Source organism: Paraburkholderia lacunae (genome assembly GCF_003353175.1).
Classification (GTDB): Bacteria; Pseudomonadota; Gammaproteobacteria; order Burkholderiales; family Burkholderiaceae; genus Paraburkholderia; species Paraburkholderia lacunae.
This window is the reverse complement of the sequence record NZ_QHKS01000002.1, coordinates 173,014-230,045: the sequence shown is the minus strand read 5'-3', so window position 1 is coordinate 230,045 and position 57,032 is coordinate 173,014. Positions and strand designations below refer to the sequence as shown.

At 63.9% G+C, this 57,032-nt stretch carries 51 protein-coding genes, 1 tRNA gene and 1 pseudogene (2 of these 53 only partly in view); 29 read left to right on the top strand and 24 right to left on the bottom strand.

The window, feature by feature from the left end; all coding sequences use genetic code 11:
• From DLM46_RS03835 to bioB, 7 genes are all read left to right on the top strand, one after another.
• Nucleotides 1-1,222: the 3' portion of an ATP-binding SpoIIE family protein phosphatase gene (locus tag DLM46_RS03835; protein WP_115099450.1), read on the top strand. 1,307 nt of this gene lie to the left of the window's left edge; 1,222 of the gene's 2,529 nt are visible here — the last part of the coding sequence; its start codon lies off the left edge, out of view; its stop codon occupies nt 1,220-1,222.
• On the top strand, nt 1,219-1,563 hold the full coding sequence (locus DLM46_RS03830) for an STAS domain-containing protein (protein WP_115099449.1): 345 nt from the start codon (nt 1,219-1,221) through the stop codon (nt 1,561-1,563). The genes DLM46_RS03835 and DLM46_RS03830 overlap by 4 nt, the downstream gene beginning before the upstream one ends.
• Before the next feature lie 58 nt (nt 1,564-1,621).
• Entirely contained in the window at nt 1,622-3,244 is a 1,623-nt protein-coding gene (locus tag DLM46_RS03825) for a Na/Pi symporter (protein WP_115099448.1), read from the top strand.
• A gap of 512 nt (nt 3,245-3,756) precedes the next feature.
• Complete coding sequence (bioA, locus tag DLM46_RS03820) at nt 3,757-5,106, top strand: adenosylmethionine--8-amino-7-oxononanoate transaminase (protein WP_115099447.1); 1,350 nt, start codon at nt 3,757-3,759, stop codon at nt 5,104-5,106.
• On the top strand, nt 5,106-6,290 hold the full coding sequence (bioF, locus tag DLM46_RS03815) for an 8-amino-7-oxononanoate synthase (protein ID WP_115099446.1): 1,185 nt from the start codon (nt 5,106-5,108) through the stop codon (nt 6,288-6,290). Before bioA ends, bioF begins: the two co-directional genes overlap by 1 nt.
• On the top strand, nt 6,287-7,006 hold the full coding sequence (bioD, locus tag DLM46_RS03810; RefSeq protein ID WP_115099445.1) for a dethiobiotin synthase: 720 nt from the start codon (nt 6,287-6,289) through the stop codon (nt 7,004-7,006). The genes bioF and bioD overlap by 4 nt, the downstream gene beginning before the upstream one ends.
• A gap of 34 nt (nt 7,007-7,040) precedes the next feature.
• Nucleotides 7,041-8,132 carry a biotin synthase BioB gene (gene bioB, locus DLM46_RS03805; protein WP_115099632.1) on the top strand — a complete coding sequence of 364 codons (1,092 nt, stop codon included), beginning with the start codon at nt 7,041-7,043 and terminating at the stop codon, nt 8,130-8,132.
• A gap of 107 nt (nt 8,133-8,239) precedes the next feature.
• Here bioB and DLM46_RS03800 read toward each other — a convergent pair whose 3' ends face one another.
• Complete coding sequence (locus tag DLM46_RS03800) at nt 8,240-9,265, bottom strand: sulfate ABC transporter substrate-binding protein (protein WP_115099444.1); 1,026 nt, start codon at nt 9,263-9,265, stop codon at nt 8,240-8,242.
• Between the two features lie 124 nt (nt 9,266-9,389).
• On the bottom strand, nt 9,390-9,992 hold the full coding sequence (locus DLM46_RS03795; protein ID WP_115099443.1) for an RBBP9/YdeN family alpha/beta hydrolase: 603 nt from the start codon (nt 9,990-9,992) through the stop codon (nt 9,390-9,392).
• A gap of 421 nt (nt 9,993-10,413) precedes the next feature.
• Between DLM46_RS03795 and DLM46_RS03790 the strand changes: the two genes are divergently transcribed.
• The 6 genes from DLM46_RS03790 (at nt 10,414) to DLM46_RS03765 (ending at nt 14,556) form a co-directional block, all read left to right on the top strand.
• On the top strand, nt 10,414-11,355 hold the full coding sequence (locus tag DLM46_RS03790) for a 2-hydroxyacid dehydrogenase (RefSeq protein WP_115099442.1): 942 nt from the start codon (nt 10,414-10,416) through the stop codon (nt 11,353-11,355).
• A 117-nt stretch (nt 11,356-11,472) separates the two neighbouring features.
• Nucleotides 11,473-12,399: a hydroxymethylglutaryl-CoA lyase gene (locus tag DLM46_RS03785; protein ID WP_115099441.1), complete on the top strand. Its 927-nt coding sequence runs from the start codon at nt 11,473-11,475 to the stop codon at nt 12,397-12,399.
• A gap of 28 nt (nt 12,400-12,427) precedes the next feature.
• Nucleotides 12,428-12,949: a YbaK/EbsC family protein gene (locus DLM46_RS03780; RefSeq protein ID WP_115099440.1), complete on the top strand. Its 522-nt coding sequence runs from the start codon at nt 12,428-12,430 to the stop codon at nt 12,947-12,949.
• A 4-nt stretch (nt 12,950-12,953) separates the two neighbouring features.
• A complete protein-coding gene (locus DLM46_RS03775) occupies nt 12,954-13,181 on the top strand; it encodes a DUF1289 domain-containing protein (protein ID WP_115099439.1) in 228 nt (75 codons plus the stop codon).
• A complete protein-coding gene (locus DLM46_RS03770) occupies nt 13,178-13,639 on the top strand; it encodes a MaoC family dehydratase (protein WP_115099438.1) in 462 nt (153 codons plus the stop codon). The genes DLM46_RS03775 and DLM46_RS03770 overlap by 4 nt, the downstream gene beginning before the upstream one ends.
• Nucleotides 13,636-14,556 (top strand): MBL fold metallo-hydrolase, encoded by a 921-nt coding sequence (locus tag DLM46_RS03765; RefSeq protein WP_115099437.1) that lies wholly within the window; start codon nt 13,636-13,638, stop codon nt 14,554-14,556. Before DLM46_RS03770 ends, DLM46_RS03765 begins: the two co-directional genes overlap by 4 nt.
• 212 nt (nt 14,557-14,768) lie before the next feature.
• Here the strand turns inward: DLM46_RS03765 and DLM46_RS39805 are convergent, their stop codons facing one another.
• Nucleotides 14,769-15,008 (bottom strand): hypothetical protein, encoded by a 240-nt coding sequence (locus DLM46_RS39805; RefSeq protein WP_208866230.1) that lies wholly within the window; start codon nt 15,006-15,008, stop codon nt 14,769-14,771.
• Between the two features lie 9 nt (nt 15,009-15,017).
• Entirely contained in the window at nt 15,018-15,917 is a 900-nt protein-coding gene (locus tag DLM46_RS03755) for a DMT family transporter (protein ID WP_115099436.1), read from the bottom strand.
• 114 nt (nt 15,918-16,031) lie between these two features.
• Here DLM46_RS03755 and DLM46_RS03750 point away from each other — a divergent pair, with 114 nt between their 5' ends.
• Nucleotides 16,032-16,502, top strand: a complete 471-nt coding sequence (locus DLM46_RS03750) for an Lrp/AsnC family transcriptional regulator (RefSeq protein WP_115099435.1) — start codon at nt 16,032-16,034, stop codon at nt 16,500-16,502.
• Between the two features lie 30 nt (nt 16,503-16,532).
• Here the strand turns inward: DLM46_RS03750 and DLM46_RS03745 are convergent, their stop codons facing one another.
• Nucleotides 16,533-17,423 (bottom strand): alpha/beta fold hydrolase, encoded by an 891-nt coding sequence (locus DLM46_RS03745; protein ID WP_115099434.1) that lies wholly within the window; start codon nt 17,421-17,423, stop codon nt 16,533-16,535.
• Between the two features lie 335 nt (nt 17,424-17,758).
• On the opposite strand from DLM46_RS03745, the gene DLM46_RS03740 reads away from it, so the two are divergent.
• Nucleotides 17,759-18,718 (top strand): NAD(P)H-dependent flavin oxidoreductase, encoded by a 960-nt coding sequence (locus DLM46_RS03740; protein ID WP_115099433.1) that lies wholly within the window; start codon nt 17,759-17,761, stop codon nt 18,716-18,718.
• A gap of 87 nt (nt 18,719-18,805) precedes the next feature.
• Here the strand turns inward: DLM46_RS03740 and icmF are convergent, their stop codons facing one another.
• From icmF to DLM46_RS38940, 5 genes are all read right to left on the bottom strand, one after another.
• Nucleotides 18,806-22,354, bottom strand: a complete 3,549-nt coding sequence (icmF, locus tag DLM46_RS03735; RefSeq protein WP_115099432.1) for a fused isobutyryl-CoA mutase/GTPase IcmF — start codon at nt 22,352-22,354, stop codon at nt 18,806-18,808.
• Nucleotides 22,355-22,437: 83 nt separating this feature from the next.
• The gene (locus tag DLM46_RS03730; protein WP_115099431.1) at nt 22,438-23,376 is read right to left on the bottom strand and encodes a LysR family transcriptional regulator; all 939 of its coding nucleotides are present in this window, start codon (nt 23,374-23,376) and stop codon (nt 22,438-22,440) included.
• 178 nt (nt 23,377-23,554) lie between these two features.
• A complete protein-coding gene (locus DLM46_RS03725) occupies nt 23,555-24,643 on the bottom strand; it encodes a porin (RefSeq protein ID WP_115099430.1) in 1,089 nt (362 codons plus the stop codon).
• A 683-nt stretch (nt 24,644-25,326) separates the two neighbouring features.
• Nucleotides 25,327-25,857: a hypothetical protein gene (locus DLM46_RS03720; RefSeq protein WP_244305811.1), complete on the bottom strand. Its 531-nt coding sequence runs from the start codon at nt 25,855-25,857 to the stop codon at nt 25,327-25,329.
• A 163-nt stretch (nt 25,858-26,020) separates the two neighbouring features.
• Nucleotides 26,021-26,266, bottom strand: coding sequence for a hypothetical protein (locus DLM46_RS38940; protein ID WP_133300296.1), 246 nt, complete (start codon nt 26,264-26,266; stop codon nt 26,021-26,023).
• 156 nt (nt 26,267-26,422) lie between these two features.
• Between DLM46_RS38940 and DLM46_RS03715 the strand changes: the two genes are divergently transcribed.
• The 9 genes from DLM46_RS03715 (at nt 26,423) to DLM46_RS03675 (ending at nt 38,867) form a co-directional block, all read left to right on the top strand.
• Entirely contained in the window at nt 26,423-27,451 is a 1,029-nt protein-coding gene (locus tag DLM46_RS03715; RefSeq protein WP_115099428.1) for a bile acid:sodium symporter family protein, read from the top strand.
• Between the two features lie 264 nt (nt 27,452-27,715).
• Nucleotides 27,716-29,566: an EAL domain-containing protein gene (locus DLM46_RS03710; protein WP_115099427.1), complete on the top strand. Its 1,851-nt coding sequence runs from the start codon at nt 27,716-27,718 to the stop codon at nt 29,564-29,566.
• A gap of 200 nt (nt 29,567-29,766) precedes the next feature.
• Complete coding sequence (locus DLM46_RS03705) at nt 29,767-30,753, top strand: LacI family DNA-binding transcriptional regulator (RefSeq protein ID WP_115099426.1); 987 nt, start codon at nt 29,767-29,769, stop codon at nt 30,751-30,753.
• Nucleotides 30,750-32,042, top strand: coding sequence for an AGE family epimerase/isomerase (locus DLM46_RS03700; protein WP_115099425.1), 1,293 nt, complete (start codon nt 30,750-30,752; stop codon nt 32,040-32,042). Before DLM46_RS03705 ends, DLM46_RS03700 begins: the two co-directional genes overlap by 4 nt.
• A gap of 5 nt (nt 32,043-32,047) precedes the next feature.
• Nucleotides 32,048-32,956, top strand: a complete 909-nt coding sequence (locus DLM46_RS03695) for a carbohydrate kinase family protein (protein WP_115099424.1) — start codon at nt 32,048-32,050, stop codon at nt 32,954-32,956.
• Nucleotides 32,957-33,088: 132 nt separating this feature from the next.
• Nucleotides 33,089-33,319 (top strand): hypothetical protein, encoded by a 231-nt coding sequence (locus DLM46_RS03690; RefSeq protein WP_115099423.1) that lies wholly within the window; start codon nt 33,089-33,091, stop codon nt 33,317-33,319.
• Nucleotides 33,320-33,380: 61 nt separating this feature from the next.
• Entirely contained in the window at nt 33,381-33,626 is a 246-nt protein-coding gene (locus tag DLM46_RS03685) for a hypothetical protein (RefSeq protein ID WP_115099422.1), read from the top strand.
• Between the two features lie 299 nt (nt 33,627-33,925).
• Entirely contained in the window at nt 33,926-34,891 is a 966-nt protein-coding gene (locus DLM46_RS03680; RefSeq protein WP_115099631.1) for an ion channel, read from the top strand.
• Nucleotides 34,892-35,279: 388 nt separating this feature from the next.
• Nucleotides 35,280-38,867, top strand: a complete 3,588-nt coding sequence (locus DLM46_RS03675) for an indolepyruvate ferredoxin oxidoreductase family protein (RefSeq protein WP_115099421.1) — start codon at nt 35,280-35,282, stop codon at nt 38,865-38,867.
• Nucleotides 38,868-38,873: 6 nt separating this feature from the next.
• Here the strand turns inward: DLM46_RS03675 and DLM46_RS40045 are convergent.
• A pseudogene (locus tag DLM46_RS40045) lies at nt 38,874-39,034 on the bottom strand (copper homeostasis protein CutC); the annotation flags it as partial.
• Between the two features lie 35 nt (nt 39,035-39,069).
• Nucleotides 39,070-40,347 carry a sensor domain-containing phosphodiesterase gene (locus DLM46_RS03665; protein WP_115099420.1) on the bottom strand — a complete coding sequence of 426 codons (1,278 nt, stop codon included), beginning with the start codon at nt 40,345-40,347 and terminating at the stop codon, nt 39,070-39,072.
• A gap of 429 nt (nt 40,348-40,776) precedes the next feature.
• Here DLM46_RS03665 and DLM46_RS03660 point away from each other — a divergent pair, with 429 nt between their 5' ends.
• A complete protein-coding gene (locus tag DLM46_RS03660; RefSeq protein ID WP_115099419.1) occupies nt 40,777-42,432 on the top strand; it encodes a Na+/H+ antiporter in 1,656 nt (551 codons plus the stop codon).
• Between the two features lie 162 nt (nt 42,433-42,594).
• On the opposite strand, the gene DLM46_RS03655 is transcribed toward DLM46_RS03660, so the two are convergent.
• The 6 genes from DLM46_RS03655 to DLM46_RS03625 all read right to left on the bottom strand — a co-directional run bounded on the left by DLM46_RS03655 (nt 42,595) and on the right by DLM46_RS03625 (nt 49,472).
• Nucleotides 42,595-43,902 (bottom strand): solute carrier family 23 protein, encoded by a 1,308-nt coding sequence (locus DLM46_RS03655; protein WP_115099418.1) that lies wholly within the window; start codon nt 43,900-43,902, stop codon nt 42,595-42,597.
• Between the two features lie 472 nt (nt 43,903-44,374).
• Nucleotides 44,375-44,992 (bottom strand): DUF2239 family protein, encoded by a 618-nt coding sequence (locus DLM46_RS03650; RefSeq protein ID WP_115099417.1) that lies wholly within the window; start codon nt 44,990-44,992, stop codon nt 44,375-44,377.
• A 107-nt stretch (nt 44,993-45,099) separates the two neighbouring features.
• Entirely contained in the window at nt 45,100-46,608 is a 1,509-nt protein-coding gene (locus tag DLM46_RS03645) for a sensor domain-containing diguanylate cyclase (protein ID WP_115099416.1), read from the bottom strand.
• A 155-nt stretch (nt 46,609-46,763) separates the two neighbouring features.
• The gene (locus tag DLM46_RS03640) at nt 46,764-47,465 is read right to left on the bottom strand and encodes an NAD-dependent epimerase/dehydratase family protein (RefSeq protein WP_115099415.1); all 702 of its coding nucleotides are present in this window, start codon (nt 47,463-47,465) and stop codon (nt 46,764-46,766) included.
• Nucleotides 47,466-47,862: 397 nt separating this feature from the next.
• Entirely contained in the window at nt 47,863-48,699 is an 837-nt protein-coding gene (locus DLM46_RS03630) for a DUF2182 domain-containing protein (RefSeq protein WP_115099414.1), read from the bottom strand.
• Nucleotides 48,700-48,707: 8 nt separating this feature from the next.
• Nucleotides 48,708-49,472 carry a DUF899 domain-containing protein gene (locus DLM46_RS03625; protein WP_208866235.1) on the bottom strand — a complete coding sequence of 255 codons (765 nt, stop codon included), beginning with the start codon at nt 49,470-49,472 and terminating at the stop codon, nt 48,708-48,710.
• Nucleotides 49,473-49,605: 133 nt separating this feature from the next.
• Here DLM46_RS03625 and DLM46_RS03620 point away from each other — a divergent pair, with 133 nt between their 5' ends.
• Nucleotides 49,606-50,826 carry a helix-turn-helix domain-containing protein gene (locus tag DLM46_RS03620; protein ID WP_115099412.1) on the top strand — a complete coding sequence of 407 codons (1,221 nt, stop codon included), beginning with the start codon at nt 49,606-49,608 and terminating at the stop codon, nt 50,824-50,826.
• A 152-nt stretch (nt 50,827-50,978) separates the two neighbouring features.
• Complete coding sequence (locus DLM46_RS03615) at nt 50,979-51,647, top strand: Vgb family protein (protein ID WP_115099411.1); 669 nt, start codon at nt 50,979-50,981, stop codon at nt 51,645-51,647.
• Nucleotides 51,648-51,905: 258 nt separating this feature from the next.
• Here DLM46_RS03615 and DLM46_RS03610 read toward each other — a convergent pair.
• The 5 genes from DLM46_RS03610 to DLM46_RS03590 all read right to left on the bottom strand — a co-directional run bounded on the left by DLM46_RS03610 (nt 51,906) and on the right by DLM46_RS03590 (nt 54,539).
• Nucleotides 51,906-51,981, bottom strand: a tRNA-Ala gene (locus DLM46_RS03610).
• 64 nt (nt 51,982-52,045) lie between these two features.
• Complete coding sequence (locus tag DLM46_RS03605) at nt 52,046-52,396, bottom strand: c-type cytochrome (protein WP_115099410.1); 351 nt, start codon at nt 52,394-52,396, stop codon at nt 52,046-52,048.
• Complete coding sequence (locus DLM46_RS03600; protein WP_115099409.1) at nt 52,393-53,184, bottom strand: BON domain-containing protein; 792 nt, start codon at nt 53,182-53,184, stop codon at nt 52,393-52,395. Before DLM46_RS03600 ends, DLM46_RS03605 begins: the two co-directional genes overlap by 4 nt.
• 26 nt (nt 53,185-53,210) lie before the next feature.
• On the bottom strand, nt 53,211-53,798 hold the full coding sequence (locus DLM46_RS03595; RefSeq protein WP_115099408.1) for a phosphoheptose isomerase: 588 nt from the start codon (nt 53,796-53,798) through the stop codon (nt 53,211-53,213).
• A 267-nt stretch (nt 53,799-54,065) separates the two neighbouring features.
• Nucleotides 54,066-54,539 (bottom strand): YraN family protein, encoded by a 474-nt coding sequence (locus tag DLM46_RS03590; RefSeq protein WP_115099407.1) that lies wholly within the window; start codon nt 54,537-54,539, stop codon nt 54,066-54,068.
• Nucleotides 54,540-54,576: 37 nt separating this feature from the next.
• On the opposite strand from DLM46_RS03590, the gene rsmI reads away from it, so the two are divergent.
• Nucleotides 54,577-55,452 carry a 16S rRNA (cytidine(1402)-2'-O)-methyltransferase gene (gene rsmI / locus DLM46_RS03585; RefSeq protein ID WP_115099406.1) on the top strand — a complete coding sequence of 292 codons (876 nt, stop codon included), beginning with the start codon at nt 54,577-54,579 and terminating at the stop codon, nt 55,450-55,452.
• Between the two features lie 123 nt (nt 55,453-55,575).
• On the opposite strand, the gene DLM46_RS03580 is transcribed toward rsmI, so the two are convergent.
• On the bottom strand, nt 55,576-56,178 hold the full coding sequence (locus DLM46_RS03580; protein WP_425273960.1) for a septal ring lytic transglycosylase RlpA family protein: 603 nt from the start codon (nt 56,176-56,178) through the stop codon (nt 55,576-55,578).
• Nucleotides 56,179-56,816: 638 nt separating this feature from the next.
• On the opposite strand from DLM46_RS03580, the gene DLM46_RS03575 reads away from it, so the two are divergent.
• A protein-coding gene (locus DLM46_RS03575; protein WP_115099405.1) for an MBL fold metallo-hydrolase crosses the window boundary here: on the top strand, nt 56,817-57,032 show its 5' end (the start). It continues 429 nt past the right edge of the window; only the first 216 of its 645 coding nucleotides appear in the window; the start codon lies at nt 56,817-56,819; its stop codon lies beyond the right edge, outside the window.

Below are 57,032 nucleotides of genomic sequence, written 5' to 3'. Positions count from 1 at the left end.
GCTGGCCATTCTGCCGCAATCCTTTCCCGACGAGCCGGGTTGGGGCGTCTGTGCCGGGATGTTCCCGGCTCGCGAGCTGAGCGGGGATTTCTACGATTGCTTCGCGCTGCCCGACGGCCGCTATGGCGTGCTGGTCGCCGACGTTTCCGGCAAAGGCGTCGGTGCGGCCTTCTTCATGGCGGTTTCCCGTACGGTGCTGCTCGACCTCGCGTCCACCGGCAGCTCGCCCGCGGAGGTGTTTGCCCACGCGAACACGCTCTTGTGCGAGCGCAACCCAATGGAGCTGTTCGTGACCGCCTGCTACGCGATCTACGATCCGGGCGATGGCAGCCTGGTCTACGCAAGCGCGGGACATCACCCGCCGCTGTTGCGCAAGGCGTCCGGTGTGGTGGCGGCGCTGCCGTCTCCGAGCGACATCGCCTTGGGCATCCTGCACGACATGGACTACGCCGACCACACCGCCGTTCTGGAGCCAGGAGACAGCCTGCTGCTCTATACGGACGGGGTGACCGAGGCGTTTTCCGGCACGGGCGAGGCATACGGCGACGAACGCCTGCATGCGTGGCTGTCGGCGACGGCACCCGATGCCACCGCCGGCCAACTGCTCAACGGCCTGGTCCGTGACGTCGCAAGGTTCGTCGACGAGGCCGAGGCTTCGGATGACCTGACTTGTCTGGTTCTTTGCCGAAAGCAAGAAGGCTCCATGAAGAAAACGCCCGCCCTGGAATTGCACGACAAGGTGTTGCTGCTGGAGTACCCGCTGCTTACGCGGCTCGAAGAGATCGCCAAACTCGCCGAGGCCGTCGAACGCGCGCTGATCGAACGCCCTGACCTGGCATTTTCGGCCAATCTGTGCCTGGAAGAACTGATTACCAACACCATCCTGCATGGCCTGAACGGCGCGCCGGACCGCTGGATTGACGTGCGACTGAGCATGTCAGATGAATGGTTGGAGATCTCTTTGAAAGATGACGCCCCGCAGTTCGATCCCTTCGCCGAGGCACCGGCGCCGGCCCTCGATCTGGATGTGGAGGAGCGCCCCATCGGCGGGCTCGGCGTGCACATGGTCAAGACCATGATGAATGAGGCACGCGCTTACCACGATGGCAGCGGCAATCTGATCGTATTGCTCAAGACCTTGCAGCAGTCAGAACCACGACACCCGGGTCATGCCGATGACCTCGACACGACAGATCCTTTACACAAGGAGAATAGAAAATGACTTTTCAGTGCGAGTTGACCGACACGAACGGCGTACGGCAGGTCAGCCTGTCCGGCCGGCTGGACAGCGCGACGTCCGGCGATTTCGAGAAGCACCTGCAAACGCTGTTCGAATCATCGGGCGCCCGGGCGCTGATGGATTTCTCCTCTCTCGACTACATTTCCAGCGCTGGATTGCGTGTGGTGCTGATGGCGGCCAAACGCGCCAAGCAGGCACAAGGGCGGCTGGTGTTGTGCGGCTTGCAGCCACACGTCAAGGACGTGTTCGAAATCAGCGGATTTCTGAAGATACTGACTGTCGCGGACGATCCCGTGTCGGCCTTGTCTCACCTCAACGCGTAGCAGACGGCGACCCTGACCGCTCTATGAATCCCTCGCATCGGATGAGACAGGAGCCTCGATGATGGAAATATTTGCACTCGTTTTTTCCGGGCTCGGCCTGTTCTTCATCGGCATGCGCTACATGGGCGCGCACCTGCAGCAGCTGGTCGGCCGGAAGATGCGAATCATGATCACCCGCGCCGTTTCGCGAAAAGGATCGGTCGCGTTGTTCGGTCTCGCCGCGGGCACCATATTTCAAAGCGTGAACGCGGTCACCTGTCTGCTGCTGGTCCTGATTGCCGCCGGAGCCATCGACACGCGCCGCGCCTTTGCCGCCATCTCCTGGACCAACGTCGGCACCGCCACGCTCGTCGTCATTGCCTCGTTGAACATGCATCTGCTAGTGCTGGTGCTGCTCGGCCTGACCGGATGGGCGTTCTTTTTCAACCTCGACGAAACGCCACGCTATCGCCACGTCATCGGCGGGCTGCTGGGTATCGGCATGCTGTTTCTGGGCATGGATTTTCTCAAGGCAAGCGCAACCCTTCTCAAGGGGACCGCATGGCTGCACGATGATCTGGCCTTTGCCGCCAACTACCCAGTTCTCGGATTCGCGATCGGCGTCGCCGTCGCCTTTGCCACCCAGTCGGCGTCCGCGATCACGCTGGTGGCGATGTCCATGACCACCGCAGGCGTGTTGAGCTTCAACGCAGGCGCCCCGATGGTCATCGGCGCGTTCTTCGGATCGGCCCTGTCGTCGTGGCCGCTGATCAGCCAGCGCAGCGGCAGTGCGCGTCAGATCGCGCTCTTTCAACTGGCGCTCCGACTGCTTGGCGCGGCAGCACTGCTATGCGTATACGTTGCCGATAGAATGAGCGGCCACCCGTTCCTGCAGCCGGCGCTGCAAGCGCTGGGCCTGTCACCTACCGGCCAGTTGGCCGCGATGTACGTACTGATACCGGTTGCGGCCTACCTGATGGTGCAGATCCTCAACGCGCCGCTCACGCGCTGGATCGAAAAACTTTCCCCCCCGTCCCATACGGAAACCTTGGGGCGTCCCCACTATCTCGTCGACGGCGCGCTGGCCGAATCCGAAAGTGCGCTGATACTGGTCAGCAAGGAACTGCAGCGCCTGCTGCTGACGCTCCCGCTCTACCTGGCTCCGCTGCGCGAGGAAGGCGATCCGAGCGGCCCGGCGGTCGACGTGCGCTTTGCCGCGGAGCAAAACGTCCTCAAGGAAGCAGGTCAGTTCCTGACCGAAGTCGTCGACCGGAGCCGCAGCCGTGAAGTGCTCGAATACAGCGTCGTGCTGCGCGGCCAGAATGAACTGCTTGGCTCGCTCCAGGAGACCTTGCTCGCGATGTGCAACGAGTGCCGGAACCCTTCCATCGTAGGTGAGATGCGCGTGCTGACCGGCAACATCATCGAGAGCCTGCACATGATGCTTGAAATGCTGGCCGACGCGGCGCACCAACCCGACCCGGACGACCTGCACATGCTGCGTGCGCTGACCCACGACCGGTCCGAACTGATGGACTCCATTCGCCGCAGCCTGCAAAGCGCAGACCAAGCCCTGTCGCACGATGTGCAGCAATCGATCTTTGCTGCCACGTCTCTGTTTGAGCGCTGTGTCTGGTTGCTGCGCCGGTATGTGCTGACCCTGGACAACACGCATGCCCGGGAGCAGATCCAACATACGTGAAAGCGCATGCTGGCCTCTCCCGGCCAAGGCCTGGCTGGACTGCACGACCAGGCCAAATCTGGCCGTCCCGCACGAATGACGATGAGACCGTCGCGGAGCTACTCAGCAAGATCGGGCGCTTACGCAAAGTTATTTCAGGGACAAAACACTAGCAACCCGGCAAGGCAAACAGAAGAAGAAAGACCAACACACCGAGATATTGCCGCCACCAAAGGCAAAAACCCCAAATTTCCGCCCATAGGGTCCCACTACTTTGCCGTCGCTAACTCCGCCGATCCGCGACCTTCTGACCCAAACTTAAATCACCTGCAGCGAACAGCCAGCAACCTCGGCGCCGCCAGCAAAAAACCACCTCAACCCGCTAGTGCACTGCACGAAATAAACCGCTAATCTCGACCCCGAACGCCCGCCAAGGCCGCGCGCAGTGCATTGAAAAAACCGCGCAGCGCCGATCAAATGGCCCTAAAAAAAGCCAGCCGTGCAGCGGCGAAAAAAGCACTTCGGAGTACCTTTTGGAAAAGTCAGCATCCCCTGAAGACTGGATCACCCGCAGCCTGCGTGCCGTCTGGCATCCCTGCACGCAGATGAAGCACCACGAGCGCTTACCGCTTGTGCCCGTCGCGCGAGGTCAAGGTGCCTGGCTCTACGATCGCGACAACCATCGATATCTCGATGCGATCAGCTCCTGGTGGGTCAACCTGTTCGGCCACGCCAACCCGCGGATCAACGCGGCATTGAAAGACCAGCTCGACACGCTGGAACACGCAATGCTCGCCGGCTGCACGCACGAACCCGCAATCGAACTCGCCGAACGCCTCAGCGCGCTCACCCACAACACGCTCGGCCACGCGTTCTTTGCATCCGACGGCGCGTCCGCCGTCGAAATCGCGCTCAAGATGAGCTTCCATTCGTGGCGCAATCGCGGCTTCGCCGACAAGCAGGAATTCGTCTGCATCGCCAACAGCTATCACGGCGAAACCATCGGCGCGCTCGGCGTCACCGACGTCGCGCTCTTCAAGGATGCCTACGATCCGCTGATCCGCAACGCGCACGTTGTCGCTTCGCCCGATGCGCGCCTCGCGCAACCCGGTGAAACCACAGCCGACGTCGCGCGCCGCGCGCTCGATCACGTCCGCTCGCTCTTCGAAGCCCGCGCCACGAAGATCGCCGCGCTGATCGTCGAGCCACTCGTGCAATGCGCGGCCGGCATGGCGATGCACGACGCGTCGTATATCGCCGGATTGCGCGCCTTGTGCGATCAATACGGCGTGCATCTGATCGCCGATGAAATCGCCGTCGGTTGCGGACGCACCGGCACTTTCTTCGCTTGCGAACAGGCCGGCATCTGGCCGGACTTCCTGTGTCTTTCGAAAGGCATCAGCGGCGGCTATCTGCCGTTGTCGATCGTGTTGTCGCGCGATGAAATCTTCGACGCCTTCTATCACGACGACACCGCGCGCGGCTTCCTGCACTCGCATTCGTACACCGGCAATCCGCTCGCGTGCCGCGCCGCGCTCGCCACGCTCGATCTGTTCGCAAGCGGCAACGTGCTCGCGGTCAACGCGCAGAAGTCCGCGAAACTGAAGGCCGCGCTTGCGCCGCTTGCCGAAACTAAGCAAGTGCGCAATCTGCGTCAGTGCGGCACGATCCTCGCGTTCGATGCGGTGATCGACGACCCTCAGCACGCCAGAACATTCTCGCGCCGCTTCTTCGAAAACGCGCTGAAGCACGAACTTCTGCTGCGCCCGATTTCGACCACGGTGTATCTGATGCCCCCCTACATCCTCGACGACGAAGAGCTCGCGCTGCTCGCCTCGCGCACCCGCGAGACCTTCGAAGCGACGCTCGCGGAGACCCGCTAATGCACCTGCTCGACACGCTCGCACAAGGACTCAAGGAAATCGACGAACGCGGCCTGCGCCGCCGCCGCCGCACAGCCGACACGCCATGCGCCGCGCACATGACGGTCGACGGCCGCGCGATCATCGGTTTCGCCAGTAACGACTACCTCGGTCTCGCCGCGCATCCGCAATTGATCGCCGCGATCGCCGAAGGCGCACAGCGCTATGGCGCGGGCAGCGGCGGCTCGCATCTGCTCGGCGGCCACTCGCGCGCGCATGCGCAGCTCGAAGACGATCTCGCCGCATTCGCCGGCGGTTTTGTCGATACGCCGCGCGCGCTCTACTTCAGCACCGGCTACATGGCCAATCTCGCGACGCTCACCGCGCTTGCGGGGCGCGGCACGACGCTCTTCTCCGATGCGCTGAATCACGCCTCGCTGATCGACGGTGCACGCCTATCGCGCGCTGACGTGCAGATCTACCCGCACGTCGATATGGATGCGTTGAGCGCGATGCTTGAGGCGTCGGATGCGGACGTCAAAGTGATCGTCTCCGATACGGTATTCAGCATGGACGGCGACATCGCGCCACTGCCGCGTCTGCTCGAACTCGCGGAACAGCACGGCGCATGGCTGATCGTCGACGATGCACACGGTTTCGGCGTGCTCGGCCCGCAAGGACGCGGCGCGGTGGCGCAGGCCGCATTGCGCTCACCGAATCTGATTTCGATCGGCACGCTCGGCAAGGCCGCGGGTGTGTCGGGCGCATTCGTCGTCGCGCACGAAACCGTGATCGAATGGCTCGTGCAGCGCGCGCGTCCGTATATTTTCACGACCGCTTCGGTGCCTGCCGCGGCGCATGCGGTGTCGGCGAGTCTGCGCATCATCGGCGGTGAAGAAGGCGATGCGCGGCGCGCGCATCTCCAGCAACTGATCGCGCGCACCCGCGCCATGCTGAAAGCAACGCCGTGGTTGCCGGTCGATTCGCATACTGCCGTGCAGCCGCTGATCATCGGTGCGAATGACGCCACGCTGGACATCGCGGCCACGCTCGATCGCGCCGGTTTGTGGGTGCCGGCAATCCGTCCGCCGACCGTGCCCAGCGGCACCTCGCGGTTGCGCATTTCGTTGTCCGCCGCGCATTCGCACGCGGATCTGGACCGGCTCGACGCGGGCTTGCAACAACTCGGCGCGAAGGCGGCATGAGCGCACCGTTGTCCCTGTTCGTCACCGGCACCGATACGGAAATCGGCAAGACCTTCGTGTCCGCCGCGCTCTTGCGCGGCTTCGTTCGCGAAGGCCTGCAAGCCGCCGCGATGAAGCCGATCGCCGCTGGCGCATTCGAATCGAACGGCGTGCTGCACAACGACGACGCGGATCGACTCGATGCCGCGTCGAGCGTGTTGCTGCCGCCCGGAATGCGCACGCCGTATCTGCTGAAAGAACCCGCCGCGCCGCACATCGCTGCCGCACTGGAAAACGTCACGTTCGATATCGCGCACATCGTCGATTGCCATGCGCAGGCTTTGCAGCGCGCGGATATCGTCGTGGTGGAAGGCGTAGGCGGCTTTCGCGTACCGCTTACCGCCACGCAGGACACCGCCGACCTCGCCGTCGCATTGAAGTTGCCGGTCGTGCTGGTGATCGGCATGCGCCTCGGCTGCATCAGCCATGCGCTGCTCACCGCCGAAGCGATCGCGGCGCGCGGCCTCACGCTCGCCGGCTGGGTCGCGAATCGCATCGATCCGGACATGACGTTCCCCGACGAAAACATCGCGTCGATCCGCGAGCATCTCGCGCGCGAACATGACGCGCCCTTGCTCGGCATCGTGCCGCATTTGAGCCCTGCCTCACCGGAGCTCGCGGCGGATCAGCTCGACATCAACCGGCTTCTACAGACGCTGCGCAACGCGCAGCCCTGATAAACCATCACATCCATCCATGAGGATTGACGACATGACGCAACTGAACATCGCTCCGACACCCGCCGACACGGTCGCGCCGAACAACCATCACGCCGCCGACACCACGCAGGTGGCTCGCTGGCGTGTCGCCGACATCGTCGCGCTGTACGAACTGCCGTTCAACGATCTGATGTTCCGTGCGCAGCAAACGCATCGCGAACATTTCGACGCCAACACCGTGCAGCTGTCGACGCTGCTGTCGATCAAGACCGGCGGCTGCGAGGAGGATTGCGCATATTGTCCGCAGTCGGTGCATCACGACACCGGCCTGCAAGCCGACAAGCTGATGCCGGTCGACGAAGTGCTGGCCGCCGCGCGCGTCGCCAAGGAAAACGGCGCGACGCGTTTCTGCATGGGCGCCGCGTGGCGCAATCCGAAAGATCGTCATCTGGAACCGATCAAGGACATGATCCGCGGCGTGAAAGCGATGGGGCTCGAAACCTGCGTGACGCTCGGCATGCTCGAAACGCACCAGGCGCAAGGTCTGCGCGAAGCGGGTCTCGACTACTACAACCACAACCTCGATACGTCGCCTGAGTTCTACGGCCAGATCATTTCGACGCGCACGTATCAGGACCGTCTCGACACGCTCGAACGCGTGCGCGATGCGGGCATCAACGTGTGCTGCGGCGGCATCGTCGGACTCGGCGAATCGCGCCGCGAACGCGCCGGTTTGATCGCGCAGCTCGCGAACATGGATCCGTATCCGGAATCGGTGCCGATCAACAATCTGGTGCAGGTGGAAGGCACGCCGCTCACCGGCACCGAGGCGATCGATCCGTTCGAGTTCGTACGCACGATCGCGATTGCACGCATTACGATGCCGCGCGCAATGGTGCGTCTGTCGGCCGGCCGTGAGCAGATGAACGAAGCGTTGCAGGCGATGTGTTTCCTCGCCGGCGCGAATTCGATTTTCTACGGCGATCAATTGCTGACCACCAGCAATCCGCAAGCGGAAGCGGACCGCAAGCTGCTCGAACGCCTCGGCATTCGCGCGGAAGCGGCGCAGCAGATGCCGCTGGATCAGAGCGGTTGCGAGCATGGCTGCGCGCACGATCACGATCCCCATGCCGCACCGAACTAAGGATCGAGCGGCGTAGCAAACGCACCGCATCCACCGCAACGCATGCACCGCAATGCAAAAGGCCGCCTCGTTTCCGAGGCGGCCTTGTTGCGTCGTCAAGTCCAAACTTATTTCTTGTCGACGATGATCTGATCGAACGTACCGCCATCGGAGAAATGCGTTTGCTGCGCTTTCTGCCAGCTGCCGAACGTCTCTTCGACGGTGAAGGTCCTGATCGGGTTGAACTCGGCCGCGTGCTTCGCGAGCACGTTCTTGTCGCGCGGACGCAGATGATGCTGCGCGATGATTTCCTGCGCGGCCGGCGACCACAGATAGTCGAGATACGCCTGCGCTGCCTTGCGCGTGCCGCGCTTGTCGACCACGTTATCGACGATCGACACGGGCGGCGCAGCCAGCAAGCTGACCGACGGATACACCGCTTCGAAGTTGCCCGCACCCACGCCGCTGTCCATCAGCGCCACTTCGTTTTCGAACGTCACCAGCACGTCGCCGATGCCGCGTTGCGTGAACGTGGTCGTCGCGCCGCGACCGCCGGTGTCGAGCACCGGCACGTTTTTGAAGATCGCCTTTTCGAAGTCGAGCGCCTGCGCGTCGGTACCGCCGTGCTGCTTCCGATAACCCCATGCCGCGAGATACGTGTAGCGGCCGTTACCCGACGTCTTCGGATTGGCGATCACCACTTGCACGCCAGGCTTGGCGAGATCGTCCCAGTCCTTGATGTGCTTCGGGTTGCCCTTGCGCACGAGGAACACCATCGTCGTGGTATACGGCGCGCTGTCGTCCGGCAGACGCGCGCGCCAGTTGGCGGGCACCAGTTGGGCCTTTTCCGCGAGCAGGTCGATGTCGTTCGGCTGGTTCATCGTCACGACATCCGCCTGCAGCCCTTGCAACACCGACAGCGCCTGCGCACTCGATGCGCCATGCGACTGGCGGATCGACACGGTCTCGCCGCTCTTCTGCTTGTACGCCGTGATGAAGCTCGCGTTGATGTCCTTGTACAGCTCGCGCGTCACGTCGTATGACACGTTGAGCAGCGACGCATCCGCGTGCGCCGTCGAAACGCCGCCGAGAGCGAGCGTCATTGCCGTCATGCCGGCTGCCAGCCAGCGCGATGTCCCCGTCTTGCCTGCCATCTTGCCCCCGCCTGTCGATGATGAAACCTGTTGCCGCACGAAGATGCGGCGTGAAGCGGGATTCTAACGGATCGCTTACTTGTTCACTGGCCCGGTGCCCGATGTTCAACCGCCTGGCGAAAACTCACACGAACGCGTGCTGTACGGCCTCGAACGGCTCCTCGCGAAAGCGCAGCGGCGCCGCGCAGTGCACCAGCGTGTCGACGAAATACTTCGCCCGCGGCCATGGGCCGAATCCCGCGGCAGTGTTGATATGCCCCGCGTCGCCGAGATTGACGAACGCACTGCCGAAACGCTGCGCGAGATCGCGCGAACCCGCGAGCGGCATCCACGGGTCCGTCTCGCTGCCGATCAGAATTGACGGCACGCCGAGGCGCCGTGCCTCGAACGGACCGGCGAACGCGAATTTCTCCGGGCTCGCCGGCGCGACGAACAGGACGCCGACCACATCGGCGACATACGACGCCTGTTGCAAAGCATGGGCGGCCGCGAGGCAACCGAAGCTATGCGCAGCCAGCACGAACGGCCCGCGCTCGCTTGCCAGCAGCTTGCGCAGCGACTGCGCCCAGCCGGCCACGTCCGGCGCGTCCCAGTCGGCCTGCTCGACGCGCAACGAGCGCGCGAATTGCCGTTCGAGCCACGTTTGCCAATGCGCGCCTTCGCTGCCGTGCAAGCCGGGGACCGTGACGAGCCGCGGCGGCCATGTCGATTGGGTGCATGCACGCATGTCTGTCCTTCGCTGCCGGAATCGGGGAAGTTATTCTCCCGCCCGGCGCCGCGCGGACGAACCAAGTTTTTGTGCTTTGTTTATCGGACAAATGGGTCGGGCGAATCGGACCGACGGATCGGGCCGACGAATCGGACGGACGGATCGGGCCGACGAATCGGGTCGACGGATCGGGCCAGCGAACACCTGCGCCCGGCCTCGGCCCACACAGAGCTCGCGCCCAGCCAGCCATGCACGCCCGTCAAACCGCACGCCCGTACGCAAACGCACGCGATTCGCATCGAAAAAGTAGAATGAAGCCTATCCATAAAAGGAGAGGCCCCATGCCGCAAGCGTCGTCCGTCAAGCTGCATGCGTTGCAGCCCTTCCGCGCGGCCTTTTCCGTCACAGGCGCCGACAACGCGCACACTTTACGGACCGTATGAAAATCCTCTTCTACATGCCGCATGCCGACGCCGCCTCGTGGCTGTACGACTTTGCCCGCGTGCTGCCCGATGCCGAACTGCGCGAATGGCAAGCGGGCGACACCGCGCCGGCCGACTTCGCGATCGTGTGGCGGCCGCCGCGCGACATGCTGGCCGGCCGCGACGATCTGCGCGCGATCTTCAACCTCGGCGCGGGCGTCGATGCGATTCTCGCGCTCGAGCATGAGCGGCCCGGCACGCTGCCGCGCAACGCGAAGCTGGTGCGGCTCGAGGACACCGGCATGGCGCCGCAAATGGCCGAGTACGTGACGCACGCGGTGCTGCGTTACATGCGCCGCTTCGACGAATACCAGATGCTGCAAAGCGCACGCCGCTGGCAGGAGCTCGAAGCGCATCCGCGCGAGACTTTCACGGTCGGCGTGCTCGGGCTCGGCGTGCTCGGTGCGCATGTCGCGCAAGCGGTCGCCGCGTTCGGCATGCCGGTGCGCGGTTATAGCCGCAGCGCGCGGCAAATCGACGGCGTCACGACGTTTGCCGGCGAAGCGCAGTTCGATGCATTTCTCGACGGCGTGAAAGTGCTGGTGAATCTGCTGCCGCATACGCCGGATACGGGCGACGTGTTGAACGCGCGCACCTTCTCGAAGCTCGCGCGCGGCGCGTACCTGATCAACGTCGCACGCGGCGGCCATCTGGTCGAGCAGGATCTGCTCGAAGCGCTCGCGAGCGGCCAGCTCGCCGCCGCGACGCTCGATGTGGTCCGCGAAGAACCGTTGCCGCCCGATCATCTGTTCTGGCGGGAACCGCGCATCACGATCACGCCGCATATCTCGGCGCTTACATTGCGTGAAGAGAGCGTCGCGCAAGTCGCGCAGAAAATCACCGCGCTGATGCGCGGCGAAACGGTGAGCGGCGTGGTGGATATCGGGCGCGGATACTGAACACTGGGTGAGCGCAGTGGAACATTAATCGAGGAGCGCCGCCACGCGCGGTAACACGTTACATGGGACCAGAGTAGGCGCTAAAGCGCTAACTCTGGTCGACACAGGAGACACATCATGGCCTTGCCACTACAAGTCAAAATCGTCGAAGTCGGTCCGCGTGACGGACTGCAGAACGAGAAAGAATTCGTCCCCACCGCGATCAAGATCGACCTGATCAATCGATTGTCCGCAGCGGGTTTTCGCAACGTCGAAGCGGCTTCGTTCGTATCGCCGAAATGGGTGCCGCAAATGGCCGACGGCGCCGAGGTGATGGCCGGCATCGAGCGTCGCGCGGGCACGGTCTACTCGGTGCTGACGCCGAACCTGCGCGGCTTCGAAGGCGCGCTCGCCGCGCGCGCGGACGAGATCGTGATCTTCGGCGCGGCCAGCGAAGCGTTCTCGCAGAAGAACATCAACTGCAGCATCGCGGAAAGCATCGACCGCTTCGCGCCGGTCGCGCAGGCGGCGAAGGAGCATGGCCTGCGGATTCGCGGCAGCGTGTCGTGTTCGCTCGGCTGCCCGTATCAGGGCGAGGTGCCGGTGGCGTCGGTGGTCGACGTGGTCGAGCGTTTTGCGGCGCTCGGCTGCGACGAGATCGATATCGCGGATACGATCGGCGTCGGCACGCCGAAGCGCACGCGCGAAGTGTTCGAGGCGGTGACGAAGGTGTTTCCGCGCGAACGTCTATCGGGCCACTTCCACGACACCTATGGTCAGGCGCTCGCGAACATCTACGCGGCATTGCAGGAAGGTATCGAGATTTACCACGCTTCCGTGGCGGGGCTCGGCGGCTGTCCGTATGCGAAGGGCGCGACCGGCAACGTCGCGACCGAAGACGTGCTGTATCTGATGAACGGCCTCGGCATCGAGACCGGCGTCGACCTCGCGCAAGTCGTCGCGATCGGCGATTTCATCTCGACGTCGATTGGCCGGCCCAATGTGTCGCGCGCCGGCAAAGCACTGCTCGCCAAGGCGCGCAGCGAAGCAGCCAACTGTGTTTGATTTCTGCACTCAGGAAGGAAATACAACGATGACGGACCACGCCTCCCTCGAATCCGACGATCTCGCCGCGCTGCCCGACTCCGCGCGCCGCGTCGCGCTGCTGTTGCGCGAACGCGGTCACGCCGGCCGCATTGTCATGCTGCCGGAAACCGGCAAGACGTCCGCCGAAGCCGCGGCCGGACTTGGCTGTGCGGTCGCGCAGATCGCCAAGTCGATTCTGTTTCGCCGCCGCGAAGACGACGCACCGGTACTGGTGGTCGCGAGCGGTGCGAATCGCGTCGATGAGAAGAAAGTGGCAGCGCAGGTCGGCGCAATCGGCCGTGCGGATGCGAAGTTCGTCCGCGAAAAAACCGGCTATGCGATCGGCGGCGTGTGCCCGATCGGCCACGCCACGGAGCCGGTCACGCTGATCGATGCGGATCTGCTCGAACTCGACAGCTTGTGGGCCGCGGCCGGTCATCCGCATGCGGTGTTCAACCTGACCGCGCGAGAACTGGTGGCGTTGACGGGCGCGCCGGTGCTCGACGTGGCGCTGCGCGAGACGGCATGACGCCATGACACCGGGTATCGACAACGAAGACGACGACGCTGCCGTGCCATCGCCCTGCATCAGCGTGTGCAGGATGGATGCGTCGACCGGCTGGTGCGAAGGGTGTCTGCGCACCATCGACGAGATCGCCGGCTGGTCGTCGTTCGACGACGACGAGAAGCGCGCGGTCTGGGATGCGATCGAGGAACGTCACGCACAGTTCATGGCGAGGCAAGCGCAGGTGCGGCGATGAACGCCGCGCCACGCATCGTGACGGTCGGCGAAACATTCAGCTCGACGCTCGAGCTATCGGCGGAGTCGGTGAAATCGTTCGCCACGCTCGTCAACGACTTCAACCCGCTGCATCACGACGACGCTTTCGCCGCGCAAAGCCGCTTCGGTGGTCTGATCGCATCGGGTACGCAACCGACCGCGCATTTCATGGCGCTGCTGGCCACGTATTTTTCCACCTACGCGCAGCCGCTCGGGCTCGAGTTCGATATCAAGCTGAAGAAGGCCGTCCATGCGCACGACACGCTGACGATCACCTGGCGCGTGCGCGATGCTTACTGGAAGCCGAGTCTGAACGGCGATCTGACGCAGCTCGAAGGAACGGTCGTGAATCAGCGCGGTGAGACCACGTTGACCGGCCGCTCGACGATCCTGGTGATGCCGAAGCCCGACGCGCAGTTGAACACCAGCACGTCATGATCACACTGCCCGATTCGATCCGGGTCTTCGAGCGCGGCTGGCTTTCGTCGAACAACGTGCTGCTGACCGACGACCACTGCGCCGCGCTCGTCGATACCGGTTACGCGACGCACGCGCCGCAAACGCTCGCACTGGTTCGGCAGGCGCTCGGCGCGCGGCCGCTCGATCTGATCGTCAACACGCATCTGCATTCGGATCACTGCGGCGGCAACGCGCTATTGCAGGCAGCGTGGCCGTGCCGTACCGCGATTCCCGCCGCCGAAGCCGAGGCGGTGCGCGACTGGGACGAAGCGCGCCTAACGTTTCGCGCCACCGGCCAAACCTGCGAGCGCTTCACCTTTACCGGGACGATCGCGCCCGGCGCGCATCTGACGCTCGGTGCGCTCGATTGGCAGGTGCTCGGCGCGCCTGGTCACGATCCGCATTCGCTGATGCTGTTTTGCGCGGACGAACGCATCCTGATCAGCGCGGACGCGCTGTGGGAAAACGGCTTTGGTGTGATATTTCCCGAGCTGGAAGGTGAAAGCGGTTTCGCCGAACAACAGGCGGTGCTCGAAACCATCGCGAAGCTGGACGTGCGGCTGGTGATCCCCGGCCACGGTACGCCGTTCACGAATGTCGAACCGGCGCTCGAACGGGCGTTTTCGCGCGTCGCATGGTTGCGAGCCGATCCCGCGCGCAATGCCAGGAATGCGCTGAAGGTGCTGATCGTGTTCAAGCTGCTCGAAGTCCGCGCGATGAGTTTCGACACGTTGTTGCAGATGCTCGGCGACGCCGCCGTGATGCGCGCCGCCGCGTCGATGCTCGCGCCGCGCGGCGAATCGCCAACGCTGGTGCGCACGATTGTCGACGAGCTGGCCGGCAAGAGCGGACCGCTGGAGATCGACGGCGAGAGCGTCGTCGCACGTCGGGCCTGACGGATTGTCTGGCGCGCCTTCCGCACTCGAAGCGGCAAGCAAAAACCGTTGCCACAAAAAGAAAAGCCGCTCGACCAGCGAGGCGAGCGGCGCAAATTCTGTCGGACGTGATCAGCGTCAGGAGGGATGATACGCGTGCCCGTTTTTTAAGCGCATCGGTGATTTCCCTACAGAACCTTGACGCCGCCTTTTAAACCCGCATACACGCGACGTTACGAAGCCTCGTAGTTATGTGGATTACGGCTGATTAGTACGTCCACTTGAATAATTTGAACAATGCCTTCGCCGGCAGATGATCCGGAATCCGTAGCATCGATGGCTTCGGCTTCGGCTTCGGCTTCGGCTTCGGCTTCGGCTTCGGCTTCGGCTTCGGCTTCGGCTTCGGCTTCGGCTTCGGCTTCGGCTTCGGCTTCGGCTTCGGCTTCGGCCAAGAACAGGCCGAAGCTATCCAATCGAAGCAATCAGGTAGAAGACAGGCGCTTTTGCGGCACGATCCTCCAGCCGAGATTGACGCCGGCCGCCGCCAGCAGGATCAGCATCGCGCCGAGCACCTGAATCCACGCGAGCGTCTGCCCGAACGCGACCCGGTCCACGATGATGGCGACCACCGGATAAATGAACGACAACGCGCCGGTCATCGATGTCGGCAACTTCTGAATCGCGCCGTAAAGCAGCACGTACATGATTCCCGTGTTGACGATGCCGAGTACGATCAATCCGAGCCAATGCATGCCGGTGGTCGGCAATGCATCGAAGCGCACGAACGGCGCGAGCATCACGACGCCGAGCCCGACCTGGATCAGCGCGATCAGATGCGGCGGCGTGCCCTTGAGCCGCTTCGTGATGATCGACGAGACCGCATACATCGCCGCCGCGCCCACCGCATACGCGACGCCGACCAGGTACTGTCCCGGCACCGCCAGCACCGCCGGCTCGACCTTTACGACGAACACGAGACCGATGAACGCGACCACCAGCCACGCGAGCGTCGACGCGCTAATGCGCTCGCGAAACACCAGCGCGCCCAGTGCGACCAGCATGAAAGGCTGCGTGTTATAGACGGCTGTCGCCATCGAAATCGACGCGCGTGAATAGGCGGCGAACAGCAGCACCCAGTTGATGACGATCGCCGCGCCGCCGAGCAACGCGAGTCCGAGCATCTTCCACGAAAAGAGCTTGCGCCGGAACAGCCCGAGCACGGCGCACACCAGCGCGAGCGTCGCGCCGCCGAAGATGCAGCGAAAGAACACCACGTTGAACGCGCTTTGCTGCGACGACACCACCAGCCAGCCGATGGTGCCGGACATCAGCATCGCCATTGTCATTTCAGCCGCGCCGCGGCGGATTTCATTCGATGCCATGATTCGATCCTCGAATTGATTCCTGCATGAGACGCAGTGTAATTAATCCGATCGCTCGAATACATGGCTAAACTTAAGCAATCTCACGTCGACACCTAAAAATCGAAGGCAATCGTGACCAAACGCCTTGCTCCCGTTGCACCCGCCGCGCTCGACGAAACCGACCGCGCGCTGCTCGCCGCGCTCGCCGAAGACGCACGCCAGCCGGTCAGCGAACTGGCGCGGCAGGTCGGCTTGTCGGCGCCGAGTACGGCCGAGCGCGTGCGCCGGCTCGAAGCGCAAGGCGTAATCGAACGCTTCACCGTGCAGATCGACCCGCGCGCGCTCGGCTTCACGCTGCAGGCGATCGTGCGCGTGAAGCCGTTGCCCGGCCAGCTGCATCTGGTGGAAGAAGTGATCCGGCGGATTCCGGAGTTTGTCGAATGCGACAAGGTGACGGGCGACGATTGCTTCATCTGCCGCCTGTACCTGCATTCGATCGAGCAGCTCGACGAGATTCTCGCGAAGGTCACCGAGCGCGCGGAGACCAGCACCGCGATCGTCAAATCGACGCCGGTCGCGCGCCGCCTGCCGCCGCTCGGCTGAACGGAGCGCGCGGCATTGGGCGGAATGCGCTTACTGTTCGACCGCTTCGAAGAACGACAACATTTCAGCGACGAGTTCGTCCGACGCCTCTTCGGGAATGTAATGCCCGCATGACAGCGAACGGCCGCTGACGTCGCGCGCCACGTGACGCCATTCATCGAGCGCGTCGAAGCACTTCTCGATCACGCCTTTGTCGCCCCACAGCACGCGCAGCGGGCAGCCGATCTTGTGGCCGCGTTCGATATCGGCGCGGTCGTGGTCGAGATCGATGCTCGCCGACGCGCGGTAATCCTCGCACATCGCATGCACGGCGCCGGCTTGCGCGAGCGCCGAGCGATAGGCGTCGAGCGCGTCGGGTTCGAACGGCGCCAGGCCCGCGTGACGGCCGCCCATCACCGCATTGACATAAGCGGCCGGATTCGCGCCGATCAGCGTCTCGGGCAGCGGTTCCGGCTGGATCAGGAAGAACCAGTGGAAGTAATGCGTTGCGAAGGCGCGGTCGGTGGCTTCGTACATCGCGAGCGTCGGCGCGATATCCAGCAGCATCAAACGCTCGACAGCGTCCGCATGATCGAGCGCCATCCGGTGTGCGACGCGCGCGCCGCGATCGTGCGCGCACACCAGGAAGCGTTCGAAACCGAAGTGACGCATCACGGCGACCTGATCGGCGGCCATCGCGCGTTTGGAATACGGCGTGTGCTCCGCGTCGCTCGGCGGCTTGCCCGATGCGCCATAGCCGCGCAAGTCGGTCGCGATGACGGTGAAATGCCTGGCCAGTTGCGCGGCGCAGCGCCGCCAGATCAGATGCGTCTGAGGATGACCGTGCAGCAGCAGAAGCGGCGGCCCCGCTCCGCCCTTGACTCCGAAAATATCGACATCGCCCACGGCGACGCGAAAGGGCGTGAAATTCTCGAAGGCCATAGCAGGTCTCTAGTCGTTTAGGGGTCTGAGCATTGTAGGAGGGCAATGTGTCGGTGCGGGGTGGGATAGCGCACGTACGCATAGAACCTGAACACTCCTTCCAACTGTTCTGCATAAACACGCCGAACACGGTTCATCCACTTCGCCTATAATCGAACGATCGTTCTTAAATTTTGAGCGTGACGTTGAGCGCCAATGTGCGGATGCGCGGCGACGCTGTGATGACAACGCGACGCTCGCCAGCTTCAGCGCAACACGCGCGATGTGCCGCTAAACTCAATTGAATCGCCGGGCGCCCAACCCCGCACCGGTCCGCTTATCAGGAGACTCGCACCATGGCATTACCCGCCGTCCTGCAAAAACTCGCGCTGCCCGTCGTCGCCTCGCCGATGTTCATCGTCAGCTATCCGGAACTCGTGTTGGCGCAATGTAAGGCCGGTATCGTCGGCTCGTTCCCGGCGCTCAACGCCCGCCCGGCTGAATTGCTCGACGAATGGCTCACGCAGATTCAGGCTCAGCTCGCCGAGCACAAGGCGGCCAATCCCGGTGCGATCATCGGGCCGATCGCCGTGAACCAGATCGTCCATCAGTCGAATACGCGGCTCGAGCACGACGTGCGCGTGTGCGTCGAACACAAGGTGCCGATCTTCATCACCAGCCTGCGCGCGCCGGCACGCGAAATCGTCGACGCGGTGCATAGCTACGGCGGCATCGTGCTGCATGACGTGATCAATCTGCGCCACGCGCAGAAGGCGCTGGAAGCGGGCGTCGACGGTCTGATCCTGGTGGCGTCAGGCGCCGGCGGCCATGCGGGCACGACCTCGCCGTTCGCGCTGGTCGGTGAAGTGCGGCGTATGTTCGACGGTCCGATCGTACTGTCGGGCTCGATCGCCAACGGCGGCTCGATTCTCGCCGCGCAGGCAATGGGCGCGGACCTCGCGTACATGGGCACGCGCTTCATCGCGACCAAAGAGGCACATGCCGTGGACAGCTACAAGCAGGCGATCGTCAACTCCACCGCATCGGACATCATCTACACGAATCTGTTTACCGGCGTGCACGGCAACTACATCCGCGAAAGTATCGTGAACGCGGGACTGGACCCGGATGCGCTGCCGGAATCGGACAAGACCAAGATGAACTTCGGCAGCGACAAGGCGAAGGCGTGGAAAGACATCTGGGGCGCAGGCCAGGGCGTCGGCCTGATGCACGACGTGCCGAGCGTCGGCGAACTGGTGCAGCGCCTGTCGAACGAATATAACGACGCGAAGGCGCGGCTGGGGATTGCGCGCTAAGACGCATCGCTTTCCATGACCTGGGAACGGTGTTACTGCGGGTGTTACTGCGGCTCTACCTGAAGCGAGCCGCAGTAAGCCCAGGCTTCACATATTGCGGCGGTACTGTCCGCCCACTTCAAACAACGCGTGTGTGATTTGCCCGAGCGAGCAAACGCGCACGACGTCCATCAGTACCGCGAACACGTTTTCGTCGTCGATGACCGCGCGCTTCAGGCGTTCGAGCGCCGCGGGCGCGGCGTCGCGATGCCGCGCCTGAAAATCGCGCAGGCGTTTCAACTGGCTCTGCTTTTCGTCGTCGGTGGAACGGGCGAGGGCGACCGGCTGCGGCGCCTCATGCGGATGCGAGCTCAAAAACGTATTCACGCCGACAATCGGATACGAGCCGTCGTGCTTGCGACGCTCGTACAGCATCGACTCGTCCTGAATCCGTCCACGCTGATAGCCGGTTTCCATTGCGCCCAGCACGCCGCCGCGTTCGGTGAGGCGGTCGAACTCCGCCAGCACCGCTTCTTCCACCAGATCGGTCAATTCCTCGATCACAAAGCTGCCCTGATTCGGGTTCTGGTTCTTCGCAAGCCCCCACTCGCGGTTGATGATCAACTGGATCGCGACCGCGCGACGAACCGATTCCTCGGTGGGCGTGGTGATTGCCTCGTCGAAGGCGTTGGTGTGCAGCGAATTGCAGTTGTCGTAGATCGCAATGAGCGCTTGCAGCGTGGTGCGGATATCGTTGAAGTCGATTTCCTGCGCGTGCAGGCTGCGCCCCGACGTCTGCACGTGATACTTGAGCTTCTGGCTGCGTTCGTTCGCGCCGTAACGTTCACGCATCGCGATTGCCCAGATGCGGCGCGCGACGCGGCCCAGCACGGTGTATTCCGGGTCCATGCCGTTCGAAAAGAAGAACGACAGGTTCGGCGCGAAATCGTCGATCGACATGCCGCGCGCGAGATACGCCTCGACGTACGTGAAACCGTTCGCGAGCGTGTACGCGAGTTGCGAGATCGGGTTCGCGCCGGCTTCCGCGATGTGATAGCCGGAGATCGACACCGAATAGAAATTGCGCACGCGATGCTCGACGAAGTACGCCTGAATATCGCCCATCACTTTCAGGCTGAACTCGGTCGAGAAGATACAGGTGTTCTGGCCCTGGTCTTCCTTCAGGATGTCCGCCTGCACGGTGCCGCGCACGTTTTCCAACGCATGGCGGCGGGCGGCGGCAAGTTCTTCGCCGCTCGGCTTGCGTCCTTCCTGTTGCAGTCTTTCGTTCAGGCCTGCGATCTGCTGGTCGATCGCGACGTTGAAGAACATCGCGAGGATCGTCGGCGCGGGGCCGTTGATCGTCATCGACACGGACGTCTCCGGTGCGCAGAGATCGAAGCCGTCGTAGAGCGCTTTCATATCGTCGAGCGTCGCGACGGAGACACCCGAATTGCCCACCTTGCCGTAGATGTCCGGCCGCTCGTGCGGTTCTTCGCCGTATAGCGTGACCGAATCGAACGCCGTCGAGAGACGTTTGGCCGGCATGCCTTCGGAGAGCAGCTTGAAACGCCGGTTGGTGCGGAACGGATCGCCTTCGCCTGCGAACATCCGCGTCGGGTCTTCGTTCTCTCGGCGAAACGGAAACACGCCTGCGGTGAACGGAAAATAGCCGGGCAGATTGTCGAGCATCAGCCAGCGCAGGATTTCGCCGTGGTCCACGAATCTGGGCAGCGCGACTTTGCGCACCGCCGAGCCCGATAGCGTCGTGACGGTCAGCGCGGTGTGAATTTCGCGGTCGCGAATCCGCACGATGTGTTCGTCGCCGGAATAAGCCGCTACGGTTTGCGGCCACGCGTCGAGCAGCTTGCGCTCGCGTTCGCCGAGCTCGGCGGTGCGCTGCTCGATCAGCTTGTCCAGTTGGGCCTGAGACTGTTTCGCGACCTTGGCATTGAGCTCGGCGTCGGCCTCGGCTTGCGCGCTCGCCTCGCCGAGCATGCGGCGCGCTTCGGTGAGCTGCCAGCGTTCGCGCGCCACACGCGCCTGCGCTTGCGCACGCTTGCGATAGTCGTGAACGGTCTGCGCAACGTCCGCCAGATAACGCACGCGCGCGGGCGGCACGATCGCGTGGCGGCCAGTCGAAAAGCGTACGTCCGCGAGCATCGGCAGACGGTTGCTGCCCGGGCGCAGGCCATGCCTGCGCAGCGCCTCGACGACGTGCTGATACAGCGCGGTCACGCCGTCGTCGTTAAAGCGCGAGGCGATCGTGCCGAACACCGGCATCGCGTCCGGCGCCTTGGCGAAATCGCCGCGATTGCGCTGCACCTGCTTCGCGACGTCGCGCAACGCATCCGGCGCGCCTTTGCGATCGAACTTGTTGATCGCGACGAAACTGGCGAAGTCGAGCATGTCGATCTTTTCCAGCTGGCTCGCCGCGCCGAACTCCGGCGTCATCACGTAGAGCGATTCATCGACGAACGGCACGATCGCCGCATTGCCCTGACCAATCCCGGAGGTCTCGACGATGATCAGGTCGAAGCCCGCGGCTTTGCATAGCATCAGCGCGCCGGGCAGCGAGTCGGAGATTTCGCTCGACGCTTCGCGCGTCGCCATCGAACGCATGTACACGCGCGGCCCGCCGCCCCAATCGCCGATCGCGTTCATGCGGATGCGGTCGCCGAGCAACGCGCCGCCGGACTTGCGGCGCGACGGGTCGAATGCGAGTACAGCAATGGTGAGCGCATCGCCGTAGTCGAGACGGAAACGGCGGATCAGTTCGTCGGTGAGCGAGGATTTGCCGGCGCCGCCTGTGCCGGTGATGCCGAGCACAGGAATCGCCGCCGACCTGGCCATGCTCGACAGCGCCTCCTGCTCGGCGGCGGTGACTTGGCCAGCTTCGAACACGCTGATCAAACGGGCGAGCCGGCGGAATACGAGCGTTGCGGGGTCGGCCGCTGCGCCGCCGCTTCGCGCCTGGACCGCTGTGTCTGCTGTGTCTGCTGTGTCTGCTGTGTCTGCTGTGTCTGCTGTGTCTGCTGTGTCTGCTGTGTCTGCTGTGTCTGCTGTGTCTGCTGCACCCGCTGCGTCCGCTGTGTGGTCAACGGAGCGAGCATTGAACCGCGGCAAGCCGTCTGCCGCCAATCCGGCGACCAGTTCCCCCACCGGATTCGGCTTCGCCGCCGCGGCTTCACGCACGGCCAGGGCACAGCGCCCGATCATGTCGTCGATCATCCCTTGCAGGCCGAGCCGCTGGCCGTCGTGCGGCGAATAGATCTTCTCGACGCCGTAGCGTTCGAGTTCGGCGATTTCCTCGGGGACGATCACCCCCCCGCCGCCGCCGAACACCTTGATGCGCTCGCCGCCGCGCGCGCGCAACAGGTCGACGAGATAGCGGAAGTATTCGTTATGGCCGCCCTGGTAGCTGGACACGGCGACGCCGTCGGCGTCTTCGTGCAGTGCGGCGGTGGCGACTTCATCGACCGAGCGGTTGTGCCCGAGGTGGATCACCTCGACACCGCTCGCTTGCAGGATGCGCCGCATGATGTTGATCGACGCGTCGTGGCCGTCGAACAACGCGGCAGCGGTGACGAAACGCAGGCGCCGGCCCGCGGGCAGCTTGTGGCCACCGGCGCGCCGCGGCGTGGACAGATCGGTCATGTCTCCCCCAGATCGTTACGCGTATGGGTGCTGGCAATCAGTATAGCCAAACGGCTTGCAGCGCCTGTGACGTCCGCGCAGGCCTAGCGCACCGCCAACGCCTTGATCTGTTCGAGCGACGGCCACAGCGCTTCGTTCGTGAACCGCTCGACCAAAAAATCGACAAAGGAGCGCACCTTCGCGGACAAATGCCGGCGGCTCGCATACACGACATGGATCGGCAACTCGCGCGGCGGCACTTCGTCGACCAGCAGCGGCACGAGGCGCCCTGCCGCCAGATCGTCGCCGATCACCTCAGTGCCGAGCATCGCGATACCCGCGCCTTGCAGCACGATCACGCGTTGCGCTTCGAGGTGGTTGACGATCAGATTGCCGGTGAGACGCACGCGCGGCGTGCCGTTGCCGGTCGCGGGGGCGATCTCGAGGGGCGATACGCCGGCGTATTGCAGATAGTTGTGGCGCGCGAGGTCGGCGACCGTCTTCGGCGTGCCGTGCCGGCGCAGATAAGCGGGCGAGGCGCACAGCACGAGATGCGCGGTCGCGATCTGCCGCGCGATCAGCGACGACGATTTGAGGCCGCTCGGCGAGGCCCGGATCGCGACGTCGAAGCCTTCGTCGATCAGTTCGACCACTCGGTCGGACAAGGTCATATCGACGGTGACCTGCGGATACTGCGCGGCGTAATCGGCCACCGCTGCCATCACGTGACTCAGGCCGAACGCCGACAGCGACGACACCCGCAAGCGCCCTTGCGGCACGACGCTCGCTGCGCCGACCACCTGCTCGGCTTCTTCGAGTTCGGTCAGCACCTGGGAGAGGCGCTCGTAGTATTCGCGGCCGGCTTCGGTCGGCGCGACGCGTCGCGTGGTGCGGTTCAGCAAACGCGCGCCGAGCTGCTGTTCGAGGTGCATCACGTGCTTGCTCGCCATCGCCGCCGACATCTCCATCCGTTCGGCCGCGCCGACAAAGCTGCCGACTTCGACCACCTGCCGGAACACTTTCATGCTGACGAGGGTGTCCATCTCAATCGCTCGCTTCAGGAATCAATCGACGATATTTTGCCGGGTTTATCAAAGATTGGTCGGCAAATCGGCGGTGAAGATGCACCAAAAAGCGCACCAGAAGCGCCCCAGAAACGACAAACCCCGCCTTCCTGACCGGAAGGCGGGGTTTGCAAAATCAGGCGTGGAACTGCCGCGCTCAGAACTTCGCGCGCAGGCCGACGCCGTAGGTGTTGCCGCTCGACTGGTTGCTGATGTGGTCGTACAGGTACGCCGCGTAGATGTCCGTGCGCTTGGACAGCGGATAGTCGTAGCCGATTGCGGCCGTCTGACGGGTCTGGTCGAAGCCGCCGCCGTCGCGCGAATACGCGTACGACGCCATCACCGTGCCCGGGCCGGCCGGCACCGACACGCCGCCCTGCGCCGTGTTCACGTGCCAGCTCGTGATGGTCTCGTCGTTATACGTGTACATGTATTGGCCGAAGAACTTCACATACTTCAGGTCGTACGACATGCCGACCTGCGCAACGCTCTGGCTCTTCAGGCCGGCAATGCCCGACGCAGCGGCGCTGCCGAGGTCGCTCGGAGAGTTGTTGAAGTTCACGTACTGATACACCGCGGTCGCCGCGAAGGGGCCGTGGAAATACAGCACCTGGCCGCTCCACTTCTTCGCGCCGTTCTGACCCGCGGTGTTGCCGAGGGCATACATTGCCGTCGCGCTGAGACCGTTGAAGTTCGGCGAAGAGTACGACACCGCGTTGTTCCAGCCCGAGTCGCCCGTCACGCCCTGATCGGTCGAGTACGTCGGGAACGTGCCGAGCCCGAGGTACACGTGATAGACCATCGGCGAGAACACGTACGAGTCGATGAACGGGTTGAACAGAATCGTCGACACGAACAGCGGCGTCGTCAGGCGGCCGGCGGTCACCGTGCCGTACGGCGATTCGATACCGACGTACGCGTTGCGCGAGAACGTCGTGTCGCCGGTGAAGCGGCCGTACGCGCCGTTCTGCGCACGGAAGAAGCCTTCCAACGTGAAGATCGCCTTGTAGCCGTTGCCCAGATCCTCAGCCCCCTTCAAGCCCCAGTACGACGTGGACATCCCGCCGCCGGACACTTGCGTCGCGCTATGGCCGTCCGGGAATTTCTGCGAGCCGACCCATTCGTCGACCTGACCGTAGAGTTGTACGCTCGATTGCGCAAAAGCCGACGATGCACTGGCCAGCAAAGCGGCACACGTGGTTGCCTTGAGGGTGGTCTTCAGCGCGCGGCTGATGCCTGTTTTCATGGGTTCTCCTGTCTTTGTCAAAAAGGGTGTGGCTGTGCGAAAGGGGTAACTCGCGCGAACCGTTGTTGTCGTCCGTTCGATCGTCGAGCCAATCTGGGCGGGACCATCTTTGCGGACCATTTTTATGAACAAAAATATCTCTGGTTATTGCGGGTATAGCGATCTGATTAGTTTTGTCGTTTATCGGCCTGATAAGGCCTTGGCCGTGCCCGTCATGACTGCGTCGCCGCATTCCGCACGGCGCACCGCCAAGCGGCGCTGACACTACGCCCGACCGGGTGATAACGGTCGAGATGTCAAACGGATGACGCGCCGCAACAGAAACGATGGAATTTGACGACGGCAGGCCGTTTATTGCCGAGCGTTTTCAAAAAAGTGTGGCGTCTACACGTCACCTTGACAGAGGCTTTTTGGACGACAGCGGAGCATGAAGCCGCGGCTAGTCGGTTTGACAGCCGGAATATCCGATTTGAAGGAAGGTGGCAGAGGATTTCAGCCGCGATTTGGCGCAGCGGATTATCCGCATCACGCGATTGCTGCGGCGAGGGCAACAGGGAGATAAGAAGCGGTAGCGCAGTTCGCGCGGATGGCGGGGGCGCTTGTCGCGCCGCGAAACGCGTCAAAGAATCAGCCGGCGACAACCGCATCTTTTCGGCGCGGTGCCTCGCGGTGCCTCGCGATGCCTAATTACGGTAAGGGGAGCCTTCTGACTGACGCGGATAGTCCGCCTGGCGCGGCATGGCACGCGACGAACCGCGCTCCTCGTTGTAGCGCGCGACATCGGCGCGAATCGAGCCGGCGCGGACCGGCGCGTTGGCCGGCGGACGCGGCACCGGCCGTGATTCGGTGCTGACCGGGGTGATTGCGCCGGCGTACTGGAAGCCGCGGCGATCGCCGGGATATCCGGCCGCTCCGCCTACACGGGGCATTGCCGGGTTGTAGCCGTCAAAGCCGCCAGCGTAGTGACCGCCACTCAGGTTCGCGCCGCCGCGCGGCAAGCGCGCGTTGCGCACGGCCGGATTGCCGCGGGGCACCCTGACATTGGCGGCGCCGTAATAACGGCCCTCGCTGCGAGCATCGCCGCGCATAGCGTGGTCCGCGGCATGCGGGTAGCCGCGATAACCGCCGCCTGCGGCTATATGCGGCATGCCTGTTACTTTCGCATAGGCGAACGAGCACAGTGCGGCGATGACCGCACCCAACGCCCAATGCATCGTTCTCGACAACCCGTCCACCCGTGACTCACTTACCCGAAGACTTGCCTGAAGCCCGCCGTTCGAGCTGCGGCGTGCCTGTTCTGGGACCAGCTCGAGCGTCGCGTGTCTGTCGCGGCGCGGGGCATCCCGGTGGCCTTTGAGCAGTAATTTATGGGCATGGTCAAAGGGTGTCGAGCCAAAAAGTGTTAGGCCCCCACTGCTGTTGTAACACCTTGTTACTGCGACGTTTTTCCGCGACAGAGCCCTTGCGCGAAAGCGCTGAAACAGCTTGCTGGCGCGGCTTTAGCGAAGCATCCGCAGCGCCTTGGCGTATGACGGACGGCAACTGGCTTTGCCGTTCAACGGCTAAAACGGCAGTGGACCAATCGCGCGCCGTCGCCAATACTGAAACGGCGTTGCGCACCATGCGTCATATGGCGGCGTAATGCATGATGCTCATTAATCGATTCGACAAATGAATTTGCCATTTCAATCACTTTTCAACAACAATAGTCGTTTTTCATAGCCCGCCGCCTTCATGCGTCCTTGGGTCTTTCTGCATCACCGAATCGAGATTTCAACAATGGCTCGCCCGAAACTGCTTCCCGACAATTTCACCTTGTGCCTCGTGGGCACCGTGATCCTGGCCAGCTTGCTGCCGGTGCACGGGCAGGCCGCCGTCGGGTTCAACTGGGTGACGAACGTCGCGGTCGGCCTGCTGTTTTTCCTGCACGGCGCGAAGCTGTCACGAGAAGCGATCATTGCGGGTGCGACGCACTGGCGGCTGCATCTGGTCGTGCTGCTCAGCACGTTCGCGCTGTTTCCGCTGCTCGGCCTCGCGCTCAAACCGCTCCTTTCGCCACTTGTCACGCCGGCGCTCTATGCGGGGATCCTCTTCCTCTGCACGCTGCCGTCGACGGTTCAATCTTCCATCGCGTTCACGTCCATTGCCAAAGGCAATGTGCCGGCCGCCGTCTGCAGCGCGTCGGCCTCGAGCCTGCTGGGCATCTTCATCACCCCGGCGCTCGTCAGCCTCGTCGTGACCAATCAGGCTGCGAGCGGCGGTTCGTCGCCGTGGCACACGATAGGCAACATCGTGCTGCAACTGCTGGTGCCGTTCGTGGCCGGTCAGTTGTTGCGCCCGTTGATCGGCAAGTGGATCGAGCACCATCGCGGCATGCTGAAGTTCGTCGACCAGGGCTCGATTCTGCTGGTGGTATACGGCGCCTTCAGCGAGGCCGTCAACGAAGGCCTGTGGCACCAGATTCCGCTGTCCGCCCTCGGCGGCCTGCTGCTCATCAACGTCGTGCTGCTCGCGCTGGCGCTGGCCGTCACGATACTCGGCAGCAAGCGGCTCGGCTTCAACCGCGCCGACCAGATCACGATCATCTTCTGCGGCTCGAAGAAAAGTCTCGCCGCCGGGGTGCCGATGGCCAAGGTCATTTTCGCCTCGCATGCGGTGGGCGCCGTGGTCTTGCCGCTGATGCTGTTCCACCAGATCCAGCTGATGGTGTGCGCCGCGCTCGCGCAGCGCTGGGGGGCTCGCGACACCAGCGCCGAAACCCGCGCCGCCTCGCACGAGCGGCCCGCCGCCGCCGTGGCCCGCCGTTGAACACGCGTGCAATGCAAACAGGACATTCATAAGCGCCCTCCCTGAGCGTCATTAGAAGAAGGCCGCCTCGTGCGGCTTTTTTGTTATTTCACGCGTAAAAGCCGCCGGTGTCGCCTCGGCCGGACGGCATAGGCGCAATCCTGGCGGCACCTCGTCACTCGGGTCCCGAACGCCCCACCGAGGTGCAAAGCTTCATCAAAGGTTCACTTAAGCTCAAGCCGCGCGGGCCGTTAAGCCGAAAGTCGCTCGCTAGGCCTAACTTCCATGCAACCTCTCTCGCCCCCCCGATCCGCCGCGCCGCGCATCGAGGAGTTGATCGCCCGGCGCGATCTGTCGGCGGTGTTCCAGCCGATCATCGACTTCAACGACGGCGCGATTCTCGGCTACGAAGGCCTGATCCGCGGACCGGCCGGCACGCCGCTCGAAGCGCCGTACGCGTTGTTTTCGCAGGCGCTGGCCGAGGGCTGCGCGATCGAACTCGAACGCGCGGCCGCGCACACCTGCATCAAGGCGTTCATGCAGTTGGAATGCGAGGGCAAACTGTTCCTCAATTTCAGCGCGGGCGCGATCCGCCAGCTAGCCGAAGCGCGCGACGACTCGCTGGCGCTGCTGCGCCATTGCGGCGTCGATCCGCAACGGATCGTGATCGAATTGACCGAGCAAAGCACGATTGCCGACGTCGGCAGCTTCCTGCCGGTGATCACGGCGCTGCGCACGGCCGGCGCGCAATTCGCGCTCGACGATTACGGCACCGCGAACGCCAGCATGAATCTGTGGGTGCGGCTGCAACCGGACGTCGTGAAGATCGATCGCTTCTTCATTCACGACATCGCCAGCGATCCGCTCAAGTTCGAAGCCGTGCGCGCGATGCAGCACTTCGCCAACGCGAGCGGTGCGCGTCTGGTCGCTGAGGGAATCGAGAACGAGGCAGATCTGATCGTGGTGCGCGACATGGGGATCGGCTGCGGACAAGGCTATTTCTTCGGCCGGCCGAATGCGCAGCCGTCCCGCAGCGTCACCGACGACGCCCGCGAAGCGCTGCGCGCCGGCCACATCGCCGTGTTTCCCGAAACCACGCGCACGCTCAGCAGCGCATCGCCGTCGGGCGGCATGGCGTCGGCGAAGATGCTGGTGCACGCGCCCGCGCTGCCGCGCGAGGCCTCCAACAACGACGTGCTAGATCTATTCAACCGCCTGCCCGATCTGCACGCGGTTGCGGTGGTCGAGCACGGCGAACCGGTCGCGCTGATCAACCGGCGCAGCTTCATGGACCGCTATGCGCTGCCGTACCACCGGGAGTTGTTCGGCAAGCGCCCGTGCCTGCAGTTTGCGAACGCGTCACCGGTGGTCATCGAGAAATCGATGACCGTCGAGCAGATGGCCCAGCTCCTCGCCAGCGACGATCAGCGCTATCTCGCCGACGGCTTCGTCATCACCGACAACGGCAAATACGCCGGCCTCGGCACCGGCGAAAAACTCGTGCGCGCGGTGACCGAGGTGCGCATCGAAGCCGCGCGCTACGCGAATCCGCTGACCTTTCTGCCGGGCAATATCCCGATCAGCTCGCACATCGCCCGCCTGCTCGGCAACGACGCGGGCTTCTACGCGTGCTACGTCGACCTGAATCACTTCAAGCCCTTCAACGATCAGTACGGCTACTGGCAAGGCGACGAAGTACTGAAGTTTGCCGCCGTCGTGCTTGCCGACGTCTGCGACCCGACCCGCGACTTTCTCGGCCACGTGGGCGGCGACGATTTCCTGCTCCTGTTCCAGAGCGACGACTGGAAGGAGCGCGTGCTGCGCGCGATCCACGTGTTCAACGAAGGCGCGCAGCGGTTCTACGCGCCGGCCGACCGGCTGGCCGGCGGCATCCATGGCGAGGACCGGCGCGGCAATCCGACCTTCTTCGGCTTCGTGACGATGGCGATCGGCTGCGTGCGCGTCGAGCCGGACGGCGGACCGTCGTTCTACAGCAGCGAGGAAATTGCGTCCGTGGCGGCACTGGCGAAGCGGCGCGCCAAGCACGAGACAAGCGGTTTCGTGCTGATCGATGCAAGCGAGAGCGTCGCGTTGCTGCGGGGACAGACGGAGGTCGCGCACGCGGCGCCCAACTAGGCCCGCAGGCTTTGCCGGGTCGCTCGAAACGGGGTTGTTTAGCAATTTTTACTAAACAAAATATTTCCGACTAAGCCCCGTGTATACGGGTATTTACCTGTGTCGATCGTGTGTTTTCTGGGCTGTTTCAGGCGTGTTTTACTATACAATCGCCCGAACCCAAACACCGTGCGGCCGCCCTCTTGCGTCCGCTTCATTCGATGGCCACAACCATCCGCGACGTCGCCCGGGCGGCCAGCGTGTCGATCGGCACCGTCTCACGCGCACTGAAGAACCAGCCGGGCCTCTCCGAGGCCACCCGCGTACGCGTCGTCGAAGCCGCGCGGCAGCTCGGCTATGACGCCGCGCAGTTGCGCCCGCGCATCCGCCGCCTCACTTTCCTGCTGCATCGGCAGCACAACAACTTCTCGGTCAGCCCGTTCTTTTCGCACGTGCTGCACGGCGTCGAAGACGCCTGCCGCGAACGCGGCATCGTCCCTTCGGTGCTGACGGCGGGCCCGACCGAAGACGTGATCCAGCAGATGCGCGTGCACTCGCCGGACGCCGTGGCGATCGCCGGTTTCGTCGAACCCGAAACGCTGACCACGCTGGTGGCGATGCAGCGCCCGCTCGTACTGATCGACCTGTGGGCGCCCGGCTTGCGCTCGGTGAATCTCGACAACGCCGCGGGCGCCACGCTCGCCATGCGTCATCTGTTCGAGCAGAAGCGCACGCGCGTCGCATTCATCGGCGGGTCGCTCGCGCACTTCAGCATCGCGCAGCGCGCGCTCGGTTACCGGCGCGCGTTTTTCGAAGCGGGCCTGCTGTTCGATCCGTCGCTGGAACTGACCATCGACGCCGGCCTCGACCCCGACAGCGGCGCCGCGCGCGCGATGCACCAGTTGCTCGACGCGCCCGGCGCACGCCCCGACGCCGTGTTTGCCTATAACGACGCCGCCGCGCTCGCCGCGCTGCGCGCGTGCCTTGCGCGCGGCCTGCGTGTGCCTGAGGACATCGCGATCATCGGCTTCGACGACATTCCCGCCGCCGCCCACGCCACGCCGCCGCTGTCGACCATTTCGGTCGACAAGGAAGCGCTCGGCCGGCGCGGCGTCGAGTTGCTGCTCGAAGAGGCCCCCACCCAACTCGAAGTCCGCTTGCCCGTCCATCTCATTGCCCGTGCCAGTACTTTGGTGAAAACGTCATGATGCAATCCGATCCGCTTCACTCCGCAGCGAACGGCGCGGCCAATGCCGTTGCCGCCGCGCCGCCGCCCGTCGAGAACTTCCGCAGCCCCGAATTTCTGCTCTCGCATGTGCAGGACACGCTGCGCTTCTACGCACCGAACGTGCTCGACCCGAGCGGCGGCTTCTTCCATTTTTTCCGCGACGACGGTTCGGTCTACGACAGGACCACGCGCCATCTGGTGAGCAGTTGCCGCTACGTCTTCAACTACGCGATGGCGTATCGCCAGTTCGGCGACCCGCAGCATCTCGAGTATGCGCGCCACGGTTTGCGCTTCCTGCACGAAGCGCATTGGGACACCGAGCACGAGGGCTACGACTGGGAACTCGAATGGCGCGACGGCCACAAGCGCACGCTCGACGCGACCCGCCACTGCTACGGTCTCGCCTTCGTGCTGCTCGCGTATGCGCATGCGGCGATGGCGGGCATCGAAGAAGCGAAGCCGATGATCGGCGCGACCTTCGAGCTGATGGAACACCGCTTCTGGGACGCCGCCGCGGGCCTCTACGCCGACGATGCGACCCCCGAATGGCACGTCAGCTCGTACCGCGGCCAGAACGCGAACATGCACACGACCGAGGCGCTGCTTGCCGCGCACGAAGCGACCGGCCATCTCGTCTATCTGGATCGGGCGGAACGGGTGGCGTCGAACATGACGCTGCGGCAGGCGAAGCTGTCGCAGGGGTTGGTGTGGGAGCACTTTCACGCGGACTGGTCGATCGACTGGCATTACAACGAGGAAGACAGCTCGAACATTTTCCGTCCGTGGGGCTTCCAGCCGGGCCACCAGACCGAATGGGCGAAGCTGCTGCTGATTCTCGAACGCTACCGTCCGCTGCCGTGGCTGCTGCCGCGCGCCGTCGAGCTATTCGACGCCGCGATGACCCATGCCTGGGACGAAGACCACGGTGGCCTCTATTACGGCTTCGGCCCGGACGGCACCGTTTGCGATCACGACAAATATTTCTGGGTGCAGGCCGAGACATTCGCGACTGCTGCGCTGCTTGGCCAGCGCACCGGCAACGAACGCTTCTGGGACTGGTACGACGAGATCTGGCGCTACAGCTGGGCGCATTTCGTCGATCACAAGCATGGCGCGTGGTATCGCATCCTCACCTGCGACAACCGCAAGTACAGCGACGAAAAGAGTCCGGCCGGCAAGACCGACTATCACACGATGGGCGCGTGCTACGAAGTGCTGGCGCACGCGCTGCCTTCCAGCGCTGCTGGGGCGCCTGAATCCGCGGAGTAAGCACAATGAGCCCAAACACCGAATTTCCCTTCTTCGTTTCCGCCGGCGACATCCTCACCGATCTCGTGCGGACCGGCCCATCGCAATGGCTGTCGCGTCCGGGCGGCGCCGGCTGGAACGTCGCGCGCTGCGTGGCGCGGCTCGGATTGCCGACGGCCTGCGCCGGTTCGCTGGGCGTCGACAATTTCTCCGACGACCTCTGGAACGCGAGCGTCGCCGCGGGTCTCGACATGCGCTTCATGCAGCGTGTGGAGCACCCGCCGTTGCTGGCGATCGTTCATCAGACGCATCCGCCGGCGTATTTCTTCATGGGCGAAAACGGCGCCGATCTCGCGTTCGATCCGGCGCGCTTGCCGGCCGGCTGGATGGAGCAGGTGAAGTGGGCGCATTTCGGTTGCATCAGCCTCGTGCGGCAGCCGCTTGGCGACACGCTTGCTGCGCTGGCCGCCGAGCTTCGCTCGCGCGGCGTGAAGATCAGTTTCGATCCGAATTACCGGAACCTGATGGAGCATGGATATGAACCGACGCTGCGGAAGATGGCTGCGCTGGCTGATTTGATCAAGGTGTCGGATGAGGATTTGCGATTGCTGTTCAAGTCCGCCGATGAGGCGCACGCGCTGGCGCAATTGCGGGAGATGAATCCGGCTGCGACGGTGCTGGTGACACGTGGACCGGAGCCGGCGATGTTGATCGACGGCGCCAAGGTAGTCGAGGCTCGTCCGCCTCGGGTCGAGATTGTCGATACGGTTGGGGCCGGGGATGCCTCAATTGGCGGCTTGCTGTTCAGCTTGATGACTGCTCCGCAGCGGTCCTGGGCGGAGCATCTGGCTTTTTCTCTGGCCGCCGGCGCGGCGGCGTGCAGGCATGCCGGGGCGCATGCGCCTTCTTTGGATGAAGTCGTGGCGCTGCTGTGATTGTTTGCCGGCGGCGGTCATAACCAAACAGGGAATGCCGCCGCAGGCAAACAGTTCGACGACCGCCGCCAAAGGCAAAAAAGCCGACCCCGTGCTAGGATAAAAGTCACACCTTGGGAAGGAGCCAGCGCCATGGAAGACATCACCTACACCAAGGGTATCTACACCGCCATCGCTTCGGTCCGCGAACTCAGCAACGACAAGTTCCAGGGCGTGGTCGCCCTCTCCCGCGATGAAGGCGACCCAACCGCCGACCCGGAATCCACTCTCTACGAAGTCGACGCCACCTCGTCGACGCCGGACGAAGCCCTCGAGGAAGCCAAAGCCCTCGCCCACCGGATCCTCGGCGAAATCGAACTGTAGGCGGCACGGCGCCACGCCCATCGCGCAGCGCCATCCCTGAACCAACCGGCTGGAGGCGATCATGGCTGAACAGCTCTTCCTCTACGGCGTCTACTCGATTCACGTCCGCCCGCTCGAACTGAACGGCGCGCGCTGGGACGCGGAATACGAAATCCGTCATCGTGAAAAAGCTGTCAAATCGTGGACGACCGTCGGCAGCGACGACGGCTACACGGACGAAGCCGAAGCAATCGCCGCCGCGCACCACCAAGCCGTCGACGACATAGAACACGGCGCCGGTATTCCAGAGCCGCGCGCGTTTCCGTAAAGCCGGAACGAGTGCATCGATCGACACCCCTGCGGTAAGTTCGGCACGCAGAGCGGCAGTCGAGTACACCTGCCAGACAAGCGTCGCGGCGCTCGCAAGAATCGCAGCCCGCGTGGGCCGCTCAGGTTCCGCTCAGGTTCCGCTCAGGTTCCGTTCGGGCTCCATTCGGGCTCCATTCGGGCTCCGTTCGGGCTTCATTCGGGTTCCGCTTTCGCCACACGCGCGGCACGCCCGAAATCACCTTCCGCACGCCGATCGGCGTGCTACGCTTTGCGCGTTTTCATCTCCACGAGCACATGATGGCAACCGAATCGTCAGACCGCTTTTCCGGCACCGGCGATGCCGATGCGCACGCGCAGCGACGTCGCGCGCGCGGCAGCCGCGAGTTGCGCCTCGACGATCGCGTGGTCATCGCGCACGGCATGCCGACGCCGCTCTGGCAGGATCTCTATCACCGCGCACTCGCCGTCCGCTGGCCGACGTTTTTCGTGTCGCTCGCCTTGCTGTTCCTGTTGCTCAACACCGTGTTCGCCGCGCTCTACATGCTGGGCTCGGCGACGATCGCCAATCAGTTTCCGGCGGGTTTCGGCGGCGCATTCTTCTTCAGCGTCGAAACGCTCGCGACAGTCGGCTACGGCGACATGCATCCGCAAACCGTCTACGCACACTGGATCGCGACGCTGGAAATCTTTGTCGGCATGTCGAGTATCGCGTTGGCGACGGGGCTGATCTTCGCGCGCTTTTCGCGCCCGCACGCCAAGATCATGTTTGCCCGCTACGCAGTCGTACGGCCGCTCGACGGCCGCATGACGCTGATGGTGCGCGCCGCCAATGCCCGTCAGAACGTCATCGCCGAAGCGCGCGCGAGGCTGCGCATCATGCGCCTGGAAACCACCATCGAAGGCTATACGCTGCGCAAGCTCTACGACCTGACGCTGGTGCGCGAGCAGCATCCGGTATTCAAACTGGGCTGGATCCTCATGCACACCATCGACGAGAACAGTCCGCTGTTCGGCGAAACCGCCGAGACACTCAAAGGCCGCGACGCGTCCCTGCTGCTCACCATCGAAGGGGCCGACGAGTCGACCTCGCAGACCATGCAGGCGCGCCACCTGTGGACTTGCGATCAGATTTACTGGCAATACCGCTACGCCGACATCATGAGCGAGGAAGAGGGAGTGAGTCACATCGACTACGCGCATTTTCACGAAATCGTTCCACTCGACCCGGCGCCCGTCGCGGTCACGGCGAAAGCGCCGGTGTGAAGCCATAGCGCAAGCCGCGTCGGCTATCGCGCCGCCGCACCAGGGCATACCCGAAGCCGGCCGGCGCGTGGCATTTCCATCTCAAAAACTCGCTAAAACGCGCAGGTCTTCGCGCGCATTCACCATCGAACGCGCGAGGTAGCAAAAATCCACTCTAATCGGCGCTAAAAAATAGAGTCTCTTTCGCTGCGTCACCTCACGTGGTCCCCACCACACGCGCGGATGCAAAACCCACAACCTTGCTGCATGGAATCGGAGTAAGTGCTTTGCATGGGACCGGAGTAACACGCTATGGGGCTGGAGTAAGCGCTAAAGCGCTAACTCCAGCCGACACGTGAACTCCGGTCGACAGCTGAAGCGCGAACTCCGATCGACAGGAGACTCACCTATGACCGCTCGCCTGCCCGTCGATGGCACGCCCGCTCTCGCCGACTACAAGCTGTCCGACAACCTCACCGCGACGCGCGGCCGGATCTTCCTGACCGGCACGCAGGCGCTGGTGCGTCTCGCGCTGATGCAGCGCGCGCTCGACAGGACGCACGGCATGAACACCGCCGGCTTTATCAGCGGCTATCGCGGCTCGCCGCTCGGCATGGTCGATCAGCAGTTGTGGAAGGCGGGCAAACTGCTCGCCGCCAGCGATATCCGCTTTCTGCCCGCGATCAACGAAGAACTCGGCGGTACCGCGGTGCTCGGCACGCAGCGCGTGGAAGCGGACCCGGAGCGCACCGTCGAGGGCGTATTCGCGATGTGGTACGGCAAGGGCCCCGGCGTGGATCGCGCGGGCGACGCGCTGAAACACGGCAACGCGTACGGCTCGTCGCCGCACGGCGGCGTGCTGGTGGTGGCGGGTGACGACCACGGTTGCGTGTCGTCGTCGATGCCGCATCAGAGCGACTTCGCGATGATGGCGTGGCACATGCCGATCGTGAATCCGTCGAACATCGCCGACATGCTCGAATTCGGCCTGTACGGCTGGGCATTGTCGCGCTTCTCGGGTGCCTGGGTCGGCTACAAGGCGATCTCCGAAACGGTCGAATCCGGTTCGACGGTGGACCTCGACGCGCTGCAAACCGAATGGACGATTCCACAGGATTTCGACACACCGGCGGGCGGTCTGCATAACCGCTGGCCCGATCTGCCGAGCCTGACGATCGAAGCGCGAATGCACGCGAAGCTCGACGCGGTGCGTCATTTCGCGCGCATCAACAGCATCGACAAATGGATCGCGCCGAGTCCGCACGCGAACGTCGGCATCGTGACGTGCGGCAAGGCGCATCTCGACCTGATGGAAACGCTGCGCCGGCTCGATCTGACCGTTGCCGATCTGGAAGCGGCCGGCGTGCGGATCTACAAGGTGGGTTTGTCGTTCCCGCTGGAAATGACGCGTATCGACGCGTTCGTTGCGGGGCTTTCGGAAGTGCTGGTGATCGAGGAGAAAGGCCCGGTCATCGAACAGCAGATCAAGGACTATCTGTACAACCGCACGCAAGGCACGCGGCCGATCGTGATCGGCAAGCATGCGCAAGACGGCACGCTGCTGCTGTCCTCGCTCGGGGAATTGCGGCCGTCGCGCATTCTGCCGGTGTTCGCGAACTGGCTCGCGACGCACAAGCCGGCGCTCGATCGCCGCGAGCGCGTGGTCGATCTGGTCGCGCCGCAAATCCTCTCGAACGCCGCGGACAGCGTGAAGCGCACGCCGTATTTCTGTTCGGGCTGTCCGCACAACACCTCGACCAAGGTGCCCGAAGGTTCGATCGCGCAGGCGGGGATCGGCTGTCACTTCATGGCGTCGTGGATGGAGCGCGACACCACCGGACTGATCCAGATGGGCGGTGAAGGCGTCGACTGGGCCTCGCATTCGATGTTCACGAAAACGCGCCACGTGTTCCAGAATCTCGGCGACGGCACCTACTTTCACTCGGGCATTCTCGCGATCCGCCAGGCGGTGGCCGCGAAAGCCACCATCACGTACAAGATCCTCTATAACGATGCGGTCGCGATGACGGGCGGCCAGCCCGTCGACGGCAGCATCTCGGTGCCGCAGATCGCGCGTCAGGTGGAAGCCGAAGGCGTGTCGCGCTTCGTCGTGGTCAGCGACGAGCCGGAGAAATACGACGGCCATCACGATCTGTTTCCGAAGGGCACGACGTTCCACCATCGCAGCGAAATGGACACCGTGCAGCGCCAGTTGCGCGACACCGACGGTGTGACCGTGCTGATCTACGACCAGACCTGTGCGGCGGAAAAACGGCGTCGCCGGAAAAAAGGCGAGTTTCCCGATCCGGACAAGCGCCTGTTCATCAACGAGGAAGTCTGCGAAGGCTGCGGCGATTGCGGCGTGCAATCGAATTGTCTGTCGGTCGAACCTGTTGAAACCCCGCTGGGCCGCAAGCGTCGCATCGACCAGTCGTCGTGCAATAAAGACTATTCATGCGTGAACGGCTTCTGCCCGAGCTTCGTCACCGTCGAAGGCGGCAAGCTCAAGAAGGCCGCAGGCGTCGCGTTCGATCCTCAAGCGCTTGCCGCGCACGTCGAAGCGTTGCCGGTTCCCGCCACGCACCTCGATGCCGCGCCGTACGACATTCTGGTGACCGGCGTCGGCGGCACGGGCGTCGTGACGGTCGGCGCGCTGATCAGCATGGCCGCGCATCTGGAAGGCAAGAGCGCCTCGGTGCTCGACTTCATGGGCTTCGCGCAAAAGGGCGGCTCGGTGCTGTCGTTCGTGCGCTTCGCCGCGCGCGACGAGTGGCTCAACCAGGTCCGCATCGACACGCAACAGGCCGACGTGCTGCTCGCCTGCGATATGGTGGTCGGCGCGAGTGCCGACGCGCTGCAGACGGTGCGTCACGGCCGCACGCGCATCGTCGTCAACACGCATGCGATTCCGAATGCGACCTTCGTGCAGAACCCGGATGCCACGCTGCACGCGGACGCATTGCTCGACAAGATGCGCCACGCGGCAGGCCCGGAACGCATGGCCACCTGCGACGCGCAAGCGCTCGCCACGCGCTTTCTCGGCGATACGATCGGCGCGAACATTCTGATGCTCGGTTATGCCTGGCAACTCGGCCTGGTGCCGGTATCGTTCGCGGCGATGATGCGCGCGATCGAGCTGAACAACGTCGCCGTGCAGATGAATCAGCTGGCGTTTTCGATCGGCCGTCTGGCCGCCGCCGATCCGGCTGCGCTCGAAGCGCTGTGGCAAGCGCGGCATCTGGCGAAGCAGCCGGTACGCGTCGATACGCTCGACGAACTGATCGCACATCGCGAAGCACGCCTTCAGACGTATGGCGGCGCGAGCTATGTGAAGCGCTATCGCGCGCTGGTCGACGCGGCACGGCGTGCGGAAGGTGCGGTGGATGCAAAGAGCGAGCGCCTCACGCGCGCCGTGGCGACGACGTTCTATCGTCTGTTGGCGGTGAAGGACGAATACGAAGTAGCGCGCCTGCATACGGATAGCGCGTTCCTTGAAGCGCTTGAAGCTCAATTCGAAGGCGTGGCCGGCAAGGACTTCGGCATCAGGTTCAACCTCGCGCCGCCGACGCTCGCGCGTCCGAAACCCGGCGTCAATCCGACCAAGAAGACCTTCGGTCAGTGGATGTGGCCGGTGCTCGGCATGCTGGCAAAATTCCGCGGCCTGCGCGGCACGATGCTCGATCCGTTCAGCCGCACGCTCGAACGCAAGATGGAGCGCGAACTCGCCGGCGACTACGAAACCACGCTGCAACGCGCTTTCGCGAAGCTCGATGCGGGCAATCTCGAAGACGTCGCGAAGCTGGCCGATCTGCACGCTCGCGTGCGCGGCTACGGTCACGTGAAACTGGCGAATCTGGCGGGCGTGAAGCGCGGTGAGCGCGATCTGGCCGTACGCTTGCAGATCGAAGCCGCGACGGGCGCGGCGGTGAAGAAGTCGCTGGAAGAGGTGAAAGGCGCCGGGCAGTTGCGCGGGATTCCGGTGGTCGTGGCGAAGTAATCAATTCGGTATCTCGACTGCGTCGAGCACGGCTTCGATCAAACCGGCGCTCGGCGTCAGGCCGCCCTCGCCCATCGCTTCACGAGTTCGAGACGGTTCGCGCCGGCTTGCGCGGCAAGCCGCGCGTCGGCGACGGTCGTGGCGATGACTTCAAGCAGAACGGGTATGAGTGCGGCTGGGCGTCGTTAAAAACGACATGATCTCAGAACCGCTCTTCGTCGACCCAGTCGATATCGCCGCACAGCACGCAAGTCTGCTCGCCGACACGCGTCGCCACCGATAGCGTCACGCACGGCAGCGCCTCGTTGATCGACAGATACGGACGCGTGACATGCACACGTTCCGGCGCATTGATCGCCGCGCGAAAATACGGACGACGCAGCCAGTTCGCCCCTTGCGCGTCGGCGAGCGGTAGAAAGCGCGTTTCGTGCGCCGCGCGATCGGCGCGCAGCACGACGTTGCGGCCCGCCTGCCTGCCTTTCGCGTCGAGCAGAAAGCAGCGCGCGGCGTGATCGAGCGCGAGAAAATTCCAGCACACTTCCTCGAGCGGTTCACCTGCGGCCAGCCGTTCCGCGGCGCGCTCGAACGCGCGCAAATACGGCGCGAGACGGCTCGCGTTGCGGCGCTCGCGCGCTTCGGTCTGATCCCGGTAACGATCGGTGAGTTCGCCGATGCAGGCCGCCGCGTGCGGCGCGTCGGCCACGCCCGGGTTCGGACGGCCGAAGAAAAAACCCTGCACGAAGTCGGCATCGCAAGCGAGCGCCATCTGCGCTTCGTGCTCCGTTTCGACACCTTCGATCAGCACCAGCTTGCCCGCCTCGTGAAGCAGCGCGACCAGCCCAGGCAGGATCGTCCCCATATCGGCTCGGTGCGCGGCATGCGACAGCATGATGCGGTCGAGCTTCACGATATCGGGATTCAGTTGCCAGATCCGTTCGATGTTCGAATGGCCCGCGCCGAAATCGTCGAGCGCAATCAGGAAGCCGCGCTCGCGGAACTGGCGCACTGCATCGGCGAGGCGTTCGAGGTCTTCCGCACGCTGCTCGAGCACCTCGAGCACGATGCGCCGCGGCGGCAGATCGAGCCGGCGCAGATTGGCCAGCAAGGCGGCGGAGTGATACGGATCGGTGAGCGCGCCGGGATGGACATTCAGGAACAGCCATTCCCGCTCGGCGCCGAGCACCTTGAAGTTTTCCAGATGCAGCGTCTGGGCCAGCCGGTCCACTTGAAGAATGTCGCCCAGCCGCGCGGCCTCGCCGAATACGTCGAGCGGCGACACAGGCCGGTCCAGCGCGTCGTGCGCGCGCAGCAAGCCCTCATAACCGACCGCCCGCATATGCGACAGGCTGAAGATCGGTTGAAACACGCTGGTCAATGTCAGCTCGCCGTGCTGCACGGAAAAGCGTTCGAGCCCCGAGGTCACCTCGACCTCGAAGCCATGCGGCGCGGCGGCCGTTCTTTCGTGTTGCGCAATCGTCATGCAATCCTCTCACGCGAGAGTCGGGCCGGTCCGAACGCGGAAGCGAACAACGTCGGCGCCGTCTCTCGAAATGTGCGTCATCGATATTGCTTAAGCAAGCTCCATGCGCACGGTGCCGCACATTCGAATGAAATTCGCATGAAAGATTGCACCGACAGAAGGGTTCATGCGTCGACTGTGGGCGCAAAACGCACCGTTGCGGTGCATTGCCTTTTTTTGAGGCGCTTGCTATCGGTACGGCCGGTGCGTTGCCCGTCTGACGATGACGGCAAGCGTGGTCGGGCTAAACTTCGGCCTCGTGGTTCTCTTACGCTTTCCTTGTATCTCGCCCGGACCTCGCTTGTAGTTGCCTTGCGCCTCGTGATTGAAACGCGACGTCGTCGTCGACGATGACAGAGGAAACACCGTTATATCTCCAGAAATAGAGCGATGGAAATTGTCTTTACCGTACTGATTCTTTTGCTGGCTGTCGCCGCATCCGGCATCGTCGCCCGCGTGCTGCCGTTTGCGTTACCGCTGCCGCTCGTACAGATCGCGATCGGCGCACTGCTCGCATGGCCGAGGCTCGGCCTGCACGTCACCTTCGATCCGGAAATCTTCATGATGCTGTTCATTCCGCCGCTGCTGTTCGCGGACGGTTGGCGCATCCCCAAGCGCGAATTGTTCATGGCACGCCGCTCGATCCTGATGCTCGCGCTCGGGCTGGTTTTCATGACGGTGCTGGTGGTCGGCTATTTCGTGCATGCGCTGGTGCCCTCGATTCCGTTGCCGGTCGCGTTCGCACTTGCCGCCGTGCTCTCGCCGACGGACGCGGTGGCGCTCACCGGTATCGCCGGCAAGGGCAGGATTCCTGGGCGGCTGATGCACATCCTCGAAGGCGAAGCGCTGATGAACGACGCGTCGGGCCTTGTCGCGTTGAAGTTTGCGATTGCTGCTGCGTTGACCGGCGTGTTTTCGCTGCGCGACGCGTCGATCAGCTTCGTGATCATCGCGGTGGGCGGTCTCGCGACCGGTGCTGCGGTGAGCTGGTTGTTCAGCATCGTGTCGGCGCATTTTCTGCGCGTCACCGAAGAAGGCGATCCGGCGCCCGGCGTGGTGATGACGCTGCTGATTCCGTTCAGCGCGTATCTGATCGCCGAGCGCTTCGAGCTGTCGGGCATTCTGGCCGCGGTCGCCGCCGGCATGACGATGAACTACGCGAGCATTGCGAACGCCGGACCGGCTGCCTCGCGTGTGCGCGCCGCCAGCACGTGGACGATGATCGAGTTCGTCTTCAACGGCATGGTGTTCATTCTGTTGGGGCTGCAGTTTCCGCACATCCTGGGCCGTGCGTTGCTCGATGCGCACGAGATCAGCAACACGCAGGTGTGGCTGCTGATCGGCTACATCGCCGAGGTGACGATGGCGCTCTACGCGATGCGCTTCGTCTGGGTATGGCTGCTGCGCTGGTTCGCGAGCCGCGGCGCGGCGAAGCACGGCATGACGAATGCGGTGCCGGGGCTACGCACGGTGACGGTGACGACCGTGGCGGGCGTGCGTGGCGCAGTGACGCTGGCGGGCGTGCTGTCGTTGCCGGAAGTATTGCCGGGCGGCACGCCGCTGCCGGGACGGGACCTGGCGATTTTCATCGCGTCGGGCGTGATTCTGACTTCGCTGCTGGTGGCAGTGGTGGCGTTGCCGCTCCTGTTGCGAGGCTGGCGCAAGGGGAAGGATCCGCATGCTGCGGAGGAGGCGCTGGCGCGCACACTTGCGGCGCAAGCTGCGATTCGCGCCGTCGACGAGTTGCACGAAGCCGAGTGTGCGGATCTCGACGAATCCGCATCGGCGTATGCGGCGGATGTCACCGCGAGAGTGATGGATTTGTACCGGCGACGGCTCGCTACGCTTGGAGATGAAAAGGAGCCGCGCGAATTGGCGCGGCGGGCCGATGCGCTTGAATTCCGGATGAAGCTGGCGGCGATGAGAGCGGAGAGGAAGGCGCTGTTGGCACTGCGGAATACGCAGAAAATCAACGACGAGACTTTGAATAAGTTGATGCGGGAGGTCGACTTGCTGGAGACCGCGCTGACTAGTCGAGGACGGTGAGCGGTTTATTTCGCCGCAGGCGCTGATTGTTTTTTCTGCTTGCGGCCCGCGTTTTTCTGTACGCCCTCGCGCCGTTGGCCTTTCTTTTTGCAGCAAGGAAAGGCCAACGCCGCAGGCAGGCGTCCAGGCAGGTGTCCCATCACGCCGCGAAGGCAAAAAAGCTCAAACAGAAGGCTGTTGCACGGGCTTCCGACGAAGAAGCGCATACAGAATGATGGCGCCGAAGGTGGCGGTGCCGATACCGCCGAGCCCGAACCCACCCAGCTTCAACGAAAAATCTCCGGCCCCTAGCACAAGCGTGACCGCCGCGACGATCAAATTGCGATTGTCGGAAAAATCAACCCTGTTGACGACCCAAATCCTCGCACCGGTCACGGCAATCAACCCGAACACGACAATCGACACCCCGCCGAGCACGGGCCCGGGAATCGTCTGGATCACCGCGCCGAACTTCGGCGAAAAGCCGAGAACCAACGCAATGAGCGCCGCAATCACAAACACCAGCGTCGAATAAATCTTCGTTACGGCCATCACGCCAATGTTCTCGGCATACGTCGTCACCCCCGTGCCGCCGGCAAAACCAGAAACGACCGTCGCGAGTCCATCGCCGAGAAAGGCACGCCCCACATAGCGGTCGAGGTTCTGCCCGGTCATCGCGCTCACCGCCTTGATATGCCCAAGATTCTCAGCAACAAGGATCACCGCGATCGGCGCCAGCAGGGTCATCGCCTGCACGTTGAAAACCGGCGCCGTGAAATGCGGCATGCCGAACCACGCAGCATTCGCGACAATCGAGAAGTCAATCGGCTTACCCATGCCGAGCCCGTTCGTCACGATCGCGTAAATCACATACGCCATCAGCAAACCAACCAGAATCAGAAGGCGCTGCAACATGCCGTGTGCGAACACGGCCACCGCGCCGACACACAGCACCGTCACAATCGCCATCCACGAATCGAAGTTGCTGCCGCTCACGCCGTGCACCGCAATCGGCGCAAGATTCAGCCCGATCACGCAGACGATCGCCCCAGTGACGACCGGCGGCATCAGTGTTTCGATCCACCGGGTGCCCACCGCCGATACGATCAACCCGATGAGCGCGTACACCACCCCGCACGCGACGATCCCGCCCAACGCGACCGGAATGTTCATATTGGGCCCGTGACCGGCGTACCCGGTCACCGCGATCACGAGTCCGATGAACGAAAAACTCGAACCGAGATAACTCGGCACGCGGCCGCCTACCATCACGAAGAACAGCAACGTGCCGATCCCCGACATGAAGATGCACAGATTCGGATCGAAGCCCATCAGCAGCGGCGCGAGCACGGTCGCGCCGAACATCGCGACCACGTGCTGAACGCCCATCGCGAACATCTGCGGCCACGCGAGCCGCTCATCCGTGCCGACGATCCGGCCTTCAGCGGCATTGGGCTGGACGCGCCAGCGGGGGAAATAAGAATCGGCCATGGCGGGGGTTCTCCTCTGTCGGCGTGATGTGGACGGCGCCGGAAAACGGCGCTGTCTGCGAATTACGCGCGAGTGTACGGAGTGCGAATACCCCTGGCAAGGGTGGTGCGAAGCGGGGCAAAAAACTGGATGGAAAGCGTGGCGAACAGCACGCCCTGCAAAGTCATCGACGCCATCAGCCGCACCTTGCTTGCAGGAAGAACACTGTGACCGCCGCCGCTTGCAACTGCCTCGCCCGGTCTGCCATCGATTCAGCCGCCGCCGACGCCGCGCGCGGGGATTGGGAGTTGTCTGATATTTGCGATGCAGCCGGACTCTTAGACTTTCTCTCGCTGCGTTCAAATCCCGTGAGTGAGCGCATGCAATCGATGTTGTTGTAACTCTCCGACTTTCCGCTCACGCTCCCCCGGGCGTGAGCGGTTTTTTTTGTCCATCCGTTTTGTCGTCGGTGGCATGGGACTGCCGTTTGAAGCTACGCAAGCGTCACGAAGGCGTGGGCGGCAAGCCGCAGCGTATGGTCGCGCACGTCGGCAGGCCAGGCCGAGACGATGTCTTCAAAACGCGGCCGATCGTCAGCGTACAAGGCGCGCGTGGCGTCTTCGTAACCCGGCAGATTGCCGGCCAGCGCAGTCGTGAAGCGATAAACCGCTTCCTGCGCCGCACGTTTGCGGTCCTTGTCCTCGCTGGCCGAGCGGGCCGCATCGACCAGTTTGCGCAGCGCAACCGAAGCGCCGCCCGGCTGCCCGTTCAGCCAGTCCCAATGGCGCGGCAACAACGTGACCTCTCTTGCCACCACGCCGAGTTTGGGCCGGCCGCGGCCACGCGGGGCGGCGTCGTCTTCCGTGGCGTCGGCAGCTTGTGCTGATGCCTCGCCGGACTCCTGACTGGCCAGCCTCGCCACAATCTCTTCGGGTGTGCCGCGCAAATCGAACTCGACCGGGCGGCTCGTCACGTCGTCGAAAATCAGAACCGGCGCCTGTTCGCCGCGTTCGAACACCGCTCGCACCGCCAACGCCACGTCAGGCAAGGCGCCTGAGGCAATACGGCGGAGCCCTTCGAAGGCAGTGCAGCTGGCGATATAGGGGGTCATGACAAACTCCGGTAAGAAAGAATTTGTCGAATTATACCCGGGTATAATTTGGCGCAACATATTACCCGGGTGAAATTTAAAGGCCGCTCACCGATGAGGCCTCCGGCCTATCGGTGGGGCTGCTCGACTAGCGTGCTGCTATCCGCACGTGCCGCCGGATAACGCATCACGCGATTTCGGCCCGCATCCTTGGCTTCGTAGAGCGCTTCGTCGGCGGCGTCGATCAGTGAGCGGCTCGTCGCGAAGGTGTGACCTTTGGTGCTGGCGATACCGATGCTGATGGTCAGCACATGGTGAGAGCTGGCGACGTGCCGCAGTTGAAGCGCCTGCACCGCGGCGCGAATCTGCTCGGCGATACGCTCCGCGCCGAATTCGTCGGTATCCGGCAGCAGCACGGCAAACTCTTCGCCGCCGTAGCGCGCTGCCGTGTCGCCCGGGCGCCGCACGTTCTGTGCGATGCAGCGCGCCACGCCGATCAACGCTTCGTCGCCCGCCGAATGGCCGTACAGATCGTTGAAGCCTTTGAAACTGTCCACGTCGATCAACAACATCGACAGCGGCCACGCGCAGCGTTGCGCGCGGAGCCACTCTTCTTCGATGTGTTCCTCGAACTCGCGGCGATTGTTCAGCCCGGTCAGCCCGTCAGTACGCGCCAGCTCGCGCAACTCGGCTTCGGCCGCAAGACGCCGCCGCAATTGCTGCGAGAACAGCACGGCCATCGCGATGATGGTCGCATCCAGCGCGGCAATCAGCGTGCCGATGATCCACGCGCGATGCCGCCATTCCACGTAGATGTCCTGTGTGGATAGCGCCACGTCGAGAATCAGCGGATAGACGTCGATATGGCGGAACGCATACCAGCGCTCGACTCCGTCGATCGCCGCCGTGCCGAAGAATTCCCCGCTCGGCTGCTGGGTGAAGCGCGTGTAGTTCGCCGTTCCGGTGAGATTACGGCCGATGATTTTCGGATCGTACGGCCGGCGCATCAGCATCGTGCCGTCGGCGAGCATCAACGCCATCGAGCCGCTCGCACCGAGATTCATGCCGGCGAACAGACGCCTGAAGTAAGTGAGGCGCATCGTGCCGACCACGACACCGGCAAAGCTGCCATCCGGATGCGAAAGACGCCGGCTCAAGCCGATGGTGATGTCTTTGCCGGGCGCCTTCGGTATGAACGGATGGCTCACGTAGAGGCCGACGTTGGGCGAGTCGCGCTGAACCTGGAAGTAGTCGCGGTCCGCAAGGTTGAACTTGCGCGGCGGACTCGCTTGCGAGTCGAACACGATGTCGCCGGTTTCGTTGGTGACGAGGATCGAGCCCATGTCTTTCGCGCTGGCCGAGCCGTCGAACAGGACCATCTGGCGGATTTCGGGCGGCAGGTCCAGCACGCCGGGCTGTTTCAAACCCGCGATCACCGCGCGCAGCGACAGATCGTAGATTTCCAGATTGCGCGACACGTCGCGCTCGACCAGCAGCGAAACGTTGAAGACCGAATCCTGGGCGCGCCGCAACGCGTCATCACGCATTTGCGCCAGCACCCATACCGCGATCGCGAGTATCGCGCTGGCCAGCACGATACTGACGGCAATCAGGATGTTCGGTCGACGCGTCATCATGGTCTTATTGTTCGAACGTGCGCTGATCCACGCGCGTGGGGAGGTGGGTCGCGTCTGCAGCTGAAGGCGCGACTGTGAAGACGGTAGCCTACCAGACGGCACGGCACATCGAACGCTCGAAAAGACGGGGATTTTCGCGACCTGGCCGCGCGCGGTCAGCTGGTATGCAAATCCAACTGGGATCCGGATGCGGCACGGCTCAGCGCGCGGATATCGGACGCTTCGAGCACCGTTTTGCCGGCGCCGTGGCGCGCGAGCTCCAGCATCGCCAGGCCGATGTCCTCGGTGCTCAGGATCTGGTTGGGCAACAGCGCGCGCAGCGTCGACAGGAAAGGCTTGGCGACTGCATAGACCAGCCGGTACGAACGGGTTTTCGAACGCGCGCCGTGGAGCGGCTGGATCACGCCGGGACGGAACAGATAGACGGCCTTGAACGGCAAACGCTGCAACGCGTTCTCGGTCTTGCCCTTGACGCGCGCCCACATGCTGCGGCCGCGTTCGGTGCTGTCGGTGCCCGCGCCGGACACGTAGATGAAGGTCATCCGCGGATTCAGACGGACGAGCGTTTGTGCGGCCGCCAGCGTCAGGTCGTAGGTCAGGCGCGCATAATCCGCTTCCCGCATGCCCGCCGACGACACGCCCAGGCAGAAGAAGCACGCATCGAAGCCCTTCAGCGATGCTTCGGCCGCGCGGTAGTCCATCAGGTCCGGCTGAATCAGTTCATGCAGGCGCGGATCGAGCTGGTCCGTGCGGGTGCGGCCCACCGTCTGGATCGCGTCGACGTCGGGCGCGCGTAGGCATTCGCGCAGCACGCCCTGGCCCACCATGCCCGTCGCGCCGAAAATCAGAACCTTCATGATGCTTGCTCCATGGCCACGTGCGGCCAGTGCGTGTTGGTCAATGCTTCGGACACGGGTTTGCCCGCCGACGCGGGCTCAACTTTACGCCGATGCCGCGGGAAAGTCGGGCAGTCTGCGCGGGTGCGCTGTAATCCGTCGCGACGCTGACCGTTCGCCATGCTTCGGCGCTTGCCGCGCGCGCTTTGTCGCCTTCGCCGTAGTCGCTGCTGCCGCAGCACAGGCAACGCCGCGCGCGTCACGTTGACGGCGCCGTAGAAGTTGGTGTCGGCTCAAGCTGTTTCTGCTGTCGGTGCTGTCGGTGCTGTCGGTGCTGTCGGTGCTGTCGGTGCTGTCGGTGCGTAATCGCATCAGCGCGGAATGTGCGGGAACACGGATTTCACGGGGCCGTTACTGTTTATTGCACGAGCGCCCCTCGCACGATCAGGCACAACCCTGCTGCGACGATGGCCACGCCGACAACTCGCGCAATGCGCTCACCGTCCGGCGCGAAACGTTCGATGGTAATAGCTGCCGTCACGACCGCCATCGCGCGCAGGTCCATGACTCCAATGACGAAAAGGATCGCCGTCAAGCCTGCACAACGGCAGCTGCAGTGCAGCCCCAGGCGCAGGCCGTGTTGCAAGGCAACACCGGCGCTCGCCGGCAACGTGCGAGCGCGCCCCGGCGCCTCCCGGCAGCAAGTAAGGTGGCGGGCCTTCCACGCGGTGAACTGCAGCGCGCCAGCGCTCAAAACGACCCCACTGGCCGCAATTGGAACGACACGAGCCAGCGCTGGCAGCTGCATCTCGACTGCCGCCAGCACCGCGCCCAGCGCAAAGGCGACCACGCCGAACAGGGTCCATACGCAGAAATAACCCACGCCCACCAGAACAGTCAGCCAGGCGAGGCGCGTCTCGCCCGTTCTGCCGACCGCCAGGCGATAGCGCCACAGCGTGGGCGCAAGGGATGGCAGCATCATCGCCACCATCATCACGCCCCACATGCCGAGAAACGACGCCGCGACGCCGGGCCACGTCTGTCCGCACATCCGCAGCCACGCCATCGACATTGCCCAGCCGCCGGGCATCGGCATCTCGCCCATCGCCGACATGGCCGCACACCCGACGATCGTCGCCGTCGCGCTGGCGGCAAAGAGCAGCGCCAGGACACCGAAGAAGGTTCGACGGGAAGCTCGCCCGGAAACCGCCCGTCGCGAGAATTCCCGTGCCCCGGTTGCGCCAGCGTCACTCATGAAGATGCTCAGCGCTGGTTGTACTCGTCGTGACGGCGCCACCAGATACCCGTCTCGTTGCGCCCCTTGGGCGCACGATCGAGCCATTGGTACATGCCCCAGATGCCGTCCACGCCGCGCGCGTAGGAGGAATACGTGTGGTAGACCACGCCGTCTTCGAGCACGAACGCGCTCAGGCCCGGCCGGTCGCGAACGTACGTGGAAGCGTCGGTTCCGCAGGTGGCCGCGAACTGGGCGACGGGCTCCGGTGCCGGTGTCGCGTCCATCGCGTGGCCGCCGCGCTTGTAGTTGTATTCGACGCGCCCCTCGCGCTGCTGCTCCTCGGTGAACGAAATGTTGAAGTCGAAGTTGAAGTCGCTGCCATGCGACGACGCCCACGGAAACGTCCACCCCATCCGGCGCTTGTACGTCTGCAGCTTGGCAAGCGGCGCCCGCGACACCGCCATCAGCATGACGTCGTGGTTCGCCAGGTGCACGGCGACACCATTGAACCCGTCTGCAATCGACGAGCAGGACGGACACCCCGCCGTGTAGTCGGGCCCGAACATGAAGTGGTAAACGAGAAGCTGCGAGCGTCCCCTGAAAAGGTCCGGCAGCGAGGCGCTCCCTTCATCGGTCTCGAATCGGTACGCCTTGTCGATTCGAACCCAGGGCAGCGCCTGCCGCTGACGCGCCAGCTCGTCGCCCTTGCGCGTGAGCTCCTTCTCCGCCGTGAGCAGCTCGAGCCGCGCGGCTAGCCACTCTTCACGTGTCCCGGTCGTATGTGTCGTCATCATGCTTCCCTCCGTTGAGTGTTGCTCGCCGGTCGTTCAATTCCCGCTACGGCGTGCTGGTTGGTGGTCGTGCTAGATTAGTTCCGGACTTCGAACGGTGGGAGTGACAAGTGTGACGGGATTCGAATAGGCCATGGACTCGCTAGTCACGGCTGCGGCGCGCGCGCTCGCAGCGGGGGATCCGCTCGGCGCACTGAACCGGGTTGCCTTGCGCGACGACGCACCTGCGCTCGCGCTTCGCGGCATCGCGATGGCCCAGCTCGGCGATCTCGTTCGGGCGAAGGCTCTCTTGCGAAGTGCGGCGCGCGCCTTCGGTCCGAAAGAAGCCGTGGCCCGCGCGAGGTGCATCGTCGCCGAAGCCGAGATCGCACTCGTCTCGCGCGACCTGGGCTGGCCAGCGAAGGCGCTCGACGCCGCGCGGGCGACGCTCGAAGCACACGGCGACCGGGTGAACGCCGCGCACGCGCGGTATCTCGAAGTCCGGCGCCTCCTTCTGATCGGGCGCCTCGACGAAGCCGAACGTACGCTCGCCGAACTCGACCCCGCGCCCTTCCCTCCCGCGTCGCGGGCCGCCCACGAACTGGTCGTTGCCGGGATCGCGATTCGGCGCATCAGGACGAAGACGGCACGCGCCGCGCTCGCCCGAGCCGGGCACGCCGCGCACCACGCGGGGATCCCGGCACTGACAGCGGAAGTCGAAAGCGCCGCCCACGTCCTGAACACGCCCGCAGCGCGCCTGATTGCGCGCGGCGAGGAGCGGCTCCTGCTGCTCGATGAGGTTGAAGCGTTGCTGGCGTCGAAGGCGCTCGTCGTGGACGCGTGCCGCCATGTCGTACGCGACGTCGACACGGTGGTCTCGCTCGCGAGGCGTCCGGTGTTGTTCGCGCTGGCACGCGCGCTGGGCGAAGCGTGGCCGTCAGACGTGCCGAGGGACGCGCTCGTCGCGCTGGCATTCCGGGCGAAACACGCTGACGAATCGCATCGCGCGCGCCTGCGAGTCGAAGTCGGGCGGCTTCGCAGGGTGCTTGGGACGCTGGCCGGCGTGAGCGCGACGACGCGAGGATTTGCGCTGGTGCCGCGCGGCGCACGCGAGGTCGTGGTGCTGGCGCGGCCCGTCGAAGACAAGCATGCGGCGATGCTCGCCCTCCTCGCCGACGGCGAGTCGTGGTCGAGTTCGGCTCTCGCGCTTGCGCTTGGAGCCAGCCAGCGCACCGTGCAGCGTGCACTCGACTCGCTTGCGGCCGCGGACAAGGTGCAGCCGTTTGGCCACGGACGAGCGCGCCGCTGGATGACCCCGCCTGTGCCGGGATTCACGACGACCTTGTTACTCCCCGTTCCTTTGCCGACCGGCTAGGATGGAAGCAACAATCGTCCACTACTAGGTGCTCCCAAACCTTCCGCATCGCGCCAGGCCAGCAGAGGGGGGACAATCCCCCAAGGGACTTCCTGCGGGGCGGAAAACCTGGGGTGGCCCGGCGTTTTCTTGAGGACAACCAGGATGGAAACATGAATCGATCCGCAGCCAAAATCGTCCGTGAATATGGACCCTTTCCGGGTGTCGACCAGGTGGGTGGAGTCACGTATGACGGTCAGCAAGTCTGGTTTGCTACCGGAGACAAGCTGAACGCCCTCGATCCGGCGAGCGGGAAGACGCTGCGCTCGATCGATGTCGCCGCGCATGCGGGAACCGCCTTCGACGGCCAGCACCTGTTTCAGATCGTCGAGGATCGCATCCAGAAGATCGATCCGACGACCGGCCGTGTGCTCGCGACGATCCCGGCGCCCGGCGGTGGTGCTGACTCGGGGCTCGCGTGGGCCGAAGGCACGCTCTGGGTGGGGCAGTATCGGGACCGGAAGATCCATCAGATCGATCCTCAGACAGGGGCGATTCTTCGCACCATCGAATCCAATCGCTTCGTCACCGGGGTTACCTGGGTCGACGGAGAACTCTGGCACGGCACCTGGGAAGGTGATGAGAGCGAGTTGAGGCGAATCGATCCTCGCACGGGAGAGGTCCTCGAGAGGCTCGATATGCCGGCGGGAATGGGCGTGTCGGGACTCGAGTCCGATGGCGGCGATCAGTTCTTTTGCGGAGGCGGAAGCAGCGGGAAGGTGAGGGCTGTCCGGCGGCCTGGGCGAAGTGGCGGGATTTCGGGTGAGGCCGCGAGCGAGTAGGTGGTGAATGGGCGGCTCGTCAGCTGCGAGTAGGCGGAGCGCGCCGAACGGATCGGCCAGGTAGGCGGAGGGGTCGAGGCGGCTCGAATTCGCGGTCTCGATGAGCGGGTGGTTTGGATCGGTCCTGGAAACAACAAAGCCGACGTTAAGTCGGCTTTGTTTTGCGGCAGTTGTTGCTCTTTGTTAGTCAGGCATGTTGTTGCACTTGCGGCAGAAGTCGGGGGCCTGATTCAAGTGCGTTGTTTCTAAAGAAAAACTTGGTGGAGAGGAGGAGGATCGAACTCCCGACCTTCGCATTGCGAACGCGACGCTCTCCCAGCTGAGCTACCCCCCCAACGTGCAAATTATTCTAGCACAGGCATTTTCCGTTTTGCCAAGCGCCGCGGCGCGCCAAAACATCACTTCGATGGCGCGCCCGCCAGCACCCAATCGACCACCGTGCGGATGTCAGCATCGCTCATCGACTGATGCGCCGGCATCGGAATCATGCCCCATACGCCGGCCCCGCCGTCCTTCACCTTACGCGACAGCTTGGCCGGCGCTTGCGCGTCGCCCTTGTACTTCGTCGCGATCTGCTGGAACGACGGCCCGACCAGCTTGCGGTCCACCGCGTGACATCCCATACAAGCATTCGCGTTTGCCACCACCTGGCCGCGCGGCGTATCAGCTGCCTGCGCCGTCGATGCAAAAGCACCGCCCAACACGCTAACCGTCAATACAGCACCTGCAAGGGCAACGCACCACTTCATGGCGTCGCCTTCGGATTACCCGGATGCACCGAGTTCGAATTGCTGACCGGCGCCGGCGCCTGCTGCTCGAGCGGACGCGCGCTCACCGACGAATCCGGAATCGTGCCGACCGTCGGCGCGCTGGCGTCCGGTTGCGATGCGGCCACCGGCGCAGTGGCCGCAGCCGCGGCAGCCGCCGCCGCTTCCTGCGGCTGGATGTACTGGAACACCTTCACGACTTGCGTCACACCCGGCACACGGCTCGCCACATCCGCGCCGCGATTGCCTTCGTCCATCGTGACGAGACCCATCAGATACAGCGAGCCACGCTCGGCCACCACCTTGAAGTTGTTCGCCGAAATATTCTTCTCGGCGATCAGCGCGGTCTTCACGCGCGTTTCAAGGTACGTGTCATTGGTGCGCGACGAGAACGAGCTGGCCGGCATGATCGCGAGTTCGTTGACGATCGTGTTCACGTTGTTCAAGCCACGCACGATCGTCTCGGCCCGCTGCTTCGACACCTCGCCCGCCACTTCACCGGTCAGCAGCACGCGCCGGTTGAACACCGTCACGTTCACGTGCGCCGAGTCCGGCAAATTCTGGCTGATCTGCGCGAGCGCCTTCACCTGCAACTCGCGATCCTCGGTCTGCGCGCCGAGCGTGCGCCGGTCGGTCGCCACCAGCGCGCCGCCGCCCGCCGCACCGGCGACGGCGAGGAAACACCCCTGCAACGTCGCGGACAGCCCCGCCGCGAACCCGATCACCAGCACGGTTCTCACCAGTGTCTTCTTGACGCGGAATACGCTCATCAACTAGCTCTCCTTCGGAATCAGTCTCAGTCTTCGCCCAGCAACATGGCATCGATGCCGTCGCACAGACAATGGATGGTCAGCAAATGCACTTCCTGGATACGCGCGGTGCGATCGGACGGCACGCACACATGGATATCGGTGTCGCTCAAGACTTCCTGCATGCGCCCGCCGCCCTTGCCGGTCAGCGCGACCACGATCATTTCGCGCTCGTGCGCGGCTTCGATCGCGGCCAGCACATTGGCTGAATTGCCCGACGTGGTGATCGCCAGCAGCACGTCGCCCGGCTGGCCGAGCGCCCAGACCTGCTTCGAGAAAATCTGCTCGAATGAATAGTCGTTGGCGATCGCGGTCAGCACGGACGTGTCGGTGGTCAACGCAATCGCCGGCAAACCCGGACGCTCACGTTCGAATCGGCCGATCAGTTCAGCGGCGAAATGCTGCGCGTCGGCGGCCGACCCGCCGTTGCCGCACGCAAGAATGCGATTGCCATTGGCAAGCGCGGTGAACATCGTGTCGACCGCAGCAGCGATCGGCATCGACAGGGTTTCGAGGGCTTCGAGTTTGACTGCCGCGCTGTCGCGGAAGTGTTGTTGAATGCGTTCGACTGACATCGAGTCTCTATCTTGTACCGCGAATGAGCCGCGCCATGCGGCCGTGTTGTGAAGACTGGGGTGCTTTCAGGTGGTGCTCCGCCATGCCCGCGCGGCGCTCATTGCGCTTGCGCGCGATACTCGCGTTGTGCTGACGCGTGATGCCGGCAACCCGCACGTTCGCGAATACGTGGCAAACCGCGCTGCTTTTCTGCTTGCGCGCGTCGCTCGCACACCTGCACGCGAGCGCAAGTTTATCGCACTCACGCGCGTTCTCCGCGCACCGCGTCAGACTTCGTCGGCGCGAAACGCATCGCGCAGCCACACGAGCCGGCCGGCTTCGAACGCAATCACATCGAAACGGCACGCAGGTTCGTCGCGCGAATACCGGCCGCGGGTCGCCAGATAGTGCCGTGCAGCGCGCACGATACGCTGCTTCTTCTGCCACCCGATGCTCGCCGCCGCGCCGCCATAGTGCCGCTGCGCACGCGCGCGAACCTCGACGAACACCAATGCGCCGTCACGTTCGCGCATCACGAGATCGATCTCGCCGCCGCGGCACATCACATTGCGCGCGACGAACCGCAAACGCTGCCGCTGCAGAAATTCCAGCGCACGCGCCTCGAAAGCGGCGCCGACGAGTTTGGACCGGGCAGGTCTCGAAAAGTTGGGCGCGCTGACGGGCAAGCTCATCGCCGTGGCGTCGGCGGCACGCGGCGCCGGCCGCGCGCCGCCCGGCTCGCGCGCCGCTGCGTGGCACAATGGCGGCCTCGTTCTGTCTGTCTGCGTCTTCTGTCTCATGACTCCTCTCTCCGAACTCGCGCAAGGGCAGCAGTACCCCATTGCCGCGCTGTATGTGGTGGCCACGCCGATCGGCAATGTCGCCGACATCACGCTGCGCGCGTTGCATGTGCTCGGACTCGCGGACCGCATCGCCGCCGAAGACACCCGCAACACCGGCCAACTGCTAGCGCGATACGGCATCTCGAAGCCGCTCGTCGCGGTTCATCAGCACAACGAGCGGGCCGCGGCGCGGCGCCTGATCGAACATCTGCAAGCGGGCGAACGCGTGGCGTACGTCTCCGATGCGGGCACGCCGGGCATCTCGGACCCCGGCGCAAAACTGGTCGACGCGGTGCGCGAAGCGGGCTTCCCGGTGATTCCACTACCCGGCGCAAGCGCGCTCGCCACCGCGTTGAGCGCGGCCGGCGACTGGGTCGCGACGTTCTCGTTCCTCGGCTTCCTGCCGCCAAAAGCAAAACAGCGCGCGACAACGCTGCAAACGCTCGCGACGCATCCGCACGCCATGGTGTTCTACGAAGCACCCCACCGGATCGTCGAGACGGTGCAGGCAATGGCCGACTCGTTCGGCGGCGAGCGCAAGCTGCTGATCGCGCGGGAATTGACGAAGTTACATGAAGCGCTGCATCGCGGCACCCTGGCCGAAGGGCCAGCGTGGCTCGCCGCCGATCCGAACCGGCAACGCGGTGAATTCGTGCTGGTGGTGGAAGGCGCGCAGGCGCAAGCCGCCGGCGAGCAGGATCACGACGCGTTGCTGGGCATCCTGCTGGAAGAGCTGACGGTGAGCAGCGCGGCGAAAGTCGCGGCGGCCATCACCGGGGTGTCGCGCAACACGCTATACACGCGCGCGTTGGCGCTGAAGAAGGACGAGTAAAAAATACAAAGGGCCGCGCGAGGCGGCCCTTTGACTGAGTCTTGCAGCACGCCAAGCCCAGCCGTCACGCCGCTTGCTCGCCGGCGTGACGGCTGCGCCTGAAACACGCTTGCCGCCATCAACTTATTTCTCGGCGCTCGAACCCGAGTTCGACGCCAGTATTTCGTTACGTGCAGCCCTTGCTTCCCGCTGCGTCAACCCTTCGATCTTGACCCGCGCGGTGCCGGCATGGCGCATGTCGAGCATGCTCGCGGCGGCCATCGACAGGTCGATTACCCGGCCGCGCGCGTACGGACCACGGTCGTTGATACGCACGACGACCGAGCGCGAAGTGGCCGGATTGGTCACTCGCACATACGAACCGAGCGGCAGCGTACGATGCGCCGCGGTCAGCGCGTGCATGTCGTAACGTTCGCCGTTGGCGGTGCGGCGGCCATGAAAGCCGCGGCCGTACCAGGAGGCACGGCCGGTCTGATGGAAGTCCGAAATGCTGGGACCGTCGTCCGTTAGCGGCTGCGCGTCGGCTAGCGATGAGCCTTTGGCGGCGCCATTTGATGCCTCAGCGCCACCGAAGGCTTGCGGCCCAAACGAGCCCGCCTGCGCACTCTTCGTGCCGAGCGGCATGCCGCTTGCAGACGTGCTGCTGGCGCCCGGAGGCGTCGCGCAGCCGACCAGCACAAAAAAGGCGAAAAGACTCCCTAGACCACGGGTTAACCGAGTTTTCATAAGACGTGCAATCACATTGTCGAGCCGCATCACGCGAAAAAAGAGCGTGTTGCCTGCGACTCCGGCGGCAAGGGACGACAGCGCGCCGCGCAGACGAGCGCAGTACGCAGAAGCCCGGATGCGGCTCACACAGCCGCTACCGCACGGTTAATTTTCACGTCTGGCGCAACCTGTCCCCGGCAGCCTGACCAGACCCCACATGCCGCCATCGAACGTGGCAAACACGTTCTTGCGCGCGGAACTCAACGTGCAGGAACGGCGGCGTAGGCCCCACCCAGCGTCACGGAAGTTAGGTCCGTTGCAGGCGCGCGGCGCCTGGCTGGGTAAGACGTGTGCATCGAAAGCATCGATACTGGATTGCCGTCGGTAAAGCACGACGGCACATACTTGAGAGGCAATTCGCGTGCCCATTTTTGATGGGGACGCATCACCTGGTGGCGGCACGGTGACCCGTGCACTGGGGTGCATTATACCGAAAAGAAATTTTTGAGATCACAAGCGACTGAAAAGCTTGATGATTTTTCACTATCGCTGCAAGAATGGGCCAGCGACGGCCCGCTGCAACAAGGTCTCGACGCCCCGGCGAGGGTAGGAGAGACACCGGTACAATCAACGTTTTTCCAGCGGCGCCGTCATCCATGAAAGTCACCTTGATCCCCGTCACGCCGTTTCAGCAGAACAGTTCGCTGCTCGTTTGCGAGACGACCGGACGCGCGGCCGTCGTCGATCCGGGCGGCGACTTCGATGTCATTCAGGGCGAGATAGCGCGCCAGAACGTGACAGTCGAAAAAGTTTTCCTGACGCACGGGCATATCGATCACTGCGCGGGCGCGAAGACGCTTGCCGCGCACTAT

Coding starts and splice junctions, on each gene's coding strand:
- DLM46_RS03830 (WP_115099449.1), top strand. CDS start 1,219: ATGACTTTTCAGTGCGAGTTGACCGACACGAACGGCGTACGGCAGGTC.
- DLM46_RS03825 (WP_115099448.1), top strand. CDS start 1,622: ATGATGGAAATATTTGCACTCGTTTTTTCCGGGCTCGGCCTGTTCTTC.
- bioF (WP_115099446.1), top strand. CDS start 5,106: ATGCACCTGCTCGACACGCTCGCACAAGGACTCAAGGAAATCGACGAA.
- bioD (WP_115099445.1), top strand. CDS start 6,287: ATGAGCGCACCGTTGTCCCTGTTCGTCACCGGCACCGATACGGAAATC.
- bioB (WP_115099632.1), top strand. CDS start 7,041: ATGACGCAACTGAACATCGCTCCGACACCCGCCGACACGGTCGCGCCG.
- DLM46_RS03800 (WP_115099444.1), bottom strand. CDS start 9,265: ATGGCAGGCAAGACGGGGACATCGCGCTGGCTGGCAGCCGGCATGACG.
- DLM46_RS03795 (WP_115099443.1), bottom strand. CDS start 9,992: ATGCGTGCATGCACCCAATCGACATGGCCGCCGCGGCTCGTCACGGTC.
- DLM46_RS03790 (WP_115099442.1), top strand. CDS start 10,414: ATGAAAATCCTCTTCTACATGCCGCATGCCGACGCCGCCTCGTGGCTG.
- DLM46_RS03785 (WP_115099441.1), top strand. CDS start 11,473: ATGGCCTTGCCACTACAAGTCAAAATCGTCGAAGTCGGTCCGCGTGAC.
- DLM46_RS03780 (WP_115099440.1), top strand. CDS start 12,428: ATGACGGACCACGCCTCCCTCGAATCCGACGATCTCGCCGCGCTGCCC.
- DLM46_RS03775 (WP_115099439.1), top strand. CDS start 12,954: ATGACACCGGGTATCGACAACGAAGACGACGACGCTGCCGTGCCATCG.
- DLM46_RS03770 (WP_115099438.1), top strand. CDS start 13,178: ATGAACGCCGCGCCACGCATCGTGACGGTCGGCGAAACATTCAGCTCG.
- DLM46_RS03765 (WP_115099437.1), top strand. CDS start 13,636: ATGATCACACTGCCCGATTCGATCCGGGTCTTCGAGCGCGGCTGGCTT.
- DLM46_RS03755 (WP_115099436.1), bottom strand. CDS start 15,917: ATGGCATCGAATGAAATCCGCCGCGGCGCGGCTGAAATGACAATGGCG.
- DLM46_RS03745 (WP_115099434.1), bottom strand. CDS start 17,423: ATGGCCTTCGAGAATTTCACGCCCTTTCGCGTCGCCGTGGGCGATGTC.
- DLM46_RS03740 (WP_115099433.1), top strand. CDS start 17,759: ATGGCATTACCCGCCGTCCTGCAAAAACTCGCGCTGCCCGTCGTCGCC.
- icmF (WP_115099432.1), bottom strand. CDS start 22,354: ATGACCGATCTGTCCACGCCGCGGCGCGCCGGTGGCCACAAGCTGCCC.
- DLM46_RS03730 (WP_115099431.1), bottom strand. CDS start 23,376: ATGGACACCCTCGTCAGCATGAAAGTGTTCCGGCAGGTGGTCGAAGTC.
- DLM46_RS03725 (WP_115099430.1), bottom strand. CDS start 24,643: ATGAAAACAGGCATCAGCCGCGCGCTGAAGACCACCCTCAAGGCAACC.
- DLM46_RS03720 (WP_244305811.1), bottom strand. CDS start 25,857: ATGCATTGGGCGTTGGGTGCGGTCATCGCCGCACTGTGCTCGTTCGCC.
- DLM46_RS38940 (WP_133300296.1), bottom strand. CDS start 26,266: ATGGTGCGCAACGCCGTTTCAGTATTGGCGACGGCGCGCGATTGGTCC.
- DLM46_RS03715 (WP_115099428.1), top strand. CDS start 26,423: ATGGCTCGCCCGAAACTGCTTCCCGACAATTTCACCTTGTGCCTCGTG.
- DLM46_RS03710 (WP_115099427.1), top strand. CDS start 27,716: ATGCAACCTCTCTCGCCCCCCCGATCCGCCGCGCCGCGCATCGAGGAG.
- DLM46_RS03705 (WP_115099426.1), top strand. CDS start 29,767: ATGGCCACAACCATCCGCGACGTCGCCCGGGCGGCCAGCGTGTCGATC.
- DLM46_RS03700 (WP_115099425.1), top strand. CDS start 30,750: ATGATGCAATCCGATCCGCTTCACTCCGCAGCGAACGGCGCGGCCAAT.
- DLM46_RS03695 (WP_115099424.1), top strand. CDS start 32,048: ATGAGCCCAAACACCGAATTTCCCTTCTTCGTTTCCGCCGGCGACATC.
- DLM46_RS03690 (WP_115099423.1), top strand. CDS start 33,089: ATGGAAGACATCACCTACACCAAGGGTATCTACACCGCCATCGCTTCG.
- DLM46_RS03685 (WP_115099422.1), top strand. CDS start 33,381: ATGGCTGAACAGCTCTTCCTCTACGGCGTCTACTCGATTCACGTCCGC.
- DLM46_RS03680 (WP_115099631.1), top strand. CDS start 33,926: ATGGCAACCGAATCGTCAGACCGCTTTTCCGGCACCGGCGATGCCGAT.
- DLM46_RS03675 (WP_115099421.1), top strand. CDS start 35,280: ATGACCGCTCGCCTGCCCGTCGATGGCACGCCCGCTCTCGCCGACTAC.
- DLM46_RS03665 (WP_115099420.1), bottom strand. CDS start 40,347: ATGACGATTGCGCAACACGAAAGAACGGCCGCCGCGCCGCATGGCTTC.
- DLM46_RS03660 (WP_115099419.1), top strand. CDS start 40,777: ATGGAAATTGTCTTTACCGTACTGATTCTTTTGCTGGCTGTCGCCGCA.
- DLM46_RS03655 (WP_115099418.1), bottom strand. CDS start 43,902: ATGGCCGATTCTTATTTCCCCCGCTGGCGCGTCCAGCCCAATGCCGCT.
- DLM46_RS03650 (WP_115099417.1), bottom strand. CDS start 44,992: ATGACCCCCTATATCGCCAGCTGCACTGCCTTCGAAGGGCTCCGCCGT.
- DLM46_RS03645 (WP_115099416.1), bottom strand. CDS start 46,608: ATGATGACGCGTCGACCGAACATCCTGATTGCCGTCAGTATCGTGCTG.
- DLM46_RS03640 (WP_115099415.1), bottom strand. CDS start 47,465: ATGAAGGTTCTGATTTTCGGCGCGACGGGCATGGTGGGCCAGGGCGTG.
- DLM46_RS03630 (WP_115099414.1), bottom strand. CDS start 48,699: ATGAGTGACGCTGGCGCAACCGGGGCACGGGAATTCTCGCGACGGGCG.
- DLM46_RS03625 (WP_208866235.1), bottom strand. CDS start 49,472: ATGACGACACATACGACCGGGACACGTGAAGAGTGGCTAGCCGCGCGG.
- DLM46_RS03620 (WP_115099412.1), top strand. CDS start 49,606: ATGGACTCGCTAGTCACGGCTGCGGCGCGCGCGCTCGCAGCGGGGGAT.
- DLM46_RS03615 (WP_115099411.1), top strand. CDS start 50,979: ATGAATCGATCCGCAGCCAAAATCGTCCGTGAATATGGACCCTTTCCG.
- DLM46_RS03605 (WP_115099410.1), bottom strand. CDS start 52,396: ATGAAGTGGTGCGTTGCCCTTGCAGGTGCTGTATTGACGGTTAGCGTG.
- DLM46_RS03600 (WP_115099409.1), bottom strand. CDS start 53,184: ATGAGCGTATTCCGCGTCAAGAAGACACTGGTGAGAACCGTGCTGGTG.
- DLM46_RS03595 (WP_115099408.1), bottom strand. CDS start 53,798: ATGTCAGTCGAACGCATTCAACAACACTTCCGCGACAGCGCGGCAGTC.
- rsmI (WP_115099406.1), top strand. CDS start 54,577: ATGACTCCTCTCTCCGAACTCGCGCAAGGGCAGCAGTACCCCATTGCC.
- DLM46_RS03580 (WP_425273960.1), bottom strand. CDS start 56,178: ATGAAAACTCGGTTAACCCGTGGTCTAGGGAGTCTTTTCGCCTTTTTT.